We start from the raw sequence: 57,671 nt of genomic DNA, 5'->3' as shown, positions 1-57,671 counted from the left end.
CGACGTCCCCGTTGAGGTAGGTGACGACGAGCTCCTCGTCCTCGCGCGCGAGCGCGGCCTGCAGGGGCCCGAGGATGTCGTCGAACATGCGGTTTCCGACGCCCATCACAAAGACGGCCACGGGCGTCTGGGAGCGCATCTTGAGGTAGCGCGCGTTGGAGTTGGGCTCGTAGCCGAGCTCGGCCATGACGGCGAGGATGCGCTCGCGGGCGCGGTCGCTCACGTTGGGCTGGTCGTTGATGACGCGCGAGACCGTGCCCACGCCGTATCCCGACTTCGCTGCGATGTCGCGGATGTCCATGGCCTCGTCCTTCTCGCCTTCATGGAAACGTTTCCAATTTCTGTTGGCAGACTTATACCACGGCATGGGGCGCGCGGGGGCGAGAAGTACGAATTGCCGCCCGCCGCCACAATCCGACCGCTCGCCGCGTCTGTCAATTGGGGACGTGTTATTTCGTGCAGACGATTTGGGACAGGTTATGTGCACGAAATAACACGTCCCCAATTGACACGTCCCCAATTGACAGACGCACCCTGCCGTGAGGGTATGTACACCTTCCTGGCCCGGCCGTTCTTCTCGGCAACGCTCTGACCTGCGATTTTACAGCCCGCATTCGACGGTGAGGTGTACATACCCTCAAGGGCTGGTGTGCACACCCTGGCGACAAGCCCGTCTGTTGCCCGCGGGTTTCCGCCGCGTGGCGGCGCGTTGCGGGCCTGCGTCCAACGTTACGGTCCATGCGCCGGCTCGTTAACTCCCGTTCGCCGCCCGTCTCCAGCAACCTGAAGCCTGCCACCATCGCCCCGTCACGTCCGCACGACAGGGGGAGGGAACCATGTACGACAGCGGATCTACCGCCTTCATGCTCGTCTGCACCATGCTCGTACTGTTCATGACGCCGGGGCTCGCGTTTTTCTACGGCGGCCTGGCCCGGCGCAAGAACGTCGTCAACACGATGCTCATGTGCTTTGCCGTCATCGGCATCGTGGGGCTCACGTGGGTCGTCGCCGGCTGGTCGTTTGCCTACGGCGGCGACGGCTCGCTCTCGTGGTTTGGCGGCTTCGACCAGCTGGGGCTTGTCGGCCTGGTCTCCGGCATGCTGTCCGAGGCCGCGAGCGTGCCCGCCGACGCCGTCTATCCGAGCCTCGTCGACGTGTGCTTCCAGATGGCCTTCGCCATGATCACCGCCGCCATCGTCACCGGCTCGGTCGCCGGCCGCATGCGCTTTGGCGCGGTGCTCGCCTTCGTCGGCGCGTGGTCGCTCGTGGTGTACGCGCCGCTCGCGCACATGGTCTGGGGCGGCGAGGGGTCGCTGATCGGCGACGTCATCGGCGCGCTCGACTTTGCCGGTGGCGACGTGGTCCACATCAGCTCCGGCGTCACGGGCCTGATCTTGTGCGTCGCCCTCGGCGGCCGCAAGGGCTTTGGCCTCAAGAGCTATCGCCCGCACAACGTGCCCTTCGTCGCGCTGGGCGCGGGGCTTCTGTGGCTCGGCTGGTTTGGCTTCAACGGCGGATCGGAGTTCGCCGCCGACGAGGTGGCGGCCCTGGCCGTCCTCAACACGGTGGTCTCCAGCGCGGCCGGCTTGGCGTCCTGGCTCGTGGTGGAGCGCGTCGCCTCCGGCACGCCCTCGCTCGTGGGGGCCTGCACGGGCCTGGTCGCGGGCCTCGTCGTGGTGACGCCGGCGGCGGGCTTTGTGGAGCCGTGGGCCGCGGTGCTCATGGGCCTTCTCGTCTCGCCCGTCTGTTACCTCGCGATCTCCAGGCTCAAGGCGCGCTTTGGCTATGACGACGCGCTCGACGCGTTTGGCTGCCACGGCGTGGGCGGCCTGCTCGGCGGCGTGCTGACCGGTCTCTTCTGCGTTCCGGAGCTCTCCTGGACCGGCGTGGGAGGTCTGCTCTACACCGGCAGCCCCGACCTTCTCGTGAGCCAGGTGCTCGGCATCCTGGTTACGCTCGCGATCGTCGTGGTGCTTGACCTGCTGCTCGTCGCCGCGGTGCGCGCCGCGTTTGGCGGTCTGCGCGTGAGCGAGCGCGACGAGGCGCTGGGCCTGGACGTCTCGGCCCACGGCGAGAGCGCCTATCCGGCCTTCACCGGCCTCGACTCCTGATCGACCCGACCACGTCAACCGCCCGAGGAGGCACCATGAAAAAGATCACCGCGATCGTTCGGCCCGAGAAGCTCGAGGAGCTCAAGGACGCGCTCAACGAGAAGGGCGTCCACGGCATGACCGTCTACGAGTGCATGGGGTGCGGCAGCCAGCACGGCTGGACCGAGTACTACCGCGGAAAGCCCGTCATGCTCAACATGATCCCCAAGGTCAAAATTGAGCTCGTCGTCAACAACGCGCAGGTTGACGGGTTGATCGACCTGCTCTGCGAGGTCGCGCGCACCGGCGAGGTGGGAGATGGCAAGATCTTCGTCTACCCCGTGGAGGAGTGCGTGCGCATTCGCACCGGCGAGCGCGGCGTCAAGGCCGTGTGACGGCGTCGGGCCCTGGGCGTCGGGCGGCCAGGGAGGGGCCGCCCTTCTCGCCCGCCTTCTCGCCTGGCCCCCGAGGGTATATACGCCCGCCCCCGAGGGTATGTACACCCAGCCGTCGAGTGCAGGCCGCAAAACCGCAGTTCAAAGCACTGCCGAGAAGAACGCGCCGCCTGGGTGGTGTACATACCCTCATGGCTGGGTGTACATACCCTCACGGGGCGCCTGCCGCTAGACGCTCTCCACGGGGAAGAGGCCGCCGTGGCCGCCGATGACGCCATCCGGGACGTCGAGCACGTAGGAGCCGCAGCAGTTGACGATCGTGGTGCCGCAGGGGTGCTCGCGGACGCGCTCGATGCGGCCGTACTCCATGTGGACGTGACCGTGCAGCAGGTAGCGCGGGCGCGTGCGCTCGAGCAGGGTCCCAAACGCCTCGAAGCCGCGGTGCGGCAGGTCGTCGAGGTCGCCGTAGCCGCGCGCCGGGGCGTGGGTCACCAGCAGGTCCACGCCCCCCGTCGCGCTGGCGAGAAGCGCCATCCGCGCCGCGCGCCGCGCCATCTCGGCCTCGGTGTAGCCGTGCACCTCGGGGTTGTAGCGGATCGAGCCGCCGAGCCCCATGACGCGCAGCCCGCCGACGTCGACCACGCGCCCGTCCACGGACACGCAGCCCTCGGGCGCGTGGGCGTCGTAGGCAGTGTCGTGGTTGCCCGGCACGTAGAGCAGCGGCACGTTGGCGAGCGTCACGATGTGCTCGAGGTAGACCGCCGGCAGGTCGCCGCAGGACACGACGAGGTCGACGCCGGCCACGCGCTCGGCGTCCCAGCGCTCGTAGAGCCAGCCCTCCTCCACGTCCGCGATGGCGAGGATCCTCATGCCCGCCGCCCCCTAGCGCGCCGTGTCCTTGAGCAGCACCGTCGAGGGGTCCACGGGGATCACGCCCGCGACCTCCACCTCGACGAGGCCGTCGCGGTCGAGCTCGCGCTGCTCGGGCAGCCGTCCCGCCACGTTCTCGTTGAGCCAGCGCATGCGAACGATCTGCTCGCTCGTGAGACGTCCCGCCTCCGGGCCCTGCACCACGTCGCCGCCCTGCGCGCGGAGCTCCCCGGTGAAGGGGTGCACGCGCCCGGAGAGCACCGACTGGCGCAGCACGTCCACGAGCATGCGCTGGCCGCGCGGCAGCTCGTCTGCGAGCCGCACGTCGAGCACGCCGGCGGACATGCCCCACCAGTAGTTGAGCGACTGCCCCTGGATCTTCTCGCCCTCCTTCTTCCACGTGTCGTTTCTGATGGAGCGGACGAGCATCTCGTAGTAGCGGCCCCACTTCCAGACGGGCTCTGCGAGGTGGGTCTCGGCGCCGTTCTCCTCCACGCGGTAGAGGCCCCAGGACTCCTTGGGCGCGAGCGGGTTGGCGTAGTCGCGCCCGGAGATGATGTGGACCCCCTCCTCGCGCAGCTCGCGGCGCCAGTCGTAGTCCTTGGCCGAGAACCACTTGAGGTAGACGGTCGCGTAGGGGTCCACCATCTGGGCGCCGATGGCGAAGGCGTTGATCTCCGCCACGGTCGAGAAGACCGGGGACTCCGCCACGTATCCCACCTTGTGGTGGCCCGCCAGGCTCGCGGCGAGCGCGCCGAGCAGGAATTTGGCCTCGTACATGCGGCCGTAGAAGCCGCGCACGGCGCTGTGCGAGAGGCTCACGGAGCAGTTGAGGTAGGCCGGGCCCGGGTGCTCGGCGGCGGCGCGCAGCGCCTGGCGCATCTGCGTGGGGGCGCAGGAGACGATGAGGTCCGCCTTGTGCTCGATCGCCTCCTCGACGGCCTGGTCGAAGGCGGCGTCGGAGCTGCGGTCGGTGAAGGCGTGGGTGGCGACGGTCCCGCCGAGGCGCTCCTCGAGCTTGATGCGCCCGCGCTCGTGCAGGCTGATCCAGCCCGAGGAGAGCGGGTTGCGGTCGTAGATGAATGCCACGCGGAAGGGCTTGGCGAGCACGGCCTTCTTGGCGAGGTTCTTGAGCTTGGGAAGCGGCGCGGTGCGGTCCGCGCTCGGGTCCTCGAGGTAGGCGCGGGCGCCCTCGCCCTGGGCCACCACGAACTCGTCCCAGATCTTGCTCACCTGGGCGTCGACGTCGCGCGGGGACAGGCCGCGCACATGCTCGAAGCCAAAGATGCTCACGTAGTAGGCGAGGGCGTCGCCCACCTGCAGGTCGAGCGCGTCGCCGCCGTGGGCGTGGAAGGAGGCGGCAAAGCCGTCGAAAAGCGCCCTCAGGTCGCGCACCACGTCATCGGGCCAGGGGGTCTCGAGGTCCTGGCCGAGCAGGGCCGCCAGGTGCGCGTAGAAGCCCTCCTCGGACGAGGTGATGCCGTAGATGGGGCACACGCGGTAGAAGCGCGTGAACTCGTGGTAGACGCGCAGGCCCTTCTCGTCGGAGGGCATGGGCGTCACGCGGGTGATGTTTGCCAGGATCGTGGGCATGCCCAGATAGCGCGAGACCGAGACGCGCTTGTTGCCCTCCTGGACGTAGAAGCGCTGGAGGTACTCGTAGACCACGATCGGGTCGCGCAGGCCCTCGGCGCGCTGGGAGTCGATGAGGTCGCTCCACTTGGAGGCAAACTCCGAGCCCGGCTCGGCGATGGGGTAAAACCCGCTCGAGAACATGTTCTGGCGGCCGCGAGTCTTGGTCCCGGCGATCAGCGCGAGGTCGATCTCGGCGAGGCCCACGGGCACCTCGCCCTGATAGCCCTGGTTCTTGAGGATGTCGTCGAGGGCGGGCGGATAGGGGTAGCGGCCGTCCGAGACGTCTCGCTCGACCTGCTTGAGGCCGAGCTTGCGGGCCTTGGCGTAGTCCTCGAGCATGCGGGCTCCCTCCTGCGCGAGACCGTTCCCATACATGGTAGCGAATCGCGCGGGGAGACGGGGCGAAACATGCCCGTGCGCAAGAAATCCGCTCGCCGGGCGAGAAGAACCGTCCGGTTGCCGCACGTCCCCGCGGCAGGTGCGGCTTCCGGACGCTTCTCGGGCCGGAAGCGACCGGACGCCGCACGTTCTTATCGGCCGCCTGTCCAGGCCCCCATAGTGTCAAGGCGTGTGTCAAAATGCGCGCGGAGAAGCGCGCAGAGAGGAGTCCGAATGACAAAACGTGATGAGTCGTGCCCAAACGACGTGCCGAGAAGAGCGGGAGAGGTGCCGCCGCATAGGGTTGGGACAGACCAAGCCAGCGGGGAGGGGGCGATTCGATGAACGTGCCGGAGACGGAGCGGGAGCTGTTCTCGTATCTGTGCTCGATGACGCGCGAGCTCGCGCACACCGAGCGCGAGCACTTTACCACCCAGGGCATCTCGCAGGCGCTCACCATCTCCCGCAACCTCGCGAGCCACTACCTCAACGACCTCGTTCGGGGCGGGCTGGTGGTGAAGGCCGGCACGCGTCCCGTCTACTACTTCAGTAGGCGCGACCTCGAGCGGGTTCTTCAAACGGGCATCGACCGCTTGAGCTGGTCGAGCGTGGACGAGCTTCTCTCGAACCGAGCGCACGTCGAGCTCCGTGACTTCGAGCGCGCGGTGGGCTACGACCTGTCCCTGGGCTCTGCCGTCGAGAAGCTCAAGGCCGCCGTGAAGTACCCGCCCCAGGGGCTTCCCGTGCTCATCAGCGGAGACAAGGGAACGGGCAAGACGCTGCTCTCCACGCTGATGTGCGAGTACGGCGTGCGCATAGGCGCGCTTTCCGAGGGCGCGCGGACGGTGGTCGTCAACTGCTCGGACTACACGGGCAGCCACGCCTCCTTTGTCCACGACCTCAATGACGAGAAGGACGGGTGGCTCGCGGCCTGCGCAGGAGGCGTGGTCGTCTTCCGTGACGTCGAGCGCCTCTCGCCCGCGTCCGCCTCCCTGCTGCTGCGCCGGGCGGCGGGCGAGCCGCGCGACCGGGCGGCGGCCGTGCCGGCACGCCTCGTGCTGCTCACGACCTGCCAGGAAGACGACCTCGAGATCGCCCCCTTCGTGCAGGAGGTGCCCGTCGTCGTACGCGTCCCTGCGCTTCGCGAGCGCACGATCGAGGAGCGCGAGGAACTCGTGCTCGGGCTCTTCAAGGAAGAGGGGCGCAAGCTCGGGGCGGACGTATTCGTGAGCCGCACGGCCTTCTCCTGCCTCGTGGAGGCCGACTTCAAGGACAACGTGCGTGGACTGCGCTCCTGCATAACGAGCTGCTGCGCCTCGGCGTACCTAAACCGCTCGTCCGACCGCCTGGAGGTGCAGGCCTTCCTCCTTCCCGGGTTCGTGCTCGACGCGGCCCCGTCGCGCATGCCGGCGAACGGGGATGTCGAGCTCATCGACACGACGCGCGCCCTCGAGCATAAGGGGGACAGCCGCTCCGTCCGCGCCTTCTCGGCGATGCTGGAGTCATATCGCGCCTACGAGGCGGGCGACGTCAAGCTGCCCGCCCTCATGGGCGAGGTGCAGGCTCAGGTCAAGGACTACGAGGACTACCTCGTTTTCGATGCCGACGCCGCCTCGTCTCGGGCGATGGCGTACGAGCGAATCATCACGGGCATCGTCGACGACGTGGGGGCTACGTATGGCATTGACCTGTCGAAGAAGTCGGCGCGCGTGATCGCGCGCTGCATCCACGCGCAGGTCCATCCGGGGTCGAGGCTCTCCAAGTGGCGCATCGAGAACCGCGCCGAGCTCGCCGCCCTTCTCGCCCTCTTGGTCGACACCTCCGACTTCTGCCGCCGGGCGGCGGACCGCCTGACCGCGCAGACGGAGGCGGCGCTCGGTCTCAGGCTGGACGTGCTCTCCCGCATCTTCGTCTTTGCCGTGGTGCAGGGAGCCGACCGCCGGGCCGATAGGCGTCAGAGCGTCGGCATCATCCTCTCGCATGGCTACTCGACCGCCACCAGCATCGCCGACGCTGCCAACAGGATCCTGCGCCAGCGCGTCTTCGAGGCCATCGACATGTCGTACGAGCAGGACGTCTCCGACATCATGGGACCCCTGCGCAACCTCCTGGACACCTACGCCTTCTGCCGCGAGATCGTCCTTCTCGTGGACATGGGCTCCCTCGAGAACGTGCTCGAGGGGGTGGGCGAGATGAGCAACGTGACGCTCGGCATCGTCAACAACGCCTCGACCGGCATGGCCCTCGAGGTCGGGTCGGGCCTTGCGTCCGGCGAGCCGATCGAGAGCCTGCTGCCCCATGCCGCGGAGGCATGCACGAGCCGCTTCCGCATCATGGAGGGTCGCGTGCTCGACCAGGCGGTCGTCTTCTGCTCGGAGGGAGGGCCGCAGGCGGCGGACCGCATACGGAGCCTCATCGAGAGGAGCCTGGAGGTCGAGTGCCCGCTGCGCTTCCTCGCGTGCTCGCCCGAGCAGCTTCGCCACGAGGGGATTACCGAGCGCTACGACGTCCTTGCCGTCATTGGAACCGACGATCCCTGCGTCGAGGGGGTGCCCTTCATCGCGCTGGAGGACATCATCTCGGGCGAGGGCGGGTTGGGCATCGACGAGGTCTTCGCCCGCTATCTGGACGAGACCGAGCTCGAGCGCTTCCACCAGAGCCTCGTGAAGAACCTCACGCTGAGAAACGTCATCGAGTCCATCACGATCCTCAACCCGGAGAAGGTCCTCGATGAGGTTGGGGCCGCCGTTGCGCAGCTCCAGCAGCTCATGGGCGAGCGTTTTGCCCCGAACATCCTCGTGGGGCTCAGCGTCCACCTGTGCTGCCTGGTGGAGCGTCTCGTCACGCGCAGCCCCATCGAGACATATGCGGACGTGGACGCGTTCACGGCAGGGCACGCTGACTTCATCGAGCTCTTCCGTCGCAGCTTCTCCGACATATCCCGACGCTATGGCGTCGAGGTCCCCGTGACCGAGATCGCCTATGCCTTTGACTACGTCCGTCAGTCAACGAGAAGGACTCAGCGAGGAGGTGAGGAGAAGTGAGGAGGATCGTGCTTGCGTCGCACGGGAGGCTCGCCGAGGGAATGCTCGACTCCCTGGGCATGATAGCGGGATGCCAGGAGGGTGTTCAAGCCCTGTGTGCCTATACCGACGATGTCCCTGACCTCAAGGCGGCGCTGGGCGAGCTTGTGGGCGGGCTCGCCGAGGGCGACGAGCTCGTCATCGTGACCGACGTGCTGGGCGGGTCCGTCAACAACGAGGCGTCGCAGTTTCGCGATGTCCCCGGGGTCTACGTCGTGACCGGGATGAACCTGGGTTTTGTGCTCTCGCTCGTGCTTGGTGACGCCCCTACCACGGCACAGCTGATCGAGGAGTGCCTCGTGACGGCGCGATCGCAGCTCATGCGTGTTGCCCCGTCCGAGGACGAGGAGGAGGACGACTTCTAGAGCCGCTTTCTGCCGTCCGTTCGTGATCCTATCAAGGGAGGTTTGCTGTGATTCTCGTATTTCGCGTCGACCACCGCCTGCTGCACGGGCAGGTCGTCTTCTCGTGGTGCAGCGCACTCAACCCCGACTGCCTCCTCGTCGCCAACGACGACGTCGTGAACGACGAGCTGCGCAAGACTACGCTCAAGCTGGGAAAGCCGTCTGGCACCAAGCTGGTGATCAAGTCGATCGACGACTCCATCGCGGCCATCAACGACGGGAAGACCGACAAGTACCGCCTGTTCGCCGTTGTCTCCAACGTGGAGGATGCCGTGCGCATGGCGCTTGCCTGCGACCAGATCACCTCGATTGACCTCGGCGGAACGAAGTCCGGCGAGGGCAAGCGACAGGTGAGCCGCATGGTCTATCTCACGCCGGAGGAGGAGGCACTTCTCGCCGAGGCCCAGGGGAAGGGCGTCGACGTGTACGTCCAGGCAGTTCCGAGCGACGCGCGAGCGACGTTCAAGCCCCAGCTCGGATAAGGGTTCGAGAAAGGAAAGAGAGGTACGTCATGCAAGCACTACTCGTCGGAATCGTCGCGTTCATCGGATTTCTCGAGTGCGGTATCGGCAACTCGATGATCCAGAGGCCCATCGTCATGGGACCGCTCATCGGCCTCGTGCTCGGTGACCTCACCATGGGCCTTCAGGTCGGCGCCACGCTCGAGCTGGCCTTCATGGGCACGCAGGCCATCGGCTCCGCCCTGCCGCCCGAGATCACGGCTGGCGGCGTGCTGGGCGCCGCCTTCGCCATCACGTCCGGCTCGGGCGTCGAGGCGGCCATCGCGCTCTGCCTGCCCATCGCCTCGCTCGCCCTGATCGTCAAGAACCTCTACTACGTCGTCGTGCGCGGCTGGATGCTCCACATGTCCGACAAGTGCGCGGCAGCCGGTGACGACAAGGGCGTTGCGACCTGGCACTGGGTGAGCTTCCTCTCCTATGCGCTCGTCATGGCCGTGCTCTGCGGAGGCGCCTTCTATGTGGGCGGCCCGGCGGTCGAGGCCTTCCTCGCCATCATCCCGCAGTTCGTCCAGGACGGCCTCACCGTGGCCTCCGGCATCCTGCCCGCCCTCGGCTTTGCGCTTCTCGCCAGCATGCTCGTCAACAAGGACGTCGCCCCGTACTTCCTTATCGGTTTCCTGCTGGTCGCCTATCTCGGGGTCCCCGTTCTGGGCATCGCCCTTCTCGGCGTCCTGCTCGTGATTCTGATGCTGGGCGGTAACAAGCTCGCCCCTGCCACCGCGACCTCTGAGGAGATGGAAGATGAAGACTTCTAACGAGATTTCGGCCGAGAAGAAGGTCGGCCGCAAGGAGCTCATGAGCGTCTTCTGGCGCTCCTTCACGATCAACGCCTCCTACCAGTACGAGCGCCAGATGAACCAGGGTTTCGTGTACTCCCTGACCCCGGTCATCAACAAGCTCTACGACAAGAAGGAGGACCGCGTCGAGGCGCTCCAGCGCCACAGCGAGTTCTTCAACGTCACCCCGATGGTCTCTCCGTTCGTCATGGGCATCACCGCCGCGATGGAGGAGGAGAACGCCAACGACGAGCAGTTCGACGCCAAGTCGATCAGCGCGGTCAAGTCCGCCCTCATGGGCCCGCTCTCGGGCATCGGCGACTCCGTCTTCTGGGGCACGCTGCGCCCGCTCGCCGCCGGCATCGCCTGCTCGCTCGCCCTGGCCGGCAATGCCGTGGCGCCGATCCTGTTCTATGTGCTCTTCAACGTCTTCAACGTCGCCTGCCGCTACTTCGGCCTGTTCAAGGGCTATGAGCTCGGCACCTCCTTCCTGAGCAAGATGGCCGCCTCGGGCATCATGCAGAAGGTGTTCCTCGGCGCCTCCATCATCGGCATGCTGGTCATCGGCGCCATGACGGCCTCCATGGTCTCGGTCAACCTGGCGCTTTCCATCGGCGAGGGCGACTCCGCCATTCTGCTCAACGACGTCATCAACGGCATCATGCCCAAGCTGCTCCCGCTGCTCGTGACGCTGCTGCTCTACAAGCTCATTCGCAAGGGCTGGAAGGTCAACACGCTGCTACTGGGCATCGTGGTCGTGAGCATCGCCTGTTGCTTCGTCGGCATTCTGTAGGCAATCGCTGCAAGCATCTCCCCCCTCTCGGGCGGCGGGCCTCGGGTCCCGCCGCCCGAGAGCGTTCCTGCGACCTGGAGGTCTCTATGCACAAACGTTACGTTGAGCTCGAGAGCCGCGGCCTGGTGCTGCGTGGCTATCTCGAGCTTCCCGAGGGGGCGAGCCCCGAGGCCCCCGTCCCCCTGCTCGTCATGTTCCACGGGTTTGGCGGAACCCTGAGCGAGAAGCACTTTCTCCTCTCGCGCCTCTCCCGCCGCGTGGTCGAGGCGGGTGTTGCGACGCTTCGCCTCGACTTTGGCGGGTCGGGGGAGAGCGACGGGGACTTCTTCGACGTCACGCCGCTCACGGAGGTCCTGGACGGCCAGGCCATCGTCGAGTTTGGGTGCGGCCTTCCCGAGGTCGACCCCGAGCGCGTGGGTCTTCTCGGCTTCTCGCTCGGCGGCTTCGTGGCGGCTTGCGTCGCCGCACGTGAGACGGCGCGCCTCTCTCTGCTGGTGCTCGTCTCTGCCGCGACGGGCACGCACCTCAAGATGGAACGGCTGCTCAAGGAGACGGGGCACGCCCGGCGCGGCGCGCTCGAGGTGGGGGAGGCCTTCGTGCGCGACGGACATGCGCTCGACCCGATCGCCTCGGCGGCCTTCTATGGCGGCCCCGCGCTCATCGTGCAGGGGACGTCGGACGCGGCCGTGCCGCCCGAGACGGCCGGTCGCTACCACGACGCGCTGCCCGGATCGCGCCTCGTGTGGGTCGACGGGGCAGATCACGCCTACGACGCCCCCGAGCTATTCGAGGATCTCGCCGCCGCGGTCACCCGTGCCGTCTCGCGGCTCAGGGACTAGGCGGCCCCGCGGCAGGTGCGGCTTCCGGACGCTTCTCGGGCCGGAACCGTCCGGTTGCCGCACGTTCCCGCAGGAGGTGCGGCTTCCGGACGCTTTGGCGAGAAGAACCGTCCGGACGCCGCACGTTCTTATCGGCCGCCGCGCTCTTCTCGCCCCAAGGTTTCTCGCCCGTTTCCGGTCCGCGTCCCGCGGATGGCAAACAAACGACGCGCAGGTGGCGAGCTCGTAGCGAGTTCGTCTCGGTTTTCTCCCCGGCCGCGGCGGCGCCCTAGACTCGCCATGGAAGCCAGAAGAGGGGAGCCCCATGAGCGAGAAGAACCACGAGCCCGGCCTCTATCGCCCGGAGTACGAGCACGACGCCTGCGGCATCGGCGCGATCGCGCACCTGCGCGGCGTCCGCAGCCACCAGACGCTCGACGACGCGCTCTCGGTTCTCGTGAACCTCGAGCACCGCGGCGGCACGGGCCTGGAGCGCAACACCGGCGACGGCGCGGGCGTGCTCTTTCAGGTTCCGCACCGCTTCTTCCGCAAGGAGGCGCAGAAGGAGGGCCAGCTCCTGCCCGACGAGGGGGACTACGGCGTGGCCATGCTCTTCCTCCCGCACGACGACCCGGAGGGCGTGGCCGCGGCGCGTCAGGTCTTTGAGCGCGGGTGCGCCGAGTGCGGCGTGCCGCTCATGTTCTGGCGCGCGGTGCCGGTGGACCCGCACGACCTGGGCTCCACGGCGCGCGCCTGCATGCCCACGATCTACCAGGCGTTCCTTCGCCGCCCCGAGGACGTCCCCCGCGGTCAGGACTTCGAGCGGCGCCTCTACGTGACCCGCCGCGCCATCGAGCGCGCCGCCGACGCAAGCCCCGCGCTCGCCGGCAAGATCTTCTACGTGTGCAGCATGTCCAGCCGCACGATCGTCTACAAGGGCATGCTCGTGGCCACCCAGATGCGCCGCTTCTACCTGGACCTGGGCGACGCCGCGGTCGAGACGGCGCTCGCCCTCGTGCACTCGCGCTACTCCACCAACACCACGCCCTCCTGGGAGCGCGCCCACCCCAACCGCTACCTCATCCACAACGGCGAGATCAACACCTTGCGCGGCAACGTGAGCTGGGTCCGCGCTCGCGAGCCCGAGCTCTACTCGCCGGTGCTGGGCGCCGACCTCGAGCGCGTGCTGCCCATCATCAACCGCGAGGGATCGGACTCCGCGATCCTCGACAACGTTCTGGAGTTTCTCGTCATGAACGGGCGCGCGCTCGACCGCGCCGTGACGCTCATGATGCCGGAGCCCTGGGACAACAACCCCGCGCTCTCCGACCGCCGTCGCGCCTACGACGCCTACCAGTCCATGCTCATGGAACCCTGGGACGGGCCAGCGGCGATCGTCTTCACCGACGGGCGCACGGTGGGCGCCGCGCTCGACCGCAACGGCCTGCGCCCGGCGCGCTACTACGTGACGCGCGACGATCGCCTGATCCTTGCCTCCGAGGTGGGCACGATCGACATCGACCCCGTAAACGTCCTCTCCACGGGATGCCTCGGCCCGGGCGAGATGCTCGAGGTCGACCCCGTCCAGGGTCGCGTGATCGGCAACGACGAGATCCGCGACCGCCTGGCCGCCGAGAAGCCCTACCGCTCCTGGCTCGACCAGGAGACCGTTGACCTCGCCGATCTGCCCGCGCCGGCGCGGTTGACAATAGATCCTGACGCTGTTGTCAACTCGGCTGCAGAACTCGCGGCGGACCTTGGCGAGGCCGGGCGCTCCGGTGACGAGCTCCCCCTCACGCAGCGCATGGCCCGTCTCGGCTGGCACTACGACGACGTCGACGAGGTCGTGCGCCCCATGGCCGAGAAGGCCTCGGTGCCGCTGGCCTCGATGGGCGTGGACGCGCCCCTCGCGTGCCTCTCGACCAAGGCGCGCTCGTTCTTCGACTACTTCAACCAGCTCTTCGCCCAGGTGACCAACCCGCCGATCGACGCGCTGCGCGAGAGCATGGTCACGAGCACCACGCTCTACCTCGGCAACCACGGCAACCTCCTCGAGGACTGTCGCGACGTCTGCCGTCTCGTGCGCCTGCCCGGCCCCATCCTCTCGGACGAGGACTTCGAGCGCGTGTGCGCCATCGACCTCGTGGGCTTTAAGGTCGCGCGCGTCCGCGCCGCCTACCCGCGCTCCGGCGGCGACGGCGCCCTCGAGCGCGCTCTCGACGAGCTTGCCGAGGAGGCCGAGAAGAGCGTGCGCTCCGGCGCCAACATCCTCATCGTCTCGGACCGCGCGAGAGACGGCGAGGTCAGCGTGCCGTCGCTGCTCGCGCTCGGGTGCGTGCACAACCACCTCATCCGCTGCGGCCTGCGCACCCGCGCCGACCTCGTGGTGGAGACCGGCGACGCGCTCAGCGCGCACGACTTCGCGTGCCTCGTGTCCTTCTCGGCCTCCGCGGTCCACCCCTACCTGGCCCACGACTGCGTCCGGGACCTCTGCGCCCGCGGCGAGCTCGCCCTGCCCGCGAAGGAGGCGCTCGCCAACTACGACCGCGCGGTCACGGCGGGCATCGTCTCGATCATGTCCAAGATGGGCATCTCCACGATGCAGGGCTACCACTCCGCGCAGATCTTTGAGGCCCTGGGCCTCTCCGAGGAGCTGGTCGAGAAGTACCTCACGTTTACGGCCACGCGCGTGGGCGGCCTCACGGTCGCCGACCTCCAGCGCGAGCTCGACGCGCGCTACGACGCCGCGGCGGCCCTGGAGGCAAGCCCCGCGCCCGAGCAGCTCCCTACGCTCGGCCTCACCAAGTGGCGCGCCCACGACGGCGAGGAGCACCTCATCGACCCCCAAGCCATCTACCTGTTGCAGCGTGCCTGCCGCGAGGGGGACTACGACCTCTTCAAGGAGTTCTCCGCGTGGGTGCACCGGTCCGGTCGCGCCGTCACCCTGCGCGACCTCATGGACTTCTCGCCCGCCGGGCAGCCCGTGCCGCTCGAGGAGGTCGAGCCCGTCGAGCAGATCGTGCGGCGCTTCAACACCGGGGCCATGAGCTACGGCTCCATATCCCGCGAGCAGCACGAGTGCCTGGCCATCGCGATGAACCGCCTGCACGGGCGCTCCAACACCGGCGAGGGCGGCGAGGACCCGGCGCGCGAGATGGCGCTCCCAAACGGCGACTCCGCCCGCTCGGCCATCAAGCAGGTGGCCTCGGGTCGCTTTGGCGTCACGAGCCGCTACCTGGTCTCGGCCGACGAGATCCAGATCAAGATGGCGCAGGGGGCCAAGCCCGGCGAGGGCGGCCACCTGCCCGGCCGCAAGGTCTACCCCTGGATCGCGGAGGTGCGCCAGTCCACGCCGGGCGTGGGGCTGATCTCGCCGCCGCCGCACCACGACATTTACTCGATCGAGGACCTCGCGGAGCTCATCTTTGACCTCAAGAACGCCAACCCCGAGGCGCGCGTCTCGGTGAAGCTCTGCGCGCTCGCCGGGGTGGGCACCATCGCCACGGGCGTCGCCAAGGGCGGGGCCGACAAGATCTTGATCTCCGGGCACAACGGCGGGACGGGGGCCGCCCCGCGCGACTCCATCTACCACGCCGGCATCCCCTTCGAGATCGGCCTGGCCGAGACCCAGCAGACGCTGCTTCGAAACGGCCTGCGCTCGCGCGTGGTCCTGGAGACCGACGGCAAGCTCATGAGCGGGCGCGACGTGGCCATGGCGGCGCTTCTGGGCGCCGAGGAGTTTGGCTTCGCCACGATGCCGCTCATCGCCTGCGGCTGCCTGATGCAGCGCGACTGTCAGCGCGACACCTGCCCGGCGGGCATCGCCACCCAGGACTGCCGCCTGCGCGCTCGCTTCTCGGGCAGGCCCGAGCACGTGGTCAACTACATGACGTTCGTGGCAGAGGAGCTGCGCGAGATCATGGCCGGGCTCGGCTTTCGCACCGTGGACGAGATGGTGGGGCGCGCGGACTGCCTGCGCCAGGTCCCCGTGGAGGGCGAGAAGAACTGGAAGGCCAACCTCCTGGACCTCTCCGACCTCTTCGCCTGCGCGAGGCCCGAGTTCGGGCAGGGCATCCCCGGCGCCGCGAGCCCGCGCTTCCTGCCCGAGATGGCCGCCGACCTGAGGATCGGGCGCACGCTCGACGCCACGCTGCTCGTGCCCTACACCGCCTCGGCCCGCGAGCACCTCGAGCCGGTGCGCCTGCGCGCGGACATCGACAACGTCAACCGCTGCGTGGGCACGCTGCTGGGAAGCCGCGTGACGGCGGCGCACCCCGAGGGCCTGCCCGAGGGCTCGGTCACGGTGGACTGCGAGGGCTCGGCGGGCCAGAGCTTCGGGGCGTTTCTGCCCGCGGGCGTCACGCTCAACGTCTCCGGCGACGCCAACGACTACTTTGGCAAGGGGCTCTCGGGAGGCGTGCTCTCGGTGCGGCCCCCCGAGAAGGCGACGTACAAGTTCGACGAGAACGTCATCGTGGGCAACGTGGCCTTCTACGGCGCCACGGGCGGCCGCGGCTTTGTGAACGGTCGCGCCGGCCAGCGCTTCTGCGTGCGCAACTCCGGCGCGACGGTGGTCGTGGAGGGCGTGGGCGCGCACGGCTGCGAGTACATGACCGGCGGGCGTGTGGTGGTCCTCGGCGAGGTGGGCCCCAACTTCGCGGCCGGCATGTCGGGCGGGCTGGCCTTTGTCTACGACCGCCTGGGGACGCTCGCCACGCGCTGCAACACGGAGCTCGTGGACCTTCTCGCCCCGTCCGCAGACGAGCTCGCCGCCGTGCGCACCCTCGTGGAGGAGCACGTGCGACGCACCCAGAGCCCGCGCGGCATCAAGATGCTCTACCAGTGGGCGGACGCGAGCGCGCGCTTCGTGAAGGTGGCGCCGCGCGACTACGAGCGCGTCCTGGCCTACGTGGCGCAGGCCGAGGCTGCCGGGCGCGACCGCGGCGAGGCGCTGACGTACGCGTTCGACAAGATGAGGGAGGCATAGTATGGGAAGGCCCGGGGCATATCTGAGCGTGGGGCGTCGCGCCCACGAGCTGCGACCGGTTTTAGAGCGCACCCGCGACTACGACGAGCTCTACGAGCAGCTCTCGCCTGAGCTGCAGCGGGAGCAGGCGAGCCGCTGCATGATGTGCGGCGTGGCCTTCTGCCAGGCCGGAACGGGCTTTGGCGGGGCGCGGCCGAGCGGGTGCCCGCTGCACAACCTCATCCCCGAATGGAACGACCTCGTCTGGCGGGGCCTCTGGCGCGAGGCGGCGGAGCGGCTCGCGCTCACCTCGCCGCTGCCCGAGTTCACGAGCCGCGTGTGCCCGGCGCTGTGCGAGGCTGCCTGCAACCTGGGCTGCCATGACGAGCCCGAGACCATCCACGACAACGAGCGGGCGATCTCGGACTGGGAGTGGGCCCACGGCGGTCCGCGACGGTTCGCCCCGGCGGCCGAGGGCGCGCCCCGCGTTGCCGTGGTGGGCTCGGGCCCGGCGGGGCTCGCGGCGGCCTGGGAGCTCGCCCGCCGCGGCGCGCACGTGAGCGTCGTGGAGCGCGCCGACCGCGCGGGGGGCCTGCTCACGTACGGCATCCCCAACATGAAGCTTCCCAAGGACGTGGTCGCCCGACGCGTGCGCCTCATGGAGGAGCTGGGCGTGGAGTTTGTTCTCGGCACGGACGCGGCCGAGAGGGACGTGGCGTCGGGGCTGCTGGCGGGCTTCGACGCCGTGGTCGTGGCCGTGGGGGCGCGCGTGCCGCGCGGCCTCTCCGCGGCCGGCTTTGAGGAGGGGCTCGCGGCGGGCGGGGTGGTCTTTGCCGTGGACTACCTCGAGGCGTCCACGCGCGCGCTGCTCGACGGCGGCGAGCCCGCCGTGAGCGCGGCGGGCCTGGACGTGGTGGTGATCGGCGGGGGAGACACGGGCAACGACTGCCTGGGCACCGCGGTGCGCCAGGGAGCGCGGTCCGTGGCGCAGCTCGAGTTCCTGCCGCGCCCGGCGGACCCGGGCGAGCCGGGCGCCGTGCGCTGGCCGGAGTGGCCCTCCACGCTCAAGACCGACTACGGCCAGGCAGAGGCCATCGCGCTCATGGGCGGGGAGTGCCGCTCCTGGGCGGTCGACACGCGCGAGGTCCTTCTCGGCGCGGACGGGGCGGTGCGGGGCCTTGCGGTGGCGGACCTCGACTGGTCCGGCGGCAGGCCGGAGCCGGTCGCGGGGAGCGTGCGGGAGCTGCCGGCGCAGCTCGTGCTCGTGGCGTGCGGATTCACGGGCCCGGAGCGGGCGGTGCTGGAGGCGCTCGGCGTGGCTGCGGGCGCGCGCGGGCTTCCGGCGTGCGAGCCCGGGTCTCACCGCGCGGCGGGGACGGACGCCGTCTATGTGGCGGGCGACGCGCGCACGGGGTCGTCGCTCGTGGTGAGCGCGATCGCCGACGCGATGGCGTGCGCGGGCGAGGTCGCCGCCGGGCTGGGGCTCTAGCCATGTGCTGCGAGGGGGGCATCGTCTGGATGGTCAAGGGCGAGGAGCGACCCTTCGAGCCGCTTGAGGACGTGCGGCGCCCCTGGCTCGAGGAGTCGGTGAGCTGGGGCGCGCCGGAGGGCGCCGAGCGCGACAAGGGCGACAAGGGCGACGAGGACGACGAGAGCGACGAGGCCCCGACCCTCGTGTGGCTGTGAGCTCCGGGCGCGCCGAGCTCCCGCCGGCGGCCTATGCGTCCGCGCCCGGGCGCCCGGCGTAGTCCCTGCCCGCCACGAGGCGGCGCAGCTCGGCCTCGTCCCCGCGCACGAAGGCCTCGGCGAGCGCCGGGTAGGCGAGGCGCGCCTCGTCGAAGAGGTCGGCGAAGCTCTCGTGGCGCACGCGGCCGTCGAAGGGGTCGCGCCAGGGCCGGCAGTCGAGGTTGGCGGCGGGGCACTCGTTGTCGCGGAGCACGAGGTGGGCGCAGGCCCGAACGCGCGCACTGCCAAACAGGGCGCGCTCGGCGGCGCCGGCGAGGCGTGCCCCGAGGGAGCCCGCCGGGTCGATCAGACGATAGAGGCGCTCGTAGTCGCGCACGCAGGAGGCGTACTCGCGCGGTCCCAGCGTCACGTCAAAGACGGAGAGGGCAAGCTGGGAGAGCAGCGCGCCCCCCACCCGCTCGATGCGCTCGGTGCGCATGAGGTTGGCGGCGGCGGGGCGCTCCTCGACGGTGGCGTCGCGCTTCTCCCAGAGGATCCAGGTGTCGATGTCCGACTCGATCAGGGCGTGCACCGCGCCGGAGCGGGCCTCGAGGTCATGGTCGGCCGCGCAGAGCGCCCGCTGCTGCGAGACCACGAAGGGGTGCGCCGCGCGGTCGAGGGCGTAGTGGCCAAGAAGGCCCAGCGCGAAGGCGCGGCCGGCGCGCATGTCGGCCTGCGGCAGGTGCCCCACTCCGTCGCGCAGCGCCATGAAGGCGCGCGTGACGCTGCCGCCCTGGATCTTGCGGCCGAGCTCATGGCAGCGCGAGGCGTGAGAGGGGAGCGTCGAGAAGCGCGCGAAGAGCGGGTCGGGCCCCTGGTTGCCCAGCAGGAAGGCGAGCAGCTCCTCCTCGCCGGCGAGCAGCCCCTCCGGCAGGGACGGCGCGATGTCCTCGCCGAAGATATGGTGCGTGATGATCGCGGGCATGCTCGCTCCTTTCTCGCATCCGTCTAGAGTACCGCATCGCGGGCGTCGTGCGGCTCGGCGTCGGCTCGCTTAAACGCTGCCGTACCGTTAAGCGCCGCTCGGCGGAAAGCCCTGTGTAAGCAAACCGTAAGGTGGCTATAAAAAGTAACGGGTGTTACCCCTTCAGGCACATAAGGGAAGAATAAAGGGAAAGGACCAGCCATGACCAACATCTCGCGCAGGAACTTCCTGGCCGGCGCCGCCGGCGCCACCGTCCTCGGCCTCGCCGCCTGCAACGGCAGCGACGGCGGCGACCAGCCCGCCGAGGGCCAGGTCGCCGAGAACAGCGTCGGCGCCTCCGAGGACCTCATCAAGGCCGCCCAGGAGGAGGGCAAGCTCGTGGTCTACGGCTCCTGCGAGGAGGACTACCTCGCCGCCGCCTGCACCCACTTCGAGGAGGTCTTTGGCATCGACGTCCAGTACCAGCGCCTCTCCACGGGCGAGGTTCAGGCCAAGGTCGAGGAGGAGAACGGCAACCCCACCGGCGACGTCTGGTTCGGCGGCACCACCGACCCGTACAACGTCGTGACCGCCGAGGGCCTGCTCGAGCCCTACGAGGCTGCCAACGCCTCCCACATCACCGACCCCAAGTACCAGGACGCCGACGGGAACTGGTACGGCATCTACACCGGCCTTCTCGGCATCATGTACAACAAGGACGAGGTCGAGCGCCTCGGCGTCACCCCGCCGGCCGACTTCGCCGACCTCATCGACCCGCAGTACCAGGGCCTCATCTGGTCCTCCAACTACAACACGGCCGGCACCGCCAAGCTCATCATCAACACGATGATCCAGAAGTACGGCCACGACGAGGGCATCCAGTTCCTCGTCGACCTCGACAAGAACGTCCAGGTCTACACCAAGTCCGGCTCCGGTCCGTCCAAGAACATCGGCACCGGCGAGTGCACGATTGGCCTGGGCTTCCTGCACGACGGCATCTTCCAGATCGTTGACAACGGCTACGAGAACATCGAGCTCGTCGTTCCGTCCTCCGGCACCTCCTGCGAGGTCGGCGCCACGGCCATCTTCAAGGGAGCCAAGCACCCCAATGCCGCCAAGCTCTGGATCGAGTACGCCCTCTCGCCCGAGTGCGTCGAGCTCGCTGCCCAGAACGGCTCCTACCAGTTCCTGGTCATCGACAACGCCGAGCAGCCCGCGATTGCCACCGAGTTCGGCCTCGACCCGAACAACACGATGGACTACGACTTCGAGGACGCCAAGGCCAACACCGACACCTACGTCGCTGAGGTCATGGAGGCCCTCGGCGGTGGCGACGACCGCTTCGAGACCGAGGACGCATAAAGCCCCGGACCTGCTTTCTTATCGCCCGCCACGGCGGGACACGCGTGATCTGAGCCGCGCCGGGCGGATCTTCATCCGCCCGGCGCCCCTCCATGTAAGACGACCTATGAGAAGGGGTGGCTATGGCTAGAACCCAGAGCGCTGAGCTTGACCGCAAGAAGCTCCTGGCCGATCCCATCATGATCACCACGATCGTGGTGCTCATCGCGTTTCTGACGCTGTTCATCCTGTACCCGCTCGCGATCTTGCTGGTGGACAGCTTCATCACCGAGCGCGGGCCGAGTCTGGAGGTCTTCCAGCGCATCTTCGAGATGCACACCTTCACGACGGCCATCACCAACACGCTCGCCGTCGGCCTGCTCGTGAGCGTGGCGTCGGCGCTCGTGGGACTGCTCTTCGCCTACGTCGAGGTCTACGTGAAGCTGCGCACGCGCTTCCTCTCGGGCCTCTTCAAGGTGGTCTCGATGCTGCCGGTGGTCTCGCCGCCGTTTGTGCTCTCGCTCTCGGTGATCATGCTCTTTGGCAAGGCTGGCATCATCACTCGCTACCTGCTCGGTATCTACGACAACTCGGTCTACGGCTTCTGGGGCATCTTCGTGGTCCAGACGCTCACGTTCTTCCCCGTGTGCTACATGATGCTGCGCGGCCTGCTCAAGAACATCGACCCGTCGCTCGAGGAGGCGGCCCGCGACATGGGCGCCTCCCGCTGGAAGGTCTTCACGTCCGTCACGCTGCCGCTCGTCCTTCCGGGACTCGGCAACGCGTTTCTCGTCACCTTCATCGAGTCGATCGCCGACTTTGCCAACCCCATGATCATCGGCGGCTCCTACGACACGCTGGCCACCACGATCTACCTGCAGATCACGGGCGCCTACGACAAGGAGGGCGCCGCCGCGATGGCCGTGGTGCTGCTGTGCATCACGCTGCTCATGTTCATCGTGCAGAAGTACGTGCTCGAGGCCAAGAGCACGGCCACGCTCACCGGCAAGGCCTCCCGCGCCCGCATGCTCATCACCGACCGCTCCGTGACGCTGCCGCTCACCATCCTGTGCGGCGCGGTGGCCCTCTTCGTCGTGATCATGTACATCTGCGTGCCCTTTGGCGCCCTGTTCAAGACCTGGGGCTACGACTTCTCGCTCACGCCCAAGTGGTTCATCCAGGTCTTCGAGCGCTACCACGGCTTCGAGGCGTTCCGTGACTCCTTCGTGCTCTCGCTCATAGCCGCGCCGCTCACGGCTCTGCTCTCGATGATCATCTCCTACCTCGTGGTCAAGCGGAACTTCCGCACCAAGGGCTTCATCGAGTTCGTCTCGATGCTCGCCATGGCCGTTCCCGGCACGGTCCTCGGCGTCGGCTTCATCCGCGGCTTCTCCGCGGGCGTCTTCCGCACCGGCTTTCTCCAGGGGCTCTACGGCTCGGCGGCCATCCTGGTCATCGTCTTCATCGTGCGCTCGCTGCCCACCGGCACGCGCTCGGGCATCTCGGCGCTGCGCCAGATCGACAAGTCCATCGAGGAGAGCGCCTACGACATGGGCGCGGACAGCTTCACGGTCTTCCGCACGGTGACGCTGCCGCTCATCAAGGACTCGTTCCTCTCTGGCCTCGTGACGGCGTTCGTCCGCTCCATCACGGCCATCTCCGCGATCATCCTGCTCGTGACCCCGCAGTTCTTCCTCATCACGGTGCAGATCAACGAGTTCGCCGAGAAGGGCTCCTACGGCATCGCGTGCGCGTTCGCCACGATTCTTATCGCCATCACCTACGGCTCGGTTCTGCTCATGAACCTCGCCATCAAGCACTTTGGCACCAGCAAGTACACCGAGGAGGCATAACGTATGGCCAAGGAGAAGAAGGGCGTGCGCCTGGAGCACGTCTCCAAGATCTACCAGGACCCCAAGACCAAGAAGGACTTCTACGCGGTCCACGACGCCAACATCGAGATCGCGCCCGGCGAGTTCGTGACGCTGCTCGGCCCCTCGGGCTGCGGCAAGACCACGATCCTGCGCATGATCGCCGGCTTCGAGAGCCCCGACGAGGGAGAGATCTACCTCGGCGGCGAGCCCATCAACGAGCTCACGCCCAACAAGCGCGACACCGCGATGGTCTTCCAGAGCTACGCGCTGCTGCCGCACTACAACATCTTTGACAACGTGGCCTACGGCCTCAAGCTCCGCAAGCTGCCCAAGGACCAGATTGCCGAGAAGGTCCACGCGATCCTCAAGCTCGTGGGCCTCGAGGGCATGGAGGACCGCATGACCAACCAGCTCTCCGGCGGCCAGCAGCAGCGCGTGGCGCTCGCCCGCGCGCTGGTCATCGAGCCGGGCGTGCTGCTCTTCGACGAGCCGCTCTCCAACCTCGACGCCAAGCTCCGCGTTGACATGCGCAACGAGATCCGCCGCATCCAGCAGGCTGCCGGCATCACGGCCATCTACGTCACGCACGACCAGTCCGAGGCCATGGCGCTCTCCGACAACATCATCATCATGAAGAAGGGCGTCATCGACCAGGTGGGCGACCCGCACACGGTCTACTACCACCCGGTGGACGAGTTCGTGGCCGACTTCATCGGCGAGTCTAACTTCCTGCGCGGCAAGCTCAGCGAGAAGGACGGCGAGTCCGGCGTGGCGATGATCGAGGGGCACCCGGTAGAGGTTGCGAGCGTGGGGCACCTGTCGGTCGGTGACGACGCCGTGCTCGTGCTTCGCCCGGAGGCGGCCAAACTCGCCGACGAGGGCGTGCTCCCGTGCAAGGTGACGCTCTCGCGCTTCATGGGCAACTACCAGAACTACCAGGTCATGGTCGGCGACACGCTGGTCAAGATCACCGACTTCAACCCCAAGAACCACAAGATCTACGAGGTCGGCGACGAGGCGTTCGTCCAGTTCACCCCCGAGGACGTGCACGTGCTCTAGCGCGCGTCCTTCTCGTCCGCTCGTGTCCTTGGAGTTTGGACTTTTGTACGGCCATCCCGCCCCGCTCGTTAGTCGAGAAGGGCGGGATGGCCTATCTAGCTGCCCATATATGAAACAAAACGATAGCGCGCGAGGAAGTGGCCGTACAAAAGTCGGAGTTCGGCTGGGCGGGGGCGCAGGCGAGAAGGACCTTGGCCCGCACCTTAGCCCTCGAAGCCGACGTCCTCCTGTAGGTCATGCCCGTCCGCGGCGGCCGTGGCCAGGGCGTCGCAGCGCTCGTTCTCGGGATGCCCCGCGTGTCCCTTGACCCAGACCCACGTGACGTCGTGCGGCGCGGCGGCGGCGATCAGGCGCTGCCAGAGGTCGACGTTTTTCACGGGCTGCTTGCTCGCAGTCTTCCAGCCGCGCTTCTGCCACCCCGCGATCCAGCGCAGGTTGAAGGCGTTGCAGACGTACTGCGAGTCCGTCGTCATCGTGACCGCGCAGGGGCGGCGCAGCGCCTCGAGCGCGGCGATCGCGCCCATGAGCTCCATGCGGTTGTTGGTCGTGCGCCGGTAGCCGCCGGAGAGCTCGCGCTCGTGCGTGACGCCGTCCGGACCGGTGTAGCGCAGGACCGTCCCAAAGCCGCCCGGGCCCGGGTTGCCGCGCGAGGAGCCGTCCGACCACGCCTCAACCCGCGGGACAGAAACCTCCGGGGTAACTGTCCCGCGGGTCTCGCAGAACTCGTTCCAGCTCGCCACTACTTGGCCTCCGCCCAGTTGCGGCCGTAGGAGACCTCGGCCAGAAGCGGCACGCGCAGCGTGACCACGCCCTCCATGGTCTTGCGCACGAGTTCGCTCACGGCCTCGACCTCCGCCTCGGGGACCTCGAGGTCCAGCTCGTCGTGGATCTGCAGCACGAGCTTGGCCGCCAGGCCCTCCTCGTGCAGGCGATCGGCCACGCGAACCATCGCGATCTTGATGATGTCGGCGGCGGTGCCCTGCATCGGGTGGTTCATCGCCGTGCGCTCGCCAAAGGCGACGAGCTGGCGGTTCTTCTGCCTGAACTCCTTGATGTGGCGCTTGCGCCCGTAGAGCGTCTCGGCGTAGCCGAGCTCGTGGGCGCGGCGCACCGCGTCGTCGAGGAAGGCGCGCACGCCGGGGTAGGCCTCGAAGTAGCGGTCGATCATCTCCTGCGCCTCGGCGCGGCCGATCTTGAGCGAGCTCGCGAGGCCAAAGGCCTGCTGGCCGTAGACGATGCCAAAGTTCACGGCCTTGGCGCGGCTGCGCAGCTGCGGCGTGACCTCCTCCACGGGCACGCCAAAGACGCGCGCGGCGGTGGCGGCGTGGAAGTCCGCGCCCTCGCAGAAGGCCGCGATCAGGTGCTCGTCCCCGGAGAGGTGGGCGAGCAGGCGCAGCTCGATCTGGGAGTAGTCGCAGGCGAGAAAGACGGACCCCTCGGGCACGGTGAAGGCCTGGCGCACGCGGTGGCCAAGCTCCGAGCGGGTGGGGATGTTCTGCAGGTTGGGGTCGGAGCTCGAGAGGCGACCCGTAGCCGTCACCGTCTGGTTGAGGGTGGTGTGGATACGCCCGTCGCCGGCAACGAGCGCGGGCAGGGCGTCGAGATAGGTGCTCTTGATCTTGGCGCGCTCGCGGTACTCGAGGACCTCGGCCACGATCGCGTGGTGCGCGGCGAGGTCGCCCAGCACCTTGGCGTTGGTGGAGTAGAAGCCGCGCTTGGTGCGCTTGAGTCCGTAGGTGGGAAGCCCCAGCACGTCAAAGAGGACGTGGCTGAGCTGCTGCGGGGAGTCGATGTTGAAGCTCTCGCCCGCCTCGGCGTGGATCTTGTCGACCATGTCGTCGATCTCGGCGCCGAGCTCGGCGGACTGGGCGGCCAGGACCTCGGTGTCCACGCCAAGGCCCAGGCGCTCCATCTCGGCGAGCACCGGCAGCAGCGGCATCTCCATCTCGTCGAACAGGCGCGCGGAGCCGTCCTTCTCAAGACGATCGCGCAGGACGGCGACCAGGCGCTGGGCGCCTGCCGCCTCGAGCGCCGCGGCGGGGAGCGCCTCGGTGGGCTCGGGCAGGCCGCCCTCGAGGTAGGCCTCGGCGAGCTCGGGCACCGCAAAGCCGCCGCGCTCGGAGTCGAGCAGGTAGGCGGCCACGCCCACGTCAAAGATGCGCGCGGGGTCCGCCTCGCGCGGGGCGAGCGCCTCGGGGCGGGAGGAGTCGGCGGGGGAGAGGACGTGCAGCAGCGCCTTGACGTCGCCCGCGGCCAGGCGCCCCTCTCGGAAGAGGCGCGCGAGCGCCGCGTCGGCCTCGTCGCCCTCGAGCCGGCAGATCTTGTCGTCCGTGGCGGCCCAGAGCACGTGGGAGAGGCCAAAGAGTGCGCCCTCTGCGCGGTCGTCGTCGAGCGCCGCGCCGATCCAGCCGCCGGCGGCGATGGCCTCGTCGAGCGCCGTCGCCGCCTCGTCGCCGGCGAGCGGGGCGGGAAGCTCGATCGCGGGAGCTGCGGGCGCCCCGCTCTTCTCGCCCAGCACGGCGCGCGCGACGGCCACGGCGTCGTCTCCGGCGAGCCGCACGAGGCGCGAGGTCATACCCGTGAAGCCGAGCGCCGAGAAGGCGCGCGCGACCTCGGCGGGGTCGAAGGTGGGGAAGCGCGCGTCGGAGAGGTCCAGCTCTATGGGGGCGTCCGTGCGGATCGTGGCCACGCGGCGGCTCACGAGCGCGTCGTCGATGTGGGCGCGCAGGTTCTCGCCCATCTTGCCCTTGACCTCGTCGGCGTGGGCGATGACCTCGTCGAGGCTGCCGTACTCCACGATGAGCGCGGCCGCCTTCTTGGGGCCGATGCCGGGAACGCCGGGGATGTTGTCGGAGGTGTCGCCCTTGAGGCCGTAGAAGTCCGGCACGAGCTCGGGCGTGATGCCGTGATAGAGGTCCTCCACGGTGGCGGGGTCCATGATCTCGACGTCCGTGACGCCCTTCTTGGTGGAGACGATCTTCACGCGGTCGGTCGTGAGCTGGTACATGTCGCGGTCGCCGGTGAAGAGCAGCATCGTGTAGCCCGCCGCCTCGCCGCGGCGCGCCAGCGTTCCCAGGATGTCGTCGCCCTCCCAGCCCTCGAGCTCGGCCACGGGCACGTCGAGGGCGGCGAGCAGCTCCTTGACCATGGGGAACTGCTCGTGCAGGGCCGGGTCCATCGGCGGGCGCTGGGCCTTGTAGGAGGGAAGCATCTCCATGCGCACCCGCGGCTTGCCCTTGTCAAAGGCGCAGATCACGCCGTCGGGGCGGAAGGTGTCCACGAGCTTGATGAACATGTTGAAGAAGCCGAAGAGCGCGTTGGTGGAGCGGCCGTCCGGAGCGTTCATGGGCTGGCGGATCGCGTGGAACGCACGGTGCATGAGGGAGTTTCCGTCGATGACGGCGATGGTGCGCGTGGTCTCGTCCATGGGGTTCCTCTCGTCTGTGTGCTCGCCCCATTGTAGGCGAGAAGGACCTGCGGGGCGCGGGGCCGCCCGCGGCGCGAGGTCCTTCTCGCCACAAAACGGCTCCACGACGGCAACGCAAACGCACCACGAGCTTCACGCGGGGGCAACGGACGTGAAATAATGGCCTCTTAGAGTATTCCGCCGTAAGCCACACGCCAACGACGAGAAGGGGCGCACATGGGCAAGGACAAGGTCTCGCAGGAGTACGGCAGCCTGCTGTTCACGGACGCCGTGATGCAGGAGCGGCTGCCCAAGCCTACGTACAAGGAGCTTCGCCAGGTCATCGACGACGGCGCGCCGCTCGACCTCGACATCGCCAACGAGGTCGCGCACGCGATGAAGGAGTGGGCGCTCGAGAAGGGCGCCACGCACTTCGCGCACTGGTTCCAGCCGCTCACGGGCATCACGTCCGAGAAGCACGACAGCTTCCTCACGCCGATCGACGACGGCACGGTGCTCATGTCCTTCTCGGGCAAGGAGCTCGTCCAGGGCGAGCCCGACGCCTCGAGCTTCCCGAGCGGCGGCCTGCGCGCCACCTTCGAGGCCCGCGGCTACACCGCCTGGGACCCCACGAGCCCGGCCTTCATCAAGGACGAGGTCCTCTGCATCCCCACGGCCTTCGTCTCCTACACCGGCGAGGCGCTCGACAAGAAGACGCCGCTGCTGCGCTCGCAGGTGGCGCTCGAGACGCAGGCAAAGCGCGTGCTCGCGCTCTTTGGCCGCGAGCCCAAGCGCGTCTTCACCACCATCGGCCCCGAGCAGGAGTACTTCCTCGTGCGCGAGGAGGACTACGAGAAGCGTCCCGACCTCATCTACTGCGGCCGCACCCTTTTTGGCTGCGAGCCGGTCAAGGGCCAGGAGCTCGAGGAGCACTACTTCGGCGCCATCCGCCCGACGGTCAACGAGTTCATGAAGGAGGTCGACGACGAGCTCTGGAAGCTTGGCATCCCCGTCAAGACCAAGCACAACGAGGTCGCGCCCGCCCAGCACGAGCTCGCGCCGATCTTCGAGCAGGGCTCCCTTGCCATCGACGACAACCTCCTCACGATGGAGAAGCTCAAGCTCATGGCCACCCATCACGGCCTGGCCTGCCTCGAGCACGAGAAGCCTTTCGAGTACGTGAACGGCTCCGGTAAGCACAACAACTGGTCCATCTGCGCCGACGGCAAGAACCTGCTGGAGCCGGGCGCGGTGCCCTCCGAGAACCTGCAGTTCCTCGTGTTCCTGGCCGCGCTCGTCGCCGCCGTCGACGAGCATGCCGACCTGCTGCGCGCCTCCGTGGCCTCCGCGGGCAACGACCACCGCCTCGGCGCCAACGAGGCGCCCCCGGCGATCATCTCGGTCTTCCTGGGCGACCAGCTCCACGCCATCGTCGAGGCCCTCATCAACAAGGAGGAGCCCGAGGTCCACGAGGCCGAGCGCATGGACCTGGGCGTGCCCGCCCTGCCCGACCTCCTGCGCGACTCCACGGACAGAAACCGCACCTCGCCCTTCGCCTTCACGGGCAACAAGTTCGAGTTCCGCATGTGCGGCAGCCAGCAGAACCTTGCCGACCCCAACGTGGTCCTCAACACCGCGGTGGCCGAGCAGTGCGACCGCTTTGCCACCAAGCTCGAGGGCAAGACGGGCGACGAGTTCACCAACCTCGCCCTGCGCTGGGTGCGCCACACCCTGCGCGACCACCAGCGCGTGCTCTTCGAGGGCAACGGCTACTCCGAGGAGTGGGAGGCCGAGGCCGCTCGGCGCGGCCTGCCCAACCTCAAGACCACGCCGGACGCGCTGCCGTGCATGGTCAAGCCCGAGAATGTGGCGTTCTACGGCAAGTACCACGTTCTCAACGAGGCCGAGATCCACGCGCGCTACGTCTCCAAGGCCGAGCAGTACGCCAAGCTCCTCAACATCGAGGCCAACACCATGGTCTACATGGCTACCAACCTCTACCTGCCAGCGCTCTCCGAGTTCTCGGGCGACCTGGCCTCCACGGTGGCGACCAAGGCCGAGATCGGCATCGAGAGCCCGGTGGAGAAGGAGCTCGTGCGCACGCTGACCGACGGCATCTCGGCCATCCACGAGGCGGCCATCGACCTCGAGGCCAACAACGCCGCCGCGCACGCGGTCGAGGACCCGCAGGAGCAGTGCGACGCGTATCGCGACACGGTTCTGCCCTCGATGGAGCACCTGCGTGCCTGCGTCGACGCGATGGAGAAGGTCTGCGGCGCCGATTACTGGCCCGTTCCCACCTATAACGAGATGCTGTTCTGGGTATAGCGCCCGCGCGCGACCCCGTGTGAGACACGTGCGGCTTCCGGACGGTTCTTAAGCTGAGAACGTCCGGGGGCCGCACGTTTCCGTGGGAGGTGCGGATTCCGGACGCCTTGGCGAGAAGAACCGTCCGGGGGCCGCACGTTTCCGTGGGAGGTGCGGATTCCGGACGCCTTGGCGAGAAGAACCGTCCGGGAGCCGCACGTTCTTATCGGCTGGCGCGTTCTTCTCGCCCTACGCGTCCTGCTCGTTGAGGCGCGCCACGACCTGGGGAAGCTCTCGGGCGAAGCGCTCCATCGGCCCGCGCCACACGGCGCCCCGCGGCCGCCCGTGGCCCACGTAGGCGGTGCGCAGGCCGCAGTCGGGCCGGACGATGTCGCGACGGGCGTCGTTGCCCACCATCAGGCACTCCTCGAGGTGCACGCCCAGCTGGTTGGCGAACTCCTGGTAGTAGCGGACGCTCGGCTTGCAGCGCGTGGAGTTGGAGTAGGTCGAGATGAGCGCGAAGTCGTCCTCGCTCACGCCCGCCCAGCCCATGCGGGCGCGGTCGCAGGCGAGCGAGAACGTGGGGTTGGTCGCGAGCGCGCAGGTGAGGCCGGTCGCATGCACGGCGTCCACGGCCTCGCGCGCGCCCGCCACGGGACGCGCGGAGACGATGCCGCCGGCAAAGCCGGGCACGACCTCCCGCTCGTAGAAGTCGATCAGGTCGGCGATCGCGGGGTCGTCGAGCGGGATGCCGCAGGCGTCGAGGAAGGTCTGGACGTAGACCTGCTCGTTGGTGAGCGAGTCGGCGCGGTCCTGTGCGTCCATGGCGAGAAACCCGCGCATGAAGGGGACCGCGAGCGCGGCGGGGCTCGTGCGGGCGGCCTGGCCGAGCAGCCGCGCGGCGCCCGAGACGTAGCGGGCGATGAACGCCGTGAGGTTCAGGCGCAGCAGCGTGTCGTCCAGGTCAAAGAGGACCGCCTTGATCACGGGCCACTCCCTTCGCGCGGCGAAAACGTTCCTTCCGAAGAAATAATAAATACCCAGCCGCGGCGCTTGAAATACACACGCGAAAAACGCTACTCTATCCTCCGTGTGGGCACAGGGCCCGCACAACCGTATCTGTCGGCCCCCGAGAGCATGTAAGTTTCCACGTAGACGCCACGATTCTAGGCACTGCAGGCAGCGACCATGACGACCGGGGCCCCGTTGTTCGAAAGGGGTCCACCTTTGAGTGAGATTCAGAACTCGTCCATCTTTGCGCTGGATGACATCTCCGACGAGGAGATGAACAACCTCATCGACGGCACCGTGACCGACTTCGACGAGGGCGATCTCGTCACCGGCACCGTCGTGAAGCTCGAGCGCGACGAGGTCCTGCTTGACATCGGCTACAAGTCCGAGGGCGTCATCCCGTCCCGCGAGCTCTCCATCCGCAAGGACGTCAACCCGGCCGACGTCGTCGCCCTGGGCGACGAGATCGAGGCGCTCGTCCTTCAGAAGGAGGACAAGGAGGGCCGTCTCGTCCTCTCCAAGAAGCGCGCCGAGTACGAGCGTGCCTGGAACGCCGTCGAGGAGAAGTTCAACTCCGGCGAGACCGTCGAGGGCGAGGTCATCGAGGTCGTCAAGGGCGGCCTGATCCTCGACATCGGCCTGCGCGGCTTCCTGCCCGCCTCCCTCGTCGACCTCCGTCGCGTCAAGGACCTCAACGCCTACCTCGGCACCCGCATCGAGGCCCGCGTCATCGAGATGGACCGCAACCGCAACAACGTCGTCCTCTCCCGCCGCGTCGTCCTCGAGGAGGCCCGCAAGGCCGAGCGCCAGGAGATCCTCTCCAAGCTGCAGGTCGGCATGCGCCTCAAGGGCACCGTCTCCTCGATCGTCGACTTCGGCGCCTTCGTCGACCTCGGCGGCATCGACGGCCTCGTGCACATCTCCGAGCTCTCCTGGAACCACGTCAACCACCCCTCCGAGGTCGTCAAGGTCGGCCAGGAGGTCGAGGTCCAGGTGCTCGACGTCGACCTCAACCGCGAGCGCATCTCCCTCGGTCTCAAGCAGACCACCGAGGATCCCTGGCGCTCCCTCGTCAAGAAGTATCCCGTCGACGCCATCGTCGAGGGCACCGTCACCAAGCTCGTCACCTTTGGTGCCTTCGTCGACCTCGGCGACGGCGTGGAGGGCCTCGTGCACATCTCCGAGATGGCCAAGCAGCACGTCGACCAGCCGTCTCAGGTCTGCGCCGTGGGCGACACCGTCCAGGTGAAGGTCATGGAGATCGACCTCGACCGTCGTCGCATCTCCCTGTCCATGAAGGCCGCCGCCGAGACCCTCGGCACCGAGGTCGAGGTCAAGCCGCTCCCCGAGAGCGAGAAGCCGGCCGAGGAGCCCGAGGTCGAGGCTGAGGCCGAGGTCGAGACCGAGGCTGAGGCCACCGAGGAGTAAATCCTCCGCCTCATCCGATCTTCTGAGGGGGTCGTCCTTCGGGGCGGCCCCTTCTTGTACCCGGCAGGGAGGCCGAGAAGGTCCGCCGCGAGTTCCGCAGCCGCGCAACGCGCGGCGAGGACTGTCTGAGCGCCGGACCTTCTCGGCCTCCCCTCGAGCCTGAGAGGGGTTCCCATGATCTACGACATCGACAAGGACTATCTGCTCGACACGCTGCGCGCGTGCGTGGAGGTGGAGAGCCCCGTCGGCTACTATCCCGAGATCCACGAGTGGCTTCGCGCGGAGCTCGCCGAGATGGGCTACGAGATGACCGTGGACAACAACGCCACGGCCTACGTGCGCGTTCCGGGCAGAAGCGCCGAGAAGGTCGTGTGCCTGGGGGCTCACCTCGACACGATCGGCCTCGTCGTGCGCGGCCTCAACGCCGACGGCACCCTGCGCGTCCGCCAGCTCGGCGGCATCAACTATCACAGCATCGAGGGCGAGACGTGCCTGGTGCACTGCCGCGACGGGCGCACGGTGGCCGGCCAGGTCATCTGCGACCATCACTCCGTCCACGTGTGGGGAGAGGCAAAGACCGACGAGCGCACCGAGGACACCATGTCCGTGAGTCTCGTGGCCGACGTGAGCTGCCCCGAGGACGCCCGGGCGCTCGGCGTCACCGAGGGCGCCGTCGTGGGGATCGACCCGCACTTCGAGCGCTTCGACAACGGTTACGTGATCAGCCGCCACATCGACGACAAGGCGGCCGTCGCCGTCCTTCTCGACGTGCTTCGCTGGCTGGCGCAGACGGGGGAGCGCCCCGCGTACGACACGCTCTTCGCCTTCCCGATCTACGAGGAGATCGGCCGCGGCGGCTCCTGGGTTCCCGACGAGGTCAGCGAGTACGTGGCGGTGGACATCACGCTCATCGGCCCGGACTACGAGCGCTCCGACGAGCACTCCGTGGGCGTGATCTGCTCCGACGCCAAGGGCCCCTACGACTGGGCGCTCACCAACACGCTGATCGCCTGCGCCGAGGGCGCGTGCACGCCGGGCCGCTGGAACACGCAGGTGTGCTTCCACTACTCCACCGACGCCAACGCCGCCGCCCTGCACGGCAACGACCTCGCCGCCGGCGCCTTTGGCATGGCCTGTCTGAACACGCACGGCCGCGAGCGCTGCCACGTCGACGCGCTCGTGGAGACCGAGCGCCTCGCGCGCGCCTACGTCATGGGCGAGGGTCGCTAGGAAGAGGGCGCGTCCTTCTCGCCCGCGTGCATACGTGACGAGGCAAACGGGTATGACTTCAGAGTTCAACGAGCTGAGAAAGGCAAGAAGGGGAGAGCATGGCATCGGGTGATTGGCAGCGCAGGCTGGGGGAGTGGCTTCAGGGGCGACAGGGGCCGGACGACCTCGCGGTCTTCTCGACGAACCTCGCGATCGTCATCGTGATCGTGAACCTCTTTGCGCGCGTGAGCTGGCTCGGCTGGGTCGCGCTCGTGCTCATCGCCTACTCGATGTTCCGCATCCAGTCCAAGAACCTCGGCCGCCGCGCCCGCGAGAACGAGGCCTTCCTCAAGGCGCTCGGCCCGGCGCGCCCGTGGGTCCAGAACCCCCGTGCCGCCTGGACGGAGCTGCGCACCTACAAGCACGTGAAGTGCTCCTCCTGCAAGCAGCGGGTGCGCGTGCCACGCGGCAAGGGCAAGCTCCGGGTCACCTGCCCGCGATGCAAGGCCAAGTTCGAGGTCAGGTCGTAGCCGCGCGCCTTTGGGACCGCTCACAGAATGACCGGCCAGAGAAGAACCTCCCAGTGCTACCGTTGTTGCGTTATGACAACGTGCCCGGGAGGTTTTCTCATGCTTGATAGAAGGAAGTTCCTGCAGGTCGCAAGTGCCGGAACCGCGACGTTTGCGCTCGCCGCCTGCAACGGCGCGACCGAGCCCGCCGCCGAGGGCGAGCAGCCCGCCGAGGACGAGCAGCCCGCAGAGCCCGTCGCCCTGCGCGCCGTCGCCCTCAAGGGCCCCACCGCCATGGGCCTCGTGCGCTTCATGAGCGAGGTCGACAACGGCAACCTCGCCGACAACGACTACTCCTTCCAGATCGTGGCCTCCCCGGACGAGGTCACGCCGCTCATCGCCAAGGGCGAGGTGGACATTGCCGCGGTTCCCGCAAACCTCGCCTCGGTCCTCTACAACAAGACCGAGAAGGGCGTGCGCGCCATCGCAATCAACACCCTCGGCGTCCTCTACATCTGCGAGCTCGGCGACGCCGTCCACTCCGTCTCCGACCTCAAGGGCAAGACGATCTACGCCTCCGGCAAGGGCTCCACGCCCGAGTACGGCCTGGCCTACGTCCTCGAGAAGAACGGCCTCGTCGTGGGCACCGACGTGCAGATAGAGTGGAAGAGCGAGCACGCCGAGTGCGTCCAGGCGCTCGCCGCGTCGTCGGGCCCTGCCGTGGCCATGCTGCCCCAGCCCTTCGTGACCACCGCGCAGGCCCAAAACGACCAGATCCGCGTGGCGCTCGACCTCACCGAGGAGTGGGACGCCGTCCAGACCGGCGACGAGCAGAGCTCCATGATCACCGGCGTCGCCATCGTGCGCTCCGCCTTCGCCGACGAGAGCCCCGCGGCCGTCGACGCCTTCCTCGACCACTATGCCGACTCCGTCGACTTCGTGAACGACGACGTCGAGGCCGCGGCCAAGCTCGTGGGCGACTACGACATCGTTCCCGCGCAGGTGGCGCAAAAGGCCATCCCCGAGTGCAACATCGTCTGCATCACCGGCGACGAGATGGCCGAGAAGCTCGCGGGCTACCTCGACGTCCTGGCCGAGCAGAACCCCAAGGCCGTGGGCGGCTCCGTTCCGGGCGACGACTTCTACTACGGCGCGTAGCCCTTGCGGGGCGGCCTCGACAACGGCATGCGGGAGGGCGGGCGCCTGAGGACCTGGGGCGTCCGCCTGCTCGTCGCGGCGTTTTGGCTCGCGGTCTGGCAGCTCGTGGCGTGCGCCGTCGACTCGCGCATCATCCTCGTGGGACCGCTCGAGGTGCTCGCGCGCCTCGTCGAGCTCGCGGGGACCGGCGAGTTCTGGGCGTCCGTCGCGACCTCGCTCGCCCGCATCGGCGCGGGCTTTCTCGGCGGCGCCGTGAGCGGCGTGGTCCTCGCGGCCGCAGCGAGCCGACTCGCGGCCGTGCGAGAGCTGCTCGCCCCGGTAATGGGGGCGCTCAAGGCGGTGCCGGTGGCGTCGTTTGTGATCTTGGTGCTGCTGTGGGTGTCCTCCCGCGACCTCTCCGTGGTCATCGCCTGGATCATGGCGCTGCCGATCGTCTACACCAACGTCTGTGAGGGTATCTCCCAGACCGACCCCGCCCTGCTCGAGATGGCCGAGGTCTTTGGCCTGCGCGGGCTCGACCGGGTTCGCCTCGTCTACCTCTCTCAGGTCCTTCCGTACTTTCGCGCCGCCGTGTCGCTCGCGCTGGGGCTCTCATGGAAGGCGGGCATCGCCGCCGAGGTGATCGGCCTTCCCGACCTCACGATCGGCGAGCACCTCTATGACGCCAAGGTCTATCTCGACACCCCCGACCTCTTCGCGTGGACGGTCGCGATCGTCGTGGTGTCGGTCGCCCTCTCCGCGGTGGTGGGCAAGGGGCTCGACGCCGCCCTGCGCCGTTGGGAGGCGAGGCCATGAGCGCCGCCGTCTTCGAGCTGCGCGCGGTCGAGAAGCGCTATGGCGCGCTTGCGGTCCTCGCGGGCGCCACGGCGCGCTTCGAGGTCTGCCGCGCCCACGTTCTCATGGGGCCCTCCGGTGCGGGCAAGACCACGCTGCTGCACCTGCTGGCGGGCCTCGAGAGTCCGGACGCGGGCGAGGTCGTGCGCCCTGCCGGCGTCCGCCTGGGCATGACCTTCCAGGAGGACCGCCTGCTCGACAACCTCACCGCCACGGCCAACATCCGTCTGCCGCACGCCCGTCTGCGCGGGGCGGAGCGAGAGGCCTTTCTCGCCCGTGAGCGCGCCGCCCTCGCCGCGGTGGGGCTTCCCGTGGACGCCCGTCCCGTGCGCGAGCTCTCCGGCGGCCAGCGCCGTCGCGTGGCCATCCTGCGCTGCGCGCTCGCAGACGCTGACGCCCTGCTCTTCGACGAGCCCCTCAAGGGTATGGACGAGAAGACCGTGGCGCGGGTGATGGACTGCGTGGTGCCGCTGTTTTCTGGCAAGACCGTCTTCTGGGTCACCCACGACGAGCGCGAGAAGGACCTCCTGCCCGACCCCGTCCCCTGGACGGTCCGTGACGGACTCATCTTCCCCGCGTAGCGCGCCCGACATACCTTCCCCGCTCAGACAGCTTGCTTCGCAAGAACTCGCGGATGAAGGTATGTCGGGCGCGCCACTGTGACGAGGCGGGTCAACATACCTCAGATGCGAGTTTTTGCGCAGCAAACTGTTTGAGCAGATGAGGTATGTTGACCCGCCCCGCCCCCGCATGTGCGATGATAGGAAGCTGCATCAGAGGGAGGAGACTTCATGCATGTTATCTATCTGGCGGGCGGGATCGCGTCCGGCAAGTCGACCGTCGCGCGCGTCTTTGAGGAGCTCGGCGCCGTGAGGATCGACCTCGACGACCTCTCGCGCGAGGCGTTGGCGCCGGGATCGCCGATCCTGCCGCAGATCAAGGCGGCCTTTGGCGACGACGTCATCAACCCCGTGGGCGGCGTGAAGCGCGAGCTGCTGGCGGAGCGCGCCTTCGCCACCACCGAGCGCACGGTCACGCTCGAGGAGATCGAGCTGCCGCTGATCGACGAGCTGCTGCGCGCCCGCGTGGCCGAGCTCGCCGAGCAGGAGCGCGCGGAGCGGGAGAAGGACCCGGAGGCTGCCGAGAAGATCGTGGTCGTCGAGGTCCCGCTGCTCGACCGCATGCGCGGCTCGTTCGACATGGCAGACGAGATCATCGGCGTCGTGTGCCCCGCGCCCGCCCGCCGCGCCCGCGCGGCACAGCGCGGCATGGACCCCCGCGACTTCGATCGCAGGCTCCACCAGCAGCCCACCGAGGCCTACATCAAGGCGCACAGCAGCTTCGTCTTCAACAACATCCACACCGCCGACGTCTTCGACCGGGAGATTCGCGACTGGTGGCACGCGCGCGAGCAGCAGGGCTGGGACAACGTGCCCAAGAGGGGGCGCGCGGGTGCCCAGGCATAGCCGGCCCGAGCGGCTTGTCCGCTGGTATCGCGTCATACCGCTCGTTCTTCTCGCCCTGACGCTGGCCTTCTCCGCCGGGCTGGCGGCCGTCCCGCTCGAGTGGGTGCGCACGCTCGCCTACCCGGTGGAGCATGCGCAGGCGATCGAGGACGCGGCCGCGCGTCACGGCGTGGACCCCGACCTCGTGTGCGCGGTGATCAAGTGCGAGTCGGGGTGGGACGAGGGCGCCGTCTCGCACGCGGGCGCCGTGGGCCTCATGCAGGTCATGCCGGCGACCGCCGAGAGTCTGAACGGCCTCGGGCTGGTGAGCGCGGACCAATACGACCCCGCCGCGCTCGTGGACCCCACCGTGAACATCGAGTACGGCTGCGCCTACCTCGGTTACCTGCAGACACACCTCTCGAGCCTCGACGAGGTGATCGCCGCCTACAATGCCGGCATCGGCACTGTGCAGGGTTGGCTCGCGGACGGGGGGTCACTGCCCGAGCAGATCGAGTACGCCGAGACGCGCGCCTACCTCGAGCGCGTGCGCGAGGCGTACGAGGGCTATCAGAGAAGCTACCCGGAAGGAATCACCTCCGCCGAGTAGGCGGCGTCATTACTGCCGCGCGAGCGAGCGATAGACATCGAGCAGCGCGTCGTCGCGGCCGAGCTCCAGGTATGCCCCCATGAGCGGGCGCGCGACCGAGAAGAGCCCGGCGTCGACGCAGGAGCCGACGGCCTCTCCTGTCCGGCGGCGCAGCGCGCCGAGGTCGCCCGTCGGGATCTCGCCCAGCTCGAGCGTCGGGAGGACCTCGTCCTCGTCCAGGGCCCGCAGGCCCTCCCCGCCGACCTCCAGGAGGTCGGAGAGTTCGCTGCGCGCCTGTGCCGCGACGTCCTCGTGCAGCGCGATGGCGCGCTGGTAGCAGGCGACGGCGAGGTCGCTCCTGCCGAGCTTCCACTCCATGTAGGCGAGGCGATAGAAGCAGATGGCCATCTCGCGTGCGGTGGGGCAGGTCCCGATCGTGCGCTTGAGGAGGTCGGCTGCTTCGAAGATCCTCGACGCCTCCTCGAGGCAGCGCACCTTGGCGAGCGCGGCGTCGGGCGTCGCCGGCGCCACGCGCATGAGCTCGTCGGCGTGCGCGATGGCCGCGGGGAGGCGCCCGAGCATCGTGAGCGCGCGCGACGCGTAGGAGTGGGCGGCGTAGTACTCGTCGGGGACGAGCCGCACGCGGCGCCCGCCGTCGTTTGCGGAGAGGTTGTAGGCCACGCGCTCGGGCACGGAGTTGAAGTAGCGGTAGACGCTGTCCTCGTCGTCGAGGTAGAGGCCGGTCTCGGCGATGGGGGAGAGCACGGCCTCGAGCGAGCCCACGAGGACGTCGAGCTGATCGGGCGTGGGGTTGGCCTCGAGGGTCGCGCGCGCGGCGCGCGCCGCCGAGCCGAGCGCTCCTCCGTCCACGAAGAGCTCCGCTAGCGCGCGCTGGTCCGTGACGTCGACCGTGCCGTCCACGAGCGCCTTGCTCGCCCGTTCGCACGCCTCGGCGACGGTGAGGTCGGCCGTGGCATCCCGCAGCGCCATGAGGTGGGCCACGGCGCCCTGCGTGGTGTCCCCGAGCTCGTCTACCAGGCCGTTCCACGCGTCTGCGCGCCCGGCCTTCTCCATGATGCCGAGGTCGCGGATGCGCCGCGCCCCGCAGGCGAGCACGAGTGCCTCGTCGCAGGGCGTGTCGTCGAGCTCCGGGAGGCGATGGCGCGCGGCGCAGCTCAGCTCCTCGTCCCCGAGGGAGAGGAAGGGCTCGACCGTCTTGAGCCAGCCCGCGGCGTCGGTCGCGAAGCGCAGCGCCGGGTCCTCGGGGAGCCCCTCGTCCACCACCTTGGGGGAGCGCGCGGCCGCGCGCAGGCGCTCGAGGGCGTCCTTCGTGAGGTCGAGCGACATCACCACGTCGTCCGACCCGTGCTCGCGACAGTTGACGACGACGCGCCCGACGCGCTCCGACGAGGCAAACCCCCGCCGCGCGAGCAGCAGGGCGACCCTGAGGGCGTAGGCCCGAGCCCACGCGGCCTGGCTGCGAGCCCCGATGAAGGCGAGGCATCCCGGCCGAGGGACCACGACGTCGACGCCGAGGATCCCGCGCGCCAGGTTGACCTGGAAGTCGAATTCGATGCGAAACGGCGCGGGGAGGTTCTCGACGGAGTCCGCGAAGCGCAGGCGACAGAACCACTCGCCGTCCTTCTCGGCACGGTCGATAAGGTCGGTGACAAGCGGGCGGTCGCAGGATGCGGGGGTCAGGTCGGCAACGTCCGCGAGGGTCTGCGCCAGCCTCCAGACGGGGGTCGCCTTCTGGGGCCAGCTTCTCCTCATGAGGTCGTCATTGACGTTGAGGATCGCCTCGAGGGTGGTCAGCCGGTCGTAGGCGTCCTCGGAGAGGGCCTCGTCCGTGCGGAGCGTGAGCCACCAGCGGCCGTTTCTCCTGAGCTTGGTGGCGCTCACGGGCGCAGGGCTCTCCCACTCGAGCAGGCCCGCGCGCCGCAGCAGCGAGGGGAGCATGCCGTAGCTTGCGGGGTCCCCGTGCAGCACGAGGTCGTGCAGGGCGAGCAGGGCGTCGTCGGCGTGCGCGAGCATGCCGTCGAGGTCCGCCCCGCCGCCCGGGCGGGCCTGCGCCTGTGGCCCCTCCGGCGTCGCCGCGGGCTCCGCGGGCGGCGCGCCCCGGGCAGGCTCGGCCGCGCGCATCCACGGCTTGTCCGCAAAGTCCTTCTCGGTGCGCCTCCTGCGGCGCTCCATGCCCTGATAGACCAGGAGCGCGAGCACGGCCGCGGCAGCCGCGCCCAGACGTCCCGCGATCTTGGTTGCGTTGGGGCCCTCGTCGGCCAGCAGCAGGCAGGTGATCACGACGAGGATGGCAACAAGCGCGACGGCGAGCGCCCGCGTGAGGACCTTGCCGTCCCTGGTGTCGTTGAATCGCATGTGCCTCCTCTCGTCGCAGTCCATTCTACCCGGCGCCGGCGCGGGCGTTCTTCTCGCCCGTTCTTCTCGTACCGCCTTTCCGGTCGGTGCCTCCGCCGGCTTTCCGTCGAGTAAGAGTTTCTTGCGAGAAACCCCCTCAAAAGGGGCCGCTTTACGCATATAACTCTTACTCGGCGACGCTGTGCGCGGGGGACGGGCGAGAAGAACGTCGCGCAGAAACAGAACACTTGTACTATGTCCGGCGGTTGGGGTACACTATCACCACGCGAGAGAGGGGGCTTGGATGGCAGAGAAGAACGAGCGCTTTGGCGGCGAGCTCGTGCGCTTTGGGCGCGAGTCGGGCGGGGAGCCGCTCAAGGTGGTCTCCCCCTATGAGCCTGCGGGCGACCAGCCCCAGGCAATCGAGAAGCTGGCCGACGGCGTGGAGCGGGGGCTCCGCTACCAGACGCTGCTGGGCGTCACCGGCTCGGGCAAGACCTTCACCATGGCCAAGACCATCGAGAAGCTTGGTCGGCCCACCCTCATCATGGAGCCCAACAAGACGCTCGCCGCCCAGGTGGCGAGCGAGATGCGCGAGCTCTTCCCCAACAACGCCGTGGTCTACTTCGTCAGCTACTACGACTACTACCAGCCCGAGGCCTACGTCCCCCAGACGGACACCTACATCGAGAAGGACGCCTCCATCAACGAGGAGGTGGAGAAGCTGCGCCACCAGGCCACCTCGAGCCTGCTCTCGAGGCGCGACGTCATCGTGGTGGCGTCGGTCTCCTGCATCTACGGCATCGGCAGCCCGGAGGACTACGCGGGCCTCGCGCCCAACGTGAGCAAGGACGAGCCGCTCGAGCGCGACGAGCTCATCCACAGCCTCATCGACATCCAGTACGACCGCAACGACTACGACCTCTCGCGCGGCACGTTCCGCGTGCGGGGGGACACCGTGGACGTCTTCCCGCCCTACGCGGAAAACCCGCTCAGGATCTCTTTTTTCGGCGACGAGGTGGAGCTCATCGCCGAGGTGGACAATCTCTCGGGCGAGATCGTGCGCGAGTTCGACGCCATCCCCATCTGGCCGGCGTCCCACTACGTGACCGAGCACCCCAAGGTCACCCACGCCCTCGAGACCATAAGCGAGGAGCTCGAGGCCCGCGTGGCGGAGCTCAAGGCCGCCGACATGCTCCTCGAGGCCCAGCGCCTCGCGCAGCGCACGAGCTATGACCTCGAGATGCTCGAGACCATGGGCTACTGCAACGGCATCGAGAACTACTCGCGCCACCTGGACGGCCGCAAGGCCGGCGAGCCGCCCTACACGCTCATCGACTACTTCCCCAAGGACATGCTCTGCATCATCGACGAGTCCCACGTCACCGTGCCTCAGATCCGCGGCATGTACGAGGGGGACCGCTCGCGCAAGGTCACGCTCGTGGACCATGGCTTCCGCCTGCCCTCGGCGCTGGACAACCGGCCGCTGCGCTTCGATGAGTTCGAGGAGCGCGTTCCGCAGTTCATCTACGTCTCGGCCACGCCCGGAGACTACGAGGAGTCGGTCACCCAGCAGGAGGTCGAGCAGATCATCCGTCCCACGGGCCTGCTCGACCCCAAGGTGGACGTGCGCCCCGTGCGCGGCCAGATCGACGACCTCATCGCCGAGATCAAGGACCGTGTGGCGCGCAAGGAGCGCGTGCTCGTGACCACGCTCACCAAGCGCATGGCCGAGGACCTCACCGACCACCTGCTCGACGAGGGCGTGCGGGTGAACTACATGCACTCCGACACCGCCACGCTCGATCGCGTGGACATCATCCGCGACCTGCGCGTGGGCAAGATCGACGTGCTTGTGGGCATCAACCTTTTGCGCGAGGGCCTCGACATACCGGAGGTCTCGCTGGTCGCCATCCTTGACGCGGACAAGGAGGGGTTCCTGCGCAACCGGCGCTCGCTGATCCAGACCATGGGCCGCGCGGCGAGAAACGCTCAGGGCGAGGTCATCATGTACGCGGACGCCATCACGGACTCCATGCGCGAGGCCATCGGCGAGACGGCGCGGCGCCGGCAGATCCAGGAGGCGTTCAACGCCGAGCACGGCATCGTGCCGCGCACCGTCAAGAAGTCGATCACGGACGTCTCGTCGTTCATCTCGGAGGCCGAGGCCACGCTCGAGGGCAAGACGCGCGACCGTCACGGCACCGGCAGCCACGGCGCCTTCGAGACGCTCGCGGGGGAGGCGTCGCCGACGGCCGACGTCGAGGCCACGTCCGACGCGCTCGCGGAGGAGCTCGCGGGGCTCTCGGAGTCCGAGCTCGCCGACGTCCTCGACGCCCTGGAGGAGGAGATGGCAGTGGCCTCGGAGGCCATGGACTTCGAGACGGCCGCCCGCATCCGCGACCAGATCGTCGCCATCCGCACGCGCGCGGAGGGCAGCTCCGCCGACGCCGTCATCGCCCGGCTCAAGTCCGGAGCGCGCAAGGGCTCGGCCCACGCCACCCGTCGCCGCTACCGCCCGCACAAGAAGTAGGGGTCTGCCATGTCGCAACTGTTCGACCCGTCCGAGAAGAGCCTCTTCGGGTACCTCTCCCGCGCCTTCGACACCTTTGACGAGCGGCCGCTCGCCGACGTGGACAGCCTCGTTCTGGCGTGTCTGTCGTACTTCCGCTATCAGGGCGACGCCGTGCGGTCGCGCGAGGGCTCGCCCGTGCGGGAGCTCTTCCGCGCCGAGTGGGTCGAGGCCATGACGCGGGGGCTCTGGAACCCCGAGGGGCTCGCGCGGCTGCTCGCACTCGTGGCGGCGAGCCCGCGCTTTCGCGACCTTCGCGTGAGCGACTACGTAGACGACTTCGACGAGGCAGCCGAGAAGCAGTTCTCGGCCTGCGTGCTGCGCCTGCCGGGCGGCGGGGCGTACGTGTCGTTTCGCGGGACGGACAACACCCTCGTGGGCTGGAAGGAAGACTTCAACATGGCCTTCGAGACCGGCGTGCCTTCCCAGTACGCCGCGATCGACTATCTCGAGCGCGTGGCGCCCACGATCGAGGGGCCCCTCTACCTGGGCGGGCACTCCAAGGGCGGAAACCTCGCCGTCTGCGCCCTGGCGCGCTGCTCGGCGGGGGTCGCCGCGCGCGTCGGCCGGGCCTTCTCGCACGACGGGCCGGGCTTTACCGAGGAGGCGCTCGCCGACGAGCTCTGGCAGGAGCGCTCAGCCCTGGTGTCAAAGACGGTACCGCGCTCCTCGGTCATCGGCATGCTCTTCGAGCGCCAGGAGGACTATGCCGTCGTCGACTCCTCCACGATGGGCCTCACCCAGCACGACCCCTTCTCCTGGGTCGTGGAGGGGACGGACTTCGTGCGCCAGGAGGGACTCGGCCGCGGGGCGAGCTTCGTCGACAAGGGCCTCAACGAGTGGATCGCCAGCATGACGCGCGCGGAGCGCGAGGGCTTCGTGGAGGCGCTCTTCTCGGTGCTCGACGCGGCGGGCGAGGACACCTTCGCCGAGCTCAGCGGCAACTGGCAGGCGTCGGTGCCGGCGATGCTCAGGCGCCTCGGCGAGCTCGAGCCCGAGCGGCGCGGTCACATCACGCGGGCGCTCGCCCTTCTCGCCCAGGCGTTTGTCCCCGACTTCGAGCTGCCCCAGATGCCCGACTTCGAGCTGCCCCAGTTCCCCGGCCTGGCGGAGCTTCTGCCGGGTAAAATGGGTGGGCAGGGCACTGACCGGACAGAGGAGGGCTGAGATGGCGGCAAAGATCGTGGTGGCGTGCGGATCCGGCGTGGCGACGTCCGAGATGGTCGCCGCCAGGCTGCGCAGGCTGCTCTCCGAGAGGGGCGCCGAGGCCGAGGTCGTGGCCGTTGACGTGGCTCACGTCGACGATGCCCTCGAGGGCGCCGCGGCCTTCGTCCCCGTGGTGAGGCCCGAGCGCGACTACGACGTCCCCACCGTGAGCGGCGTCGCCTTCCTCACGGGCATGAACCAGGACAAGGAGCTCGACCGTCTGCTCGAGTTCCTCGGCGAACGCTAAATATGAGCAACTGTCCCATTTCACATAGAGAGTAAGCCGCCCCCGAAGGACACGCCCCTCTCGAGAAGACCGTGGCGGCCCGTCCGTTACGCGAGGCCCGCTGGCCCGGGGCTCTTCTCGCGCGATTTCTGTGCAGCAGTGAGCGGCGAGAAGAACCCCCGGGCCAGCGGGCCTACCGCCGCGCGTATGCCGCCACGATCTTCTCGGCGGCGAGGATGCCGTCGGTGGCGGCGCTCATGATGCCGCCCGCGTAGCCCGCGCCCTCGCCCACGGGCCAGAGGCCGCGGACACCCACGCTCTGCCCGTCGTCGCCGCGGGTCACGCGCACCGGCGAGCTCGAGCGCGTCTCCACGCCCGTGAGCACCGCGTCCGCAGCGTCAAAGCCGCGGAGCTTGCGGCCGAGCACGGGAATCGCCGCGCGCAGCGTCTCCGTCACGTAGTCCGGCAGGCAGAGCGCCACGTCGCCCCACGCCACGCCGCGCGGGTAGGTGGGCGCCACGCGCCCGCCGGCGCTCGAGGGCGCGCCGGTGAGGAAGTCTCCCACGAGCTGGGCCGGCGCCACGTACGCGCCGCCGCCCGCCGCGAAGGCCGCCCGCTCGCAGCTCCGCTGCAGCTCCACGCCCGCGAGCACGTCGTCGCCGGGCAGGTCCTCGGGGAAGACGTTGGCGAGCAGCCCCGAGTTGGCGTTTTGGCCCGCGCGGTCCGAGAGGCTCATGCCGTTGGTGCAGACGCCGCCCGGCTCGCTCGCGGCGGAGACCACGTAGCCGCCGGGGCACATGCAAAACGAGAAGGCGCTCCGCCCGGAGGGCAGGTGGCAGGAGAGGCTGTAGGGCGCGGCGCCGAGCGTGGGGTGGCCCGCCGCGTCCCCGTAGAGCGCGCGGTCGATCTGTGCCTGCAGGTGCTCGATGCGCACGCCCATCGCAAAGGTCTTGCGCTCCATGGGCACGCCGCGCTCGCGCAGGAGCTCGAAGACGTCGCGCGCGGAGTGCCCGCAGCACAGGACCACGCAGTCCGCGGCCACGCGCTCCTCGAAGACGCCTCCGTCGTCGCGCGTGGCCGCAAGGGTCACGCCGCGAACCGCGCCGTCGCTCACGTCGAGGTCGGTCATGCGGCAGCGACAGCGGACCTCGCCGCCCGCCTCCTCGATCTGCCGCACGATGTCGGTCACCACGCGCGGCAGCACGTCGCTTCCCACGTGGGGCTTGGCGTCCCAGAGGATCTCGCGCTGCGCGCCTGCGGCGACGAAGGTCTCGAGGATGAGGCGATGGGCCGGGCTCTTGGTGCCCGTCTGGAGCTTGCCGTCAGAGAAGGTCCCCGCGCCGCCGACGCCAAACTGGATGTTGCTCTCGGGGTCGAGCGCGCCCGTCTCGTTGTGCCTGTTCACGACCTCGCCGCGGCGGGCGGCGTTGTCCCCGCGCTCCACGAGCAGGGGCTCGAGGCCGGCGCGTGCGAGCGAGAGCGCGCAGAACAGGCCCGCGCACCCGGCGCCAACGACGACCGGGCGCGGTGCGTCGCGACGCTCGACGCGCTCCGGGAAGCCGAAGGGGCGCTCGTCCACGACGCGCACGTTCTTGTTTGCCCGCTTCTTGGCGAGGCGGGCGAGAAGGGCCTGCTCGGCGCCCGGTCCGCCCGCGAGCTCGACGCGCAGCGTGAACGTGAGGTGCACGTCCCCGCGCTTGCGGGCATCGATCGAGCGGCGCCTGCGCTCGACGGACCCGAGGTCCTTCTCGCCCACGCGCAGCTTGCGCGCGACGGCCCTGCGGCATGCGGCGAGCTCTCGCGCGTCGGTGCCGTCGAGCGTGGAGAGGGGTATGCGGATCCCGGAGACCTCGAGCATGGGCGTCCTTTCACGCGTAGGTTGTCATGCCTATTGTCCCACGTCCCGTCAGGCGCGGCTCCCGGCGGACTCCGCGGCGGCGCGCCCGGCGACGAGGCCGCTCTTCCACGCCCAGGCGAGGTTGTACCCGCCGCACGCGCCGTCGACGTTCAGCGCCTCGCCGCAGGCGAATAGGCCCGACGCCTCGCGCGCCTCGAGCGTCTCCGGGCGGAACTGCGAGCACAAAAGCCCGCCGCGCGTCACCTGCGCACGCTCTGGCTCGGCGGGACCCTGCACAACAAAGCGCAGGTCAAAGGCCTTCTCGAGCGCATCAGGCCCAAGGGCTGCCGCAATCACGGGATCGAGCACGCCCGCGCAGCTGCCCGCCGCGCGCCCGAGGCCGCGCGCGAGCTCGCGGTCGAGCCCGCCGGTGAGGTCGAGCGCGACCACGTCCCCGGGAAGCACGACTCGCGAGAGGTCAAACACCACGATGCCCGAGAGCCCGTAGCTGCGGAAGAGCACCTCGCCGGTCTCGCGGGCCACCTCGGCGCCGTCCCGGACCAGACGCGCGACCACGTGCGCGCGGCGCCCGTCGAGCCCCTCGAGCGCCACGCCCGCGGGCGCCGAGCAGGCGAGCGAGCAGAGCACGGGCTCGTACGGCGCGCGCGCAAGACCGATCGAGCTCGTGACCCCCTCGCCGCCGCCCGCCGCCAGGACGAGCGAGGTTCGCATAAGTCCCGTTTTTGACCTCGAATCGGGCTCAAAAAGGGGCGACGTGCGAACCTCACGGCGAGACATCGAGACGTCCACGACCTCGCGCGCCGGCGCCAGCACCACGCCGGCCCGGCGGGCCCGCGAGAGCAGCACCTCGCGCACGGAGGACGCCTGCCGCGAGAGCGGGTAGAGCCGCCCGCCCTCCTCCTCGGCCCAGGCGAGCCCGCACTCCTCGAAGAACGCGAGCACGTCGTCGCCAAAGCGCGGGCCGCAGGTCGTCGCCACGAACGAGGGGTCGTTGTAGCGCTCCCACGCGGGCGCGGGCCCGCACAGCGCGGCGTTCATGAAGTTGCAGCGGCCGTTGCCCGTGGCCAGAATGGAGCGCCCGCACGCGAGCGCGCGCTCCAGAACCACCACGCTCGCCCCGGCCTCGGCGGCCGCGATCGCGGCGGCGAGGCCCGCGGCCCCGCCGCCGACCACGGCGACGTCGCAGCGCTCGGGGACGCGCACCGCCGCCGCTGCGGCGAGCGCCTCCTCGCGCGCCTGCGACCTCGAGGTCCTTCTCTGCCCGCGCGCCAAGCTACGCGTCCTGGCCGCGCAGCGCGTCCACGAACTCCGCCGTGCGGACCACCGTGTCGACGGCCTCGGAGAGCGTGCCCGCGGGCAGCTCGTCCTCGAAGGTGCCGGCGTCGCACGCCGCGGCGATCTTGGGGTCGATGGGCAGCTGGCCCAGCGCCTCGATCTCGAAGGCCTCGGCGGTCTGCTGCAGGCGGCTCGGCCCGAAGGGGTAGATCTTCTCGCCGCACTGCGGGCACTCGACGTAGGCCATGTTCTCCACGATGCCCAGCACGGGCACCTGCATCATGTTGGCCATGTTCACGGCCTTGCCCACGACCATCTGCACGAGGTCCTGCGGCGAGCTCACGATCACGATGCCGTCGACCGGCAGGGACTGGAAGACGGTGAGCGGCACGTCGCCGGTCCCCGGGGGCATGTCCACGAGCAGGTAGTCGAGCTCGCCCCAGGCGCAGTCCTCCCAGAACTGCTTGATGGCGCCGGCGACCACGGGCCCGCGCCAGATGACGGGGTCGGTCTCGTTCTCCAGGACGAGGTTGGCGCTCATGACCTTGATGCCGCCCTTGGTGAGCACGGGGACGATGAGCTCGTCCACGCCGCGGGCGCGCGCCCCGGCGAGGCCCATCATGCGGGGGATCGAGGGGCCGGTGACGTCCGCGTCGAGGATGCCGACCTTGGCGCCGCGGCGGGCGAGCTCGACGGCCAGCGCGCCGCACACGAGCGACTTGCCCACGCCGCCCTTGCCCGAGACCACGCCGATGACGTGGCGGACGTTCGAGTAGTCGTTCTGGGGGAACTGCTCCGGGCCCTGGGGCTGCCTGCTGCCGTGCAGCACCTCGTCGACCTCCTGGCGGAGCTTCTCCTGATCGCTTGCTTCCATGCTGTTCCTCTCTCCTGCGCCGTACGCCGGCGCCTGTGCGCAACGTCTCGATTCTACCCAAGCGCGGGCCCGGCTATGGCCCATACTGTTGCAAACGGCGCGCAGGGCGCCGCAACGAGAGGGGAGTCAGCCATGATCTTCACGTCGCTCGCCAGCGCCGCCGCAAACGACCTGTCCCAGGAGCGCTACCAGAGGGCCCTGGAGTTCCTCGCGCGCCCGGACCTCGCCGAGCTGGAGCCCGGCCGCCACGACGTCATGGGCGACGAGGTCTTTGCCAACGTCCAGGAGATCACCACCGTCCCCGCGGGCGAGAAGAACTACGAGGCGCACCGTCGCTACGCCGACATCCACTACGTCATCAGCGGCACCGAGCTCCTGGGCGTGGCCCCGGTCGCGGAGTGCGCGCCGGTCGGCGAGTTCTCCGAGGCGGACGACTTTGGCCTCTACACCCCCGGCGACCGCGAGGGCTGGGTGACCCTGCGCGAGGGCGAGTTCGTGGTCACGCCCCCCTGCGACGCCCACAAGCCGGGCTGCTGCCCGGGCGAGCCCGCGCCGCTCAAGAAGATCTGCGTGAAGGTGCTCGTTGACTAGCGCCGACGCGCCGCTCGCCGCCGGCGACGACTGGGGCCAGGGCTGCGGGGCCAACTGCTTCACGCTCGACGAGGACGGCTTCACCTGCCGGCGCGTGCTCGACGCCCCGGAGGTCTGGCGCGTCGAGCTGCTCATGCACGACACCTTCCTGCCCTCGGTCAACGCCTTCGTGGTGCTGGACGGCGGCGAGGCGCTCGTGGTGGACGCCGGGACGCCCGACCCGCTCAACGACACGCGCCTCATGCGCGCGCTGCTGGGGCTGGGCGTGGACCCGGCGGAGACGCCCACGACGCTCTTCTGCACGCACGCCCATATCGATCACGTGGGGCTCGCGCGCGAGCTCGCCGAGGCCGGCGCGCGCGTGCTCGTCCCGGAGGGGGTCCTCGCGGACATGCGCCGCTTCGCCGTGCCCGCGTGGCGCGACGGGATGGCGGCCCGCATGTGCGCGGAGGGCGCCTCCGACGCGGAGGCCGCCGAGCTCGCGGACGTCATCTGGGACCACGTGGTCAACTTCGAGAACGAGAAGATCGCGTTTGGCACGGTGGCGCCCGGCGAGGCGGTGCGGCTCGGGCGATGGGCCTTCGAGGTCGTGTCGGCGCCCGGGCACACGGTCGGGCAGTGCGTGCTCTGGGAGCCGGAGACGCGCACGGCGTTTCTCGGCGACGCGGTCCTGTTTCTGTGCTCGACCTGCATCGGCTTCTGGGACGAGGGCGAGGACCCGATCGGCGAGCAGCTTCGCACCCTGCGAGCGCTCGCCGACCGCGGCATCGAGCACGCCTACATGGGCCACGGCCTGCAGGAGGGGAGCGTCGCCGAGCGCTGCGTCGCAAACGCGGGCCATCACGAGCGGCGCAGCGCCCGCGCGCTGGCGGCGATCGAGGAGCGCCCGGGAAGCACGGGCTACGAGCTCGTGCCGGCCATGGGCTGGCGCGCGCCCTTCGACCGCTGGGCCGAGACCCCGGCCCTGACGCGGTGGTTCCTCGTGTCCGAGAGCATCGCGCATCTCGACCACCTCGTGGCCACGGGCGCCGTCCGCCGCGAGCCCGACGCCGCCGGCGTGAGCCGCTACTTCGCTGCGGAGTAAGCCTACCGGGGGCCTGCCGGTGTTCCTTCAGGAAGTGCGCTGAGCGAAACCTCCCTACGGAACAAGAGCGCCCCCGGCAACCAATTCTCCGCAGCGAGCAGCGACGACGGAAGAGGTCCGGCTCGTGGCGCCCGGCGTGCCACCTCGGCGTCGCGGTTTACCTAAAGGTGGGCTGCGATGGGCTGGGGGCATTCCGTAGGGAGGTTTCGCGCAGCGCACCTCCCGGAGGAATGCCCCCAGCCCCCCACGGGCTACAATCGAAGGTCGGTCAACCGGCACATTCGAGGAGGGTCCCATGGCCCAGGACGCAATCGTCATCCGCGGCGCGCGCGAGCACAACCTCGCGGACGTGGACGTTGACATACCGCGCGACAAGCTCGTCGTGATCACGGGCCTCTCGGGCTCGGGCAAGTCGAGCCTCGCCTTCGACACCATCTACGCCGAGGGCCAGCGCCGCTACGTCGAGTCCCTCTCCAGCTACGCCCGGCAGTTCCTCGGCCAGATGGACAAGCCGGACCTCGACTCCATCGACGGCCTCTCGCCGGCGGTCTCCATCGACCAGAAGACCACGTCGAGAAACCCGCGCTCCACGGTGGGCACCGTGACGGAGATCTACGACTACCTGCGCCTGCTGTTCGCCCGCGTGGGCACCCCGCACTGCCCCGAGTGCGGCCGCGTCATCGAGCGCCAGACCACCGACCAGGTGGCCGACAAGGTCCTTGAGCGCGCCCAGGGCCGCCGCGCCCTGGTGCTGGCGCCGGTCGTCCTCGACCGCAAGGGCGAGTACACCAAGCTCTTCGAGGACCTGCGCCGCGAGGGCTTCTCGCGCGTGCGCATCGACGGCGAGGTCCGCGAGCTCGGAGACGAGGAGATTCGCCTCGAGAAGAAGAACCGCCACAACGTGGAGGTCGTGGTCGACCGCATCGTCGTGCGCGAGGGGAGCCTCGGCCGCATCGCGGAGGCCGTCGAGCAGGCCACCCGCCTCGCCCAGGGCAAGGTGGGCTTCTACCTCATGCCCGACCGCGACGACCCGGAGCGCTTTCCCGGCGAGCTGCTCAGCTACTCGCTCGCGCTTGCCTGCCCCGAGCACGGCCACTCGATGGACGACCTCCAGCCGCGCGACTTCTCCTTCAACGCCCCCTACGGCGCCTGCCCGGACTGCGACGGCCTGGGATTTCGCAAGGTCGTGGATGCCGAGGCCCTGATCGAGGACCCGTCGCTCTCGGTGGCGGACGGCGTCTTCGGCAGCCTCTTCGGCCACTCCAACTACTACCCGCAGATCCTCTCGGCCGTGTGCCGCCACCTCGGCGCCTCGGACGAGACCCCGTGGCGCGAGCTTCCCAAGAAGGTCCAGGCGGCCCTGCTCGACGGCCTCGGCTCCACCAAGATCCGCGTGGACTACCACACGCGCGACGGCCGCGACACCCACTGGTTCACCACCTATCCCGGCGTGCGCTCGATCCTCTTCGACAAGTACCAGGAGACCACGTCGGAGACCATGCGCACGCATCTCGAGAAGTACATCCGCGAGGTGCCCTGCACCACCTGCAACGGTGCGCGCCTCAAGCCCGAGATCCTCGCCGTCACGGTGGGCGAGAAGAACATCTGGCAGGTCTGCGAGCTCTCCTGCCGCGACTGCCTGGCGTTCTTCGAGGCCCTAGAGCTCACGGAGCGCCAGCGCTTCATCGCCGGCGCCGTGGTCAAGGAGATCCTCGCCCGCCTGCGCTTTCTGGTGAACGTGGGCCTGGACTACCTCACGCTCTCCCGCGCCGCCGCCACGCTCTCCGGCGGCGAGGCCCAGCGCATCCGCCTGGCCACGCAGATCGGCGCCGGCCTCATGGGCGTGCTCTACATCCTGGACGAGCCCTCGATCGGATTGCACCAGCGCGACAACAACCGCCTGATCGAGACCTTGAAGCGCCTGCGCGACCAGGGCAACACCGTCATCGTGGTCGAGCACGACGAGGACACCATCCGCGCGGCCGACTACGTGATCGACATGGGCCCGGGCGCCGGCGAGCTGGGCGGCAAGGTGGTGGCCGCCGGCACGCCGGATGAGATCGCCGCCTGCCCGGACTCCGTCACGGGCGCCTACCTCACCGGCGCGCGCGAGATCCGCCTGCCCGAGAGGCGCCGCAACCCGCGCAAGGGCGCGATCAAGGTCACCGGCGCCCGCGCCAACAACCTGAGAAACGTTACCGCCAAGGTGGAGCTCGGCACGCTCACGGTGGTCACCGGCGTCTCGGGCTCGGGCAAGAGCTCACTGGTCACCGACACCCTCGCGCCCGCCCTCACCAACGCCGTCCACCGCTCCAAGCGCCCCGTGGGCCCCTACAAGAGGCTCGAGGGCGTGGAGCTCGTCGACAAGGTCATCGACATCGACCAGTCACCGATTGGGCGCACCCCGCGCTCCAACCCTGCCACCTACATCGGGCTCTGGGATGACCTGCGCGCCCTGTTTGCCTCCCTGCCCGAAAGCCGCGCGCGCGGCTACAGCCCCGGGCGCTTCTCGTTCAACGTGCCGGGCGGGCGCTGCGAGGCCTGCAAGGGCGACGGCCAGATCAAGATTGAGATGAACTTCCTGCCGGACGTCTACGTGCCCTGCGAGGTCTGCCACGGCAAGCGCTACAACCGCGAGACCCTCGAGGTGCTCTATCACGGCAAGTCCATCTCGGACGTGCTCGACATGACGGTGCACGAGGCACTGGCGTTCTTCTCCAACATCCCGCGCATCAAGAACAAGCTCCAGACCCTCTTTGACGTGGGCCTGGGCTACATTCACCTGGGCCAGCCTGCCACCACGCTCTCCGGCGGCGAGGCCCAGCGCGTCAAGCTCGCCAAGGAGCTGCACCGCCAGCAGACCGGCAAGACCTTCTACGTCCTCGACGAGCCCACCACGGGCCTGCACTTCGAGGACGTGCGCCAGCTCGTGGAGGTGCTCGAGAAGCTCGTGGACGCCGGCAACACGGTGCTCGTGATCGAGCACAACCTCGACGTCATCAAGATGGCCGACCGCGTGCTCGACATGGGCCCGGAGGGCGGCGACGGCGGCGGCACGGTGGTTGCCTACGGCACGCCCGAGCAGGTCGCGGAGGTCCCGGAGAGCTACACCGGGCAGTTCCTGCGGCAGATCCTCGCGCGCGACCGGGCGCGTCACGCGGGGGAGTAGCGCGATGGCGCGGCGCGAGAAGCTCCAGAAGACCAACGCCATGCGCGAGCTCGAGGCTGCCGGCGTGCCCTTTGAGTACGAGACCTACGAGGTGGACGAGACGGACACCTCGAGCGAGCTGGGCCTGCACATCGCGCAGCGCCTGGGGGAGGACCCCGCCGCGAGCTTCAAGACGCTCGTCTGCGTGGCGCCGTCGGGCGGCCACGTGGTCTGCTGCATCCCCGTGGCCGACGAGCTCGACCTCAAGAAGGCGGCCGCGGCGGCAGGCGAGAAGAGCCTCTCGCTGATGCACGTGCGCGACCTCGAGCCGGTCACGGGATACGTGCGCGGCGGCTGCTCGCCGGTGGGCATGAAGAGGCGCTTCCCCACGCTCATCGACGAGACGGCGCAGCTCTTCGACAAGATCCACGTCTCCGGCGGCCGGCGCGGGCTCTCGCTCGTGCTGGCGCCGGACGACCTCGCGCTCTTCTGCGACGCCGTCCTCGCCGACCTCGTCCGCTGACGATCCGGCACCAGGGGGCCTGCCGCGGCGAGTCGTCTGCCTCACGCCTCGGAGACGTCGCGCTCAATGAGCTGGCGGATGCGCTGGGAACGCGTCTGCCCATGGGCTGAGGCCTTTCGGTCGAATGCGTCGACGAGTGACTCGGGGACCTTCGCCCCAATGAGCTTGAGCTGCTCGAGGCTGATCCGCGGACGCCCCACAAGGACGCGACGGACCCGGCCGGGCAGCTCGCCGCGCTCGAAGTGCTCGGCGAGCTCGTCGAGGGTCTCCTCGCTCAGCTCGATGCCGTCTTTGGTGATGTAGCTCATCGCTGCGACCCCCTCAGCTCCTTCAGCATCCTCTTCGAGGGCGGCGTCATGGCGTGATAGATCAGCGTCGTGCCGTCTTTGAGCATGACTGCTCCCCCATATTGTATAACAAAACAATTCAACACAAACTGTCTCTCCCTGTGGTGATACGGAGCGGAATCGCGAGCGTCGCGCGTCCTTCTCGCCGGACGGTGAGAGAATCAAAAAGTTGTCTGTCAGCGATGTGAGGGAGGGCGCGAAGTGGGCGCAACGTCCGGCTACCAGCCAAGGCACCTGAGGCAGGGGAGCGGGGCCCCCGCGGCACCCAAGACGGCGGAGCGCGCCGAGGCGAGCACCCAGGAGCAGGTCGGCCGCAGCGCAGCGCTCATGAGCGCGCTGGTGGTCGTGAGCCGGCTCACCGGCTTCATGCGCACCTGGGGCCAGGCGTACGCCATCGGCGTCACCGTGATGGCGAGCTGCTACTCCATCGCCAACAACCTGCCGAACCAGCTCTACGAGCTCGTGGCGGCCGGCATGCTCACCACCGCCTTCCTGCCCGTCTACATGACGGTCAAGAAGCGCGCGGGGACGGAGGGGGCGAGCGCCTACACCTCCAACCTCGTCTCGATCGTGCTCGTCGCCATGGGCGCGGTCGCCGTGCTGGGATTTGTCTTCGCTGCGCAGATGGTCTACACGCAGTCCTTCTCGGCCACCGACGAGTTCGACTTCGACCTCACGGTGTACTTCTTCCGGTTCTTTGTCATCGAGGTCGTGCTCTACGCGCTCTCCTCGATCTTCTCGGGCGTGCTCAACGCCGAGCGCGACTACTTCTGGGGCCAGGCCGCGCCGATCTTCAACAACTTCGTGACCACGGCCTCCTTCCTCATCTACGCCGCGCTCGCCGAGACGAGCCCCGAGCTCGCGCTGCTCGTCCTGGCGCTCGGCAACCCGCTGGGCGTGGCGGTGCAGGTCGTCCTGCAGATCCCGCCGATGCTGCGCCACGGGATCCGTCTGCGCTTTGGCATCGACCTCCACGACCCGCTGCTCAAGGAGACCCTGCGGATCGGCGTGCCGTCGCTCGCCGTGGTGGTGGCGTCGTTCGTGACCACGTCGGTGCAGTCCTCCTCGGCGCTCTCGGTGGTGCCGACGGGCGCCTCGATCACCTACTACTCGCGCCTGTGGTACACGCTGCCCTACTCCATCCTCACGGTGCCCATCACCACGGCCATGTTCACCGAGCTCTCGGACAGCTGGGCCAAGGGGGACCGCGCGTCCTTCACGCGCGGGATCGTCTCGGGGTCGGGCCAGATCCTGTTCTTCTCGGTGCCCTTCATGCTCTACCTCATCGTGTTCTCCGTCCCCCTCATCTCGATCCTGGCCGCCGGCAGCTTCACGCCCGACGCGCTCGCCATGACGGCCTCCTACCTCTGCGCCTACGCGATCTCGCTGCCGGCCTACGCCGTCTACATGTACCTGCAGAAGGTCGCCTCCGCCATGCGCCGGATGGTCCTGTGCGCGGTGGCCAACGCGATCGCCGCCGTGGTGCAGGTCGTGGCCCTGCTCGCGCTCACGCCGGTCTTTGGCCTCGACTTCGTGGCGTTCTCGTCGACGCTGTTCTTCGTGACGCTGTGCGTCGTGATGCTTGCGAGCCTGCGGCGCACCCTCGGCCCCATCGGCCTGGGCGGCGTGCTCGCCTCGGCCCTGCGCGCGGTCGCGCTTGGCCTTGCGGGCGCCGTCGTGGGTGCCGTGCTCCTGCGCCTGCTCAACTCGACCCTCGGCGACTGCACGGGCACCATGCTCCGCTCCCTCGGCTACTGCGTCGCGGCGGGCGTGCCGGCGCTGATCGTGACCTACGGCGCGGCGCTCGCGCTCAAGGTCCCCGAGGCGGCCATGATCGGTCGCCTCGCCGGCCGGCTGCTGCGCCGCTAGCGCGGGTGCGGGCGGCGAGTCGCCGCCGCCCGCCGGGAGGCCCTTGCGCCTGAGGCGCGCTATCCGCCCACGATCACCTGGTCGCAGCGCCCGATGACGAGGTGCGTCGCCGTGCCCTGCCAGGGCGTCCAGGGAGACACCCCGAGCGTCTCGTCGAGCAGGTCGTCGAGGAACTCCGGGAGGCCGTCCTCGTCGAGCTCGTCATCGTCGCCGAGGAAGTTGCTCACGAAGCGGCGCTCCTCGTCGGTGACCTCCCGCTCGAGCCCCCGCTCGTCGCGCTCCCTCGTGACGTCCGTGCGCCGCTCGTACTCGCGCTCGATCGAGCGGGTCGCCACGATCCGGCGCATCTCGCGCACGAAGCCCGCGTCGTCCACCTGGTCGGGCCTCATGACCACGACGATGGTGTCGGGCGGATAGTCCCTCTCGTCGTCTCTCGCCTCTCGCTCGAACCTCACGGCGACGCGCGCGTCCGGCCAGTGCAGTGCCATGTCCTCTCCTCTCCTCGGCTGTGGACGCCGAGCGTAGCAGGGAGGGGCTGCAGCCCGTCTGCCTCCGAGCTTGCTGGGAGCTTCGCCCGCTGGTCGGGGGCCCTGTGTGATGCTCGCGAGGCTCGGCGCGCTCGGCGGGCGGTCGCGTCGGGGCCGCGGGCGGCGCCTTGGGGCGCGCGGCGCCGCGGAGCGTGCCGAGATTGGGGGCCGTCGCGCGATTCGCGGCCCTTTTCGTCTCTGCGCGAGCGGCGATTGCCCTGTGACGCTTACGAAACCCCGCCCGTCGCAGCTCTGGCCGTGGATGTGCTTACTAAACCCCGACCGTCGCAGCATCTGCCGGCTGCGCGCTTACGAAACCCGGCTCGTCGCATGCAGCGGACCTTCACAGGGCCCTTCTCGGCCCGATTGGCTGCGATGTGCGGCGATCCGTAAGCACGCTCAGCGCCGAACGCGCGACGATCCGCGAATAGTAAGCAAGAGAAGCCCTCGCCCTGCGATGACCGTCGATCAGTAAGCAAGAGGGCCCCGTCGGGCGACGGCCCGCGATCGTTAAGCGAGCCCCGCCCCGCCCGCCGTGTTTCGCGCGGGAAAACACTCCGGCCAACCCACTTTACTGTGCTAAAGTAGCCCTGCCCCACACGGCAGACGTCACGGCGAGAAGAGAGAGGACCCCCGTGATTGCAGCAACTCCCCGCGGCTTCCGCGACATCCTTCCCCGCGAGGCGCTCGCCCGCGAGCGCATCTCCGGCATCGTGCGCAACACCTTTGCCATGCATGGCTACCTTCCCGTCGAGACCCCGCTGCTCGAGGACCGCTCCGCCCTCGAGCGCGGCGCCCGCGTGCGCGACTCGGCCTTCCAGCTCTTCGACGAGGACGGCACGCTGCTCATGCTCCGCCCCGACCTCACCCTGCCCGTCGCCCGCCTCGTTGCCGGCCGCGTGGACGCCGGCCAGCTCCCGGCACGCTTTCGCTACAACGCGCCGGTGGTGCGCGAGGAGCCGAGCCTGCGCGGCCAGCCCCGCCAGTTCACGCAGCTCGGCGTCGAGCTCGTCTGCGAGGACGGCGCCGCCGCCGAGGTCGAGGTCGTGCGGCTGCTCGCCGAGGCGCTCGGCGCGCTCGAGGTGCCGGACTGGCGCGTGGTCTTTGGCTCGGTGGTGCCGCTCACGGCGCTGCTCGACGCCTGCGCGCCCACGCCGGAGTTTCGCGAGGAGGTGCTCGCCCTCGTCCATGACTCGGACCTCGTGACCCTCGGCGAGCTCATTGACGCCACGCCGGACCTTCCGCCCGCGGCCGCCCGCGCCCTGCACGAGGTCGTGCGCATGGGCGGCGGCCCCGAGGTCATCGAGCGGCTCGACGTCCTTCTCGCCGACGCGGGCGTGCCCGTCGAGTCCCGCGGCACCGCCGAGCTCTCGGCCCTCGCCTCCAAGCTCGCCGACCTCTTCTCGGCCGGGCGCCTCTCCTTCGACTTCTCGATCATCAACTCCTTCGACTACTACACCGGCATCATCTTCAAGGGCTACGCCGAGGGCATCGCCGCGAGCCTCGCCTCGGGCGGGCGCTACGACGCGGTGCTCGCCAACCTCGGCCGTCCGGGCCTTGCGGCCTGCGGCTTTGCCCTCTCGCTCGAGCGCCTCCAGGAGGTCCTCGGCGAGCCGGGCGAGTCGGGCGTGGTGACGCCGGGCGTCAACGTGGCCGCTCGGCCCATCCGCATCGCCGTGCCCAAGGGG

The 57,671-nt window shown here is 69.1% G+C and carries 45 protein-coding genes (2 of these 45 running past the window's edge); 32 read left to right on the top strand and 13 right to left on the bottom strand.

The genetic code is table 11. The features are described from left to right. A protein-coding gene (locus tag B5F85_RS00760; protein ID WP_087313430.1) for a LacI family DNA-binding transcriptional regulator crosses the window boundary here: on the bottom strand, positions 1–301 show its 5' end (the start). It extends 704 nt beyond the left edge of the window; only the first 301 of its 1,005 coding nucleotides appear in the window; it begins with the start codon at positions 299–301; the stop codon falls past the left edge of the window. Between the two features lie 535 nt (positions 302–836). Between B5F85_RS00760 and B5F85_RS00755 the strand changes: the two genes are divergently transcribed. After that, a complete protein-coding gene (locus B5F85_RS00755) occupies positions 837–2,111 on the top strand; it encodes an ammonium transporter (protein ID WP_087313428.1) in 1,275 nt (424 codons plus the stop codon). Positions 2,112–2,146: 35 nt separating this feature from the next. Further along, positions 2,147–2,485 (top strand): P-II family nitrogen regulator, encoded by a 339-nt coding sequence (locus tag B5F85_RS00750; protein ID WP_087313426.1) that lies wholly within the window; start codon positions 2,147–2,149, stop codon positions 2,483–2,485. A gap of 228 nt (positions 2,486–2,713) precedes the next feature. Here B5F85_RS00750 and B5F85_RS00745 read toward each other — a convergent pair whose 3' ends face one another. Further along, positions 2,714–3,355, bottom strand: coding sequence for a metallophosphoesterase family protein (locus B5F85_RS00745; RefSeq protein ID WP_087313424.1), 642 nt, complete (start codon positions 3,353–3,355; stop codon positions 2,714–2,716). A gap of 12 nt (positions 3,356–3,367) precedes the next feature. After that, positions 3,368–5,329 carry a BMP family ABC transporter substrate-binding protein gene (locus tag B5F85_RS00740; protein WP_087313422.1) on the bottom strand — a complete coding sequence of 654 codons (1,962 nt, stop codon included), beginning with the start codon at positions 5,327–5,329 and terminating at the stop codon, positions 3,368–3,370. A gap of 380 nt (positions 5,330–5,709) precedes the next feature. Between B5F85_RS00740 and B5F85_RS00735 the strand changes: the two genes are divergently transcribed. The 9 genes from B5F85_RS00735 (at position 5,710) to B5F85_RS00695 (ending at position 18,415) form a co-directional block, all read left to right on the top strand. Beyond that, positions 5,710–8,412 carry a sigma 54-interacting transcriptional regulator gene (locus tag B5F85_RS00735; RefSeq protein WP_087313420.1) on the top strand — a complete coding sequence of 901 codons (2,703 nt, stop codon included), beginning with the start codon at positions 5,710–5,712 and terminating at the stop codon, positions 8,410–8,412. Between the two features lie 8 nt (positions 8,413–8,420). Beyond that, complete coding sequence (locus B5F85_RS00730) at positions 8,421–8,816, top strand: PTS mannose transporter subunit IIA (protein WP_143786104.1); 396 nt, start codon at positions 8,421–8,423, stop codon at positions 8,814–8,816. 47 nt (positions 8,817–8,863) lie between these two features. Next, on the top strand, positions 8,864–9,337 hold the full coding sequence (locus tag B5F85_RS00725) for a PTS sugar transporter subunit IIB (RefSeq protein ID WP_087313416.1): 474 nt from the start codon (positions 8,864–8,866) through the stop codon (positions 9,335–9,337). Positions 9,338–9,366: 29 nt separating this feature from the next. Then, the gene (locus B5F85_RS00720) at positions 9,367–10,131 is read left to right on the top strand and encodes a PTS sugar transporter subunit IIC (RefSeq protein ID WP_087313414.1); all 765 of its coding nucleotides are present in this window, start codon (positions 9,367–9,369) and stop codon (positions 10,129–10,131) included. Beyond that, positions 10,118–10,945 (top strand): PTS system mannose/fructose/sorbose family transporter subunit IID, encoded by an 828-nt coding sequence (locus tag B5F85_RS00715; protein WP_087313412.1) that lies wholly within the window; start codon positions 10,118–10,120, stop codon positions 10,943–10,945. Before B5F85_RS00720 ends, B5F85_RS00715 begins: the two co-directional genes overlap by 14 nt. An 86-nt stretch (positions 10,946–11,031) precedes the next feature. After that, positions 11,032–11,784: an alpha/beta fold hydrolase gene (locus tag B5F85_RS00710; RefSeq protein WP_087313410.1), complete on the top strand. Its 753-nt coding sequence runs from the start codon at positions 11,032–11,034 to the stop codon at positions 11,782–11,784. Between the two features lie 304 nt (positions 11,785–12,088). Then, the gene (gene gltB / locus B5F85_RS00705; protein ID WP_087313408.1) at positions 12,089–16,750 is read left to right on the top strand and encodes a glutamate synthase large subunit; all 4,662 of its coding nucleotides are present in this window, start codon (positions 12,089–12,091) and stop codon (positions 16,748–16,750) included. 1 nt (position 16,751) lies between these two features. Then, the gene (locus tag B5F85_RS00700; RefSeq protein ID WP_087313406.1) at positions 16,752–18,218 is read left to right on the top strand and encodes a glutamate synthase subunit beta; all 1,467 of its coding nucleotides are present in this window, start codon (positions 16,752–16,754) and stop codon (positions 18,216–18,218) included. Positions 18,219–18,220: 2 nt separating this feature from the next. Further along, a complete protein-coding gene (locus B5F85_RS00695; protein WP_087313404.1) occupies positions 18,221–18,415 on the top strand; it encodes a hypothetical protein in 195 nt (64 codons plus the stop codon). Positions 18,416–18,446: 31 nt separating this feature from the next. On the opposite strand, the gene B5F85_RS00690 is transcribed toward B5F85_RS00695, so the two are convergent. Then, positions 18,447–19,379, bottom strand: a complete 933-nt coding sequence (locus B5F85_RS00690) for a zinc dependent phospholipase C family protein (RefSeq protein ID WP_087313402.1) — start codon at positions 19,377–19,379, stop codon at positions 18,447–18,449. Positions 19,380–19,580: 201 nt separating this feature from the next. On the opposite strand from B5F85_RS00690, the gene B5F85_RS00685 reads away from it, so the two are divergent. The 3 genes from B5F85_RS00685 to B5F85_RS00675 all read left to right on the top strand — a co-directional run bounded on the left by B5F85_RS00685 (position 19,581) and on the right by B5F85_RS00675 (position 23,632). Beyond that, positions 19,581–20,720, top strand: a complete 1,140-nt coding sequence (locus B5F85_RS00685; protein WP_087313400.1) for an ABC transporter substrate-binding protein — start codon at positions 19,581–19,583, stop codon at positions 20,718–20,720. A gap of 122 nt (positions 20,721–20,842) precedes the next feature. Further along, positions 20,843–22,552 carry an iron ABC transporter permease gene (locus B5F85_RS00680; protein ID WP_087313399.1) on the top strand — a complete coding sequence of 570 codons (1,710 nt, stop codon included), beginning with the start codon at positions 20,843–20,845 and terminating at the stop codon, positions 22,550–22,552. A gap of 3 nt (positions 22,553–22,555) precedes the next feature. Continuing rightward, positions 22,556–23,632, top strand: a complete 1,077-nt coding sequence (locus B5F85_RS00675; RefSeq protein ID WP_087313397.1) for an ABC transporter ATP-binding protein — start codon at positions 22,556–22,558, stop codon at positions 23,630–23,632. Between the two features lie 203 nt (positions 23,633–23,835). On the opposite strand, the gene rnhA is transcribed toward B5F85_RS00675, so the two are convergent. Both rnhA and polA read right to left on the bottom strand, forming a co-directional pair. Further along, positions 23,836–24,372 (bottom strand): ribonuclease HI, encoded by a 537-nt coding sequence (gene rnhA, locus B5F85_RS00670; RefSeq protein WP_087313395.1) that lies wholly within the window; start codon positions 24,370–24,372, stop codon positions 23,836–23,838. Then, positions 24,372–27,059, bottom strand: coding sequence for a DNA polymerase I (polA, locus tag B5F85_RS00665; protein ID WP_087313393.1), 2,688 nt, complete (start codon positions 27,057–27,059; stop codon positions 24,372–24,374). Before polA ends, rnhA begins: the two co-directional genes overlap by 1 nt. A gap of 216 nt (positions 27,060–27,275) precedes the next feature. Between polA and B5F85_RS00660 the strand changes: the two genes are divergently transcribed. After that, positions 27,276–29,366 (top strand): glutamine synthetase III, encoded by a 2,091-nt coding sequence (locus B5F85_RS00660; RefSeq protein ID WP_087313391.1) that lies wholly within the window; start codon positions 27,276–27,278, stop codon positions 29,364–29,366. A gap of 228 nt (positions 29,367–29,594) precedes the next feature. Here the strand turns inward: B5F85_RS00660 and B5F85_RS00655 are convergent, their stop codons facing one another. Next, a complete protein-coding gene (locus B5F85_RS00655; protein ID WP_087313389.1) occupies positions 29,595–30,332 on the bottom strand; it encodes an HAD family hydrolase in 738 nt (245 codons plus the stop codon). Positions 30,333–30,572: 240 nt separating this feature from the next. Here B5F85_RS00655 and rpsA point away from each other — a divergent pair, with 240 nt between their 5' ends. The 8 genes from rpsA to B5F85_RS00615 all read left to right on the top strand — a co-directional run bounded on the left by rpsA (position 30,573) and on the right by B5F85_RS00615 (position 37,549). Further along, positions 30,573–31,784 (top strand): 30S ribosomal protein S1, encoded by a 1,212-nt coding sequence (gene rpsA / locus B5F85_RS00650; RefSeq protein ID WP_087313387.1) that lies wholly within the window; start codon positions 30,573–30,575, stop codon positions 31,782–31,784. A gap of 174 nt (positions 31,785–31,958) precedes the next feature. Beyond that, entirely contained in the window at positions 31,959–33,014 is a 1,056-nt protein-coding gene (locus B5F85_RS00645) for a M20/M25/M40 family metallo-hydrolase (protein ID WP_087313385.1), read from the top strand. 98 nt (positions 33,015–33,112) lie between these two features. Further along, positions 33,113–33,523 carry a hypothetical protein gene (locus B5F85_RS00640; RefSeq protein ID WP_087313383.1) on the top strand — a complete coding sequence of 137 codons (411 nt, stop codon included), beginning with the start codon at positions 33,113–33,115 and terminating at the stop codon, positions 33,521–33,523. Between the two features lie 99 nt (positions 33,524–33,622). Then, positions 33,623–34,660, top strand: coding sequence for a PhnD/SsuA/transferrin family substrate-binding protein (locus tag B5F85_RS00635; protein WP_087313381.1), 1,038 nt, complete (start codon positions 33,623–33,625; stop codon positions 34,658–34,660). A gap of 3 nt (positions 34,661–34,663) precedes the next feature. Then, positions 34,664–35,455, top strand: coding sequence for an ABC transporter permease subunit (locus B5F85_RS00630; RefSeq protein WP_204204587.1), 792 nt, complete (start codon positions 34,664–34,666; stop codon positions 35,453–35,455). Beyond that, positions 35,452–36,075, top strand: a complete 624-nt coding sequence (locus B5F85_RS00625; RefSeq protein WP_087313377.1) for an ATP-binding cassette domain-containing protein — start codon at positions 35,452–35,454, stop codon at positions 36,073–36,075. The genes B5F85_RS00630 and B5F85_RS00625 overlap by 4 nt, the downstream gene beginning before the upstream one ends. 210 nt (positions 36,076–36,285) lie before the next feature. After that, positions 36,286–36,960: a dephospho-CoA kinase gene (gene coaE, locus B5F85_RS00620; protein ID WP_087313374.1), complete on the top strand. Its 675-nt coding sequence runs from the start codon at positions 36,286–36,288 to the stop codon at positions 36,958–36,960. Next, entirely contained in the window at positions 36,947–37,549 is a 603-nt protein-coding gene (locus B5F85_RS00615; RefSeq protein ID WP_087313372.1) for a lytic transglycosylase domain-containing protein, read from the top strand. Before coaE ends, B5F85_RS00615 begins: the two co-directional genes overlap by 14 nt. Positions 37,550–37,558: 9 nt before the next feature. On the opposite strand, the gene B5F85_RS00610 is transcribed toward B5F85_RS00615, so the two are convergent. Continuing rightward, positions 37,559–39,904 carry a tetratricopeptide repeat protein gene (locus tag B5F85_RS00610; RefSeq protein ID WP_087313370.1) on the bottom strand — a complete coding sequence of 782 codons (2,346 nt, stop codon included), beginning with the start codon at positions 39,902–39,904 and terminating at the stop codon, positions 37,559–37,561. A 283-nt stretch (positions 39,905–40,187) separates the two neighbouring features. Between B5F85_RS00610 and uvrB the strand changes: the two genes are divergently transcribed. From uvrB to B5F85_RS00595, 3 genes are read left to right on the top strand one after another with little or no spacing between them, the layout of a single operon-like run. Further along, the gene (gene uvrB, locus B5F85_RS00605) at positions 40,188–42,416 is read left to right on the top strand and encodes an excinuclease ABC subunit UvrB (RefSeq protein WP_087313368.1); all 2,229 of its coding nucleotides are present in this window, start codon (positions 40,188–40,190) and stop codon (positions 42,414–42,416) included. A gap of 9 nt (positions 42,417–42,425) precedes the next feature. Further along, positions 42,426–43,622, top strand: coding sequence for an Mbeg1-like protein (locus tag B5F85_RS00600; protein WP_087313366.1), 1,197 nt, complete (start codon positions 42,426–42,428; stop codon positions 43,620–43,622). A 1-nt stretch (position 43,623) separates the two neighbouring features. Continuing rightward, the gene (locus B5F85_RS00595; RefSeq protein WP_087313363.1) at positions 43,624–43,908 is read left to right on the top strand and encodes a PTS sugar transporter subunit IIB; all 285 of its coding nucleotides are present in this window, start codon (positions 43,624–43,626) and stop codon (positions 43,906–43,908) included. A gap of 172 nt (positions 43,909–44,080) precedes the next feature. Here the strand turns inward: B5F85_RS00595 and B5F85_RS00590 are convergent, their stop codons facing one another. From B5F85_RS00590 to B5F85_RS00580, 3 genes are read right to left on the bottom strand one after another with little or no spacing between them, the layout of a single operon-like run. Continuing rightward, a complete protein-coding gene (locus B5F85_RS00590; protein WP_087313361.1) occupies positions 44,081–45,745 on the bottom strand; it encodes an FAD-dependent oxidoreductase in 1,665 nt (554 codons plus the stop codon). Positions 45,746–45,793: 48 nt separating this feature from the next. Then, on the bottom strand, positions 45,794–47,017 hold the full coding sequence (locus B5F85_RS00585; protein ID WP_087313359.1) for an NAD(P)/FAD-dependent oxidoreductase: 1,224 nt from the start codon (positions 47,015–47,017) through the stop codon (positions 45,794–45,796). A 1-nt stretch (position 47,018) separates the two neighbouring features. Then, complete coding sequence (locus tag B5F85_RS00580; protein ID WP_087313357.1) at positions 47,019–47,894, bottom strand: Mrp/NBP35 family ATP-binding protein; 876 nt, start codon at positions 47,892–47,894, stop codon at positions 47,019–47,021. A 132-nt stretch (positions 47,895–48,026) separates the two neighbouring features. Between B5F85_RS00580 and B5F85_RS00575 the strand changes: the two genes are divergently transcribed. From B5F85_RS00575 to ybaK, 4 genes are all read left to right on the top strand, one after another. After that, positions 48,027–48,485 (top strand): YhcH/YjgK/YiaL family protein, encoded by a 459-nt coding sequence (locus tag B5F85_RS00575; RefSeq protein WP_087313355.1) that lies wholly within the window; start codon positions 48,027–48,029, stop codon positions 48,483–48,485. Further along, entirely contained in the window at positions 48,478–49,569 is a 1,092-nt protein-coding gene (locus B5F85_RS00570; protein WP_087313353.1) for an MBL fold metallo-hydrolase, read from the top strand. The genes B5F85_RS00575 and B5F85_RS00570 overlap by 8 nt, the downstream gene beginning before the upstream one ends. Before the next feature lie 295 nt (positions 49,570–49,864). Continuing rightward, positions 49,865–52,738 carry an excinuclease ABC subunit UvrA gene (gene uvrA / locus B5F85_RS00565; RefSeq protein ID WP_087313351.1) on the top strand — a complete coding sequence of 958 codons (2,874 nt, stop codon included), beginning with the start codon at positions 49,865–49,867 and terminating at the stop codon, positions 52,736–52,738. A 4-nt stretch (positions 52,739–52,742) separates the two neighbouring features. Then, the gene (ybaK, locus tag B5F85_RS00560) at positions 52,743–53,240 is read left to right on the top strand and encodes a Cys-tRNA(Pro) deacylase (protein ID WP_087313348.1); all 498 of its coding nucleotides are present in this window, start codon (positions 52,743–52,745) and stop codon (positions 53,238–53,240) included. A 41-nt stretch (positions 53,241–53,281) separates the two neighbouring features. Here ybaK and B5F85_RS00555 read toward each other — a convergent pair whose 3' ends face one another. Then, a complete protein-coding gene (locus B5F85_RS00555; RefSeq protein ID WP_087313346.1) occupies positions 53,282–53,548 on the bottom strand; it encodes a ribbon-helix-helix protein, CopG family in 267 nt (88 codons plus the stop codon). Positions 53,549–53,788: 240 nt separating this feature from the next. Between B5F85_RS00555 and B5F85_RS00550 the strand changes: the two genes are divergently transcribed. Next, entirely contained in the window at positions 53,789–55,456 is a 1,668-nt protein-coding gene (locus B5F85_RS00550) for a lipid II flippase MurJ (RefSeq protein ID WP_239386554.1), read from the top strand. 59 nt (positions 55,457–55,515) lie between these two features. Here the strand turns inward: B5F85_RS00550 and B5F85_RS00545 are convergent, their stop codons facing one another. After that, positions 55,516–55,944, bottom strand: a complete 429-nt coding sequence (locus B5F85_RS00545) for a hypothetical protein (protein ID WP_087313344.1) — start codon at positions 55,942–55,944, stop codon at positions 55,516–55,518. Positions 55,945–56,618: 674 nt separating this feature from the next. On the opposite strand from B5F85_RS00545, the gene hisG reads away from it, so the two are divergent. Continuing rightward, positions 56,619–57,671: the 5' portion of an ATP phosphoribosyltransferase gene (hisG, locus tag B5F85_RS00540; protein WP_239386552.1), read on the top strand. Its footprint extends 618 nt past the window's final position; the window shows 1,053 of its 1,671 coding nt (coding positions 1–1,053); its start codon is at positions 56,619–56,621; its stop codon lies beyond the right edge, outside the window.

Source organism: Olsenella sp. An293, from assembly GCF_002159495.1.
Classification (GTDB): Bacteria; Actinomycetota; Coriobacteriia; order Coriobacteriales; family Atopobiaceae; genus Thermophilibacter.
Note: the sequence above shows the minus strand (reverse complement) of the source record. Positions and strands in the feature narration are given on the sequence as shown.

What these genes read in the sequence shown, in the direction of transcription:
- B5F85_RS00545 (WP_087313344.1), bottom strand. Translation starts at nt 55,944, where the DNA reads ATGGCACTGCACTGGCCGGACGCGCGCGTCGCCGTGAGGTTCGAGCGA.
- B5F85_RS00680 (WP_087313399.1), top strand. Translation starts at nt 20,843, where the DNA reads ATGGCTAGAACCCAGAGCGCTGAGCTTGACCGCAAGAAGCTCCTGGCC.
- B5F85_RS00745 (WP_087313424.1), bottom strand. Translation starts at nt 3,355, where the DNA reads ATGAGGATCCTCGCCATCGCGGACGTGGAGGAGGGCTGGCTCTACGAG.
- B5F85_RS00645 (WP_087313385.1), top strand. Translation starts at nt 31,959, where the DNA reads ATGATCTACGACATCGACAAGGACTATCTGCTCGACACGCTGCGCGCG.
- gltB (WP_087313408.1), top strand. Translation starts at nt 12,089, where the DNA reads ATGAGCGAGAAGAACCACGAGCCCGGCCTCTATCGCCCGGAGTACGAG.
- B5F85_RS00710 (WP_087313410.1), top strand. Translation starts at nt 11,032, where the DNA reads ATGCACAAACGTTACGTTGAGCTCGAGAGCCGCGGCCTGGTGCTGCGT.
- B5F85_RS00575 (WP_087313355.1), top strand. Translation starts at nt 48,027, where the DNA reads ATGATCTTCACGTCGCTCGCCAGCGCCGCCGCAAACGACCTGTCCCAG.
- uvrB (WP_087313368.1), top strand. Translation starts at nt 40,188, where the DNA reads ATGGCAGAGAAGAACGAGCGCTTTGGCGGCGAGCTCGTGCGCTTTGGG.
- B5F85_RS00695 (WP_087313404.1), top strand. Translation starts at nt 18,221, where the DNA reads ATGTGCTGCGAGGGGGGCATCGTCTGGATGGTCAAGGGCGAGGAGCGA.
- B5F85_RS00635 (WP_087313381.1), top strand. Translation starts at nt 33,623, where the DNA reads ATGCTTGATAGAAGGAAGTTCCTGCAGGTCGCAAGTGCCGGAACCGCG.
- B5F85_RS00595 (WP_087313363.1), top strand. Translation starts at nt 43,624, where the DNA reads ATGGCGGCAAAGATCGTGGTGGCGTGCGGATCCGGCGTGGCGACGTCC.
- uvrA (WP_087313351.1), top strand. Translation starts at nt 49,865, where the DNA reads ATGGCCCAGGACGCAATCGTCATCCGCGGCGCGCGCGAGCACAACCTC.
- B5F85_RS00735 (WP_087313420.1), top strand. Translation starts at nt 5,710, where the DNA reads ATGAACGTGCCGGAGACGGAGCGGGAGCTGTTCTCGTATCTGTGCTCG.
- B5F85_RS00715 (WP_087313412.1), top strand. Translation starts at nt 10,118, where the DNA reads ATGAAGACTTCTAACGAGATTTCGGCCGAGAAGAAGGTCGGCCGCAAG.
- B5F85_RS00640 (WP_087313383.1), top strand. Translation starts at nt 33,113, where the DNA reads ATGGCATCGGGTGATTGGCAGCGCAGGCTGGGGGAGTGGCTTCAGGGG.
- polA (WP_087313393.1), bottom strand. Translation starts at nt 27,059, where the DNA reads ATGGACGAGACCACGCGCACCATCGCCGTCATCGACGGAAACTCCCTC.
- B5F85_RS00685 (WP_087313400.1), top strand. Translation starts at nt 19,581, where the DNA reads ATGACCAACATCTCGCGCAGGAACTTCCTGGCCGGCGCCGCCGGCGCC.
- B5F85_RS00555 (WP_087313346.1), bottom strand. Translation starts at nt 53,548, where the DNA reads ATGAGCTACATCACCAAAGACGGCATCGAGCTGAGCGAGGAGACCCTC.
- B5F85_RS00700 (WP_087313406.1), top strand. Translation starts at nt 16,752, where the DNA reads ATGGGAAGGCCCGGGGCATATCTGAGCGTGGGGCGTCGCGCCCACGAG.
- B5F85_RS00660 (WP_087313391.1), top strand. Translation starts at nt 27,276, where the DNA reads ATGGGCAAGGACAAGGTCTCGCAGGAGTACGGCAGCCTGCTGTTCACG.
- B5F85_RS00610 (WP_087313370.1), bottom strand. Translation starts at nt 39,904, where the DNA reads ATGCGATTCAACGACACCAGGGACGGCAAGGTCCTCACGCGGGCGCTC.
- B5F85_RS00580 (WP_087313357.1), bottom strand. Translation starts at nt 47,894, where the DNA reads ATGGAAGCAAGCGATCAGGAGAAGCTCCGCCAGGAGGTCGACGAGGTG.
- ybaK (WP_087313348.1), top strand. Translation starts at nt 52,743, where the DNA reads ATGGCGCGGCGCGAGAAGCTCCAGAAGACCAACGCCATGCGCGAGCTC.
- B5F85_RS00675 (WP_087313397.1), top strand. Translation starts at nt 22,556, where the DNA reads ATGGCCAAGGAGAAGAAGGGCGTGCGCCTGGAGCACGTCTCCAAGATC.
- B5F85_RS00740 (WP_087313422.1), bottom strand. Translation starts at nt 5,329, where the DNA reads ATGCTCGAGGACTACGCCAAGGCCCGCAAGCTCGGCCTCAAGCAGGTC.
- B5F85_RS00755 (WP_087313428.1), top strand. Translation starts at nt 837, where the DNA reads ATGTACGACAGCGGATCTACCGCCTTCATGCTCGTCTGCACCATGCTC.
- B5F85_RS00590 (WP_087313361.1), bottom strand. Translation starts at nt 45,745, where the DNA reads ATGCTCGAGGTCTCCGGGATCCGCATACCCCTCTCCACGCTCGACGGC.
- B5F85_RS00720 (WP_087313414.1), top strand. Translation starts at nt 9,367, where the DNA reads ATGCAAGCACTACTCGTCGGAATCGTCGCGTTCATCGGATTTCTCGAG.
- B5F85_RS00690 (WP_087313402.1), bottom strand. Translation starts at nt 19,379, where the DNA reads ATGCCCGCGATCATCACGCACCATATCTTCGGCGAGGACATCGCGCCG.
- B5F85_RS00750 (WP_087313426.1), top strand. Translation starts at nt 2,147, where the DNA reads ATGAAAAAGATCACCGCGATCGTTCGGCCCGAGAAGCTCGAGGAGCTC.
- coaE (WP_087313374.1), top strand. Translation starts at nt 36,286, where the DNA reads ATGCATGTTATCTATCTGGCGGGCGGGATCGCGTCCGGCAAGTCGACC.
- B5F85_RS00625 (WP_087313377.1), top strand. Translation starts at nt 35,452, where the DNA reads ATGAGCGCCGCCGTCTTCGAGCTGCGCGCGGTCGAGAAGCGCTATGGC.
- B5F85_RS00600 (WP_087313366.1), top strand. Translation starts at nt 42,426, where the DNA reads ATGTCGCAACTGTTCGACCCGTCCGAGAAGAGCCTCTTCGGGTACCTC.